The 57,671-nt window shown below is 39.0% G+C and carries 65 protein-coding genes and 1 tRNA gene (1 of these 66 running past the window's edge); 53 read left to right on the top strand and 13 right to left on the bottom strand.

The window, feature by feature from the left end; genetic code table 11:
• The 7 genes from C1726_RS00665 to C1726_RS00635 form a co-directional block, all read left to right on the top strand.
• On the top strand, positions 1-425 hold the 3' portion of the coding sequence (locus C1726_RS00665; protein WP_102271388.1) for a TIGR00282 family metallophosphoesterase. It extends 373 nt beyond the left edge of the window; the window shows 425 of its 798 coding nt (coding positions 374-798); the start codon falls outside the window, past its left edge; it ends in the stop codon at positions 423-425.
• A 286-nt stretch (positions 426-711) separates the two neighbouring features.
• On the top strand, positions 712-972 hold the full coding sequence (gene spoVS, locus C1726_RS00660) for a stage V sporulation protein SpoVS (RefSeq protein WP_009791522.1): 261 nt from the start codon (positions 712-714) through the stop codon (positions 970-972).
• Positions 973-1,138: 166 nt separating this feature from the next.
• A complete protein-coding gene (locus C1726_RS00655) occupies positions 1,139-2,068 on the top strand; it encodes a dipeptidase (RefSeq protein WP_102271387.1) in 930 nt (309 codons plus the stop codon).
• Positions 2,069-2,386: 318 nt separating this feature from the next.
• Positions 2,387-4,123 (top strand): 2-oxoacid:acceptor oxidoreductase subunit alpha, encoded by a 1,737-nt coding sequence (locus C1726_RS00650; protein ID WP_102271386.1) that lies wholly within the window; start codon positions 2,387-2,389, stop codon positions 4,121-4,123.
• Positions 4,124-4,990, top strand: a complete 867-nt coding sequence (locus C1726_RS00645; RefSeq protein WP_102271385.1) for a 2-oxoacid:ferredoxin oxidoreductase subunit beta — start codon at positions 4,124-4,126, stop codon at positions 4,988-4,990.
• A 349-nt stretch (positions 4,991-5,339) separates the two neighbouring features.
• The gene (gene miaB, locus C1726_RS00640; protein WP_102271384.1) at positions 5,340-6,884 is read left to right on the top strand and encodes a tRNA (N6-isopentenyl adenosine(37)-C2)-methylthiotransferase MiaB; all 1,545 of its coding nucleotides are present in this window, start codon (positions 5,340-5,342) and stop codon (positions 6,882-6,884) included.
• A gap of 1 nt (position 6,885) precedes the next feature.
• Positions 6,886-7,317 carry a RicAFT regulatory complex protein RicA family protein gene (locus C1726_RS00635; RefSeq protein ID WP_102271383.1) on the top strand — a complete coding sequence of 144 codons (432 nt, stop codon included), beginning with the start codon at positions 6,886-6,888 and terminating at the stop codon, positions 7,315-7,317.
• Between the two features lie 262 nt (positions 7,318-7,579).
• Here C1726_RS00635 and C1726_RS00630 read toward each other — a convergent pair whose 3' ends face one another.
• The 3 genes from C1726_RS00630 to C1726_RS00620 all read right to left on the bottom strand — a co-directional run bounded on the left by C1726_RS00630 (position 7,580) and on the right by C1726_RS00620 (position 8,875).
• Positions 7,580-7,933: a hypothetical protein gene (locus tag C1726_RS00630; protein ID WP_102271382.1), complete on the bottom strand. Its 354-nt coding sequence runs from the start codon at positions 7,931-7,933 to the stop codon at positions 7,580-7,582.
• Between the two features lie 212 nt (positions 7,934-8,145).
• Entirely contained in the window at positions 8,146-8,448 is a 303-nt protein-coding gene (locus C1726_RS00625; RefSeq protein ID WP_235822678.1) for a hypothetical protein, read from the bottom strand.
• Positions 8,449-8,479: 31 nt separating this feature from the next.
• On the bottom strand, positions 8,480-8,875 hold the full coding sequence (locus C1726_RS00620) for a hypothetical protein (protein WP_102271380.1): 396 nt from the start codon (positions 8,873-8,875) through the stop codon (positions 8,480-8,482).
• A gap of 351 nt (positions 8,876-9,226) precedes the next feature.
• On the opposite strand from C1726_RS00620, the gene C1726_RS00615 reads away from it, so the two are divergent.
• From C1726_RS00615 to mutL, 5 genes are all read left to right on the top strand, one after another.
• Positions 9,227-9,775, top strand: a complete 549-nt coding sequence (locus tag C1726_RS00615) for an outer spore coat protein CotE (protein WP_102271379.1) — start codon at positions 9,227-9,229, stop codon at positions 9,773-9,775.
• 99 nt (positions 9,776-9,874) lie between these two features.
• Positions 9,875-10,504, top strand: coding sequence for a LysE family translocator (locus C1726_RS00610; protein ID WP_102271378.1), 630 nt, complete (start codon positions 9,875-9,877; stop codon positions 10,502-10,504).
• Positions 10,505-10,602: 98 nt separating this feature from the next.
• The gene (locus C1726_RS00605) at positions 10,603-11,220 is read left to right on the top strand and encodes a PH domain-containing protein (protein WP_102271377.1); all 618 of its coding nucleotides are present in this window, start codon (positions 10,603-10,605) and stop codon (positions 11,218-11,220) included.
• A 125-nt stretch (positions 11,221-11,345) separates the two neighbouring features.
• Positions 11,346-13,946 carry a DNA mismatch repair protein MutS gene (gene mutS, locus C1726_RS00600; protein ID WP_180968062.1) on the top strand — a complete coding sequence of 867 codons (2,601 nt, stop codon included), beginning with the start codon at positions 11,346-11,348 and terminating at the stop codon, positions 13,944-13,946.
• Between the two features lie 26 nt (positions 13,947-13,972).
• A complete protein-coding gene (mutL, locus tag C1726_RS00595) occupies positions 13,973-15,853 on the top strand; it encodes a DNA mismatch repair endonuclease MutL (RefSeq protein WP_102271376.1) in 1,881 nt (626 codons plus the stop codon).
• Between the two features lie 1,027 nt (positions 15,854-16,880).
• Here mutL and C1726_RS00585 read toward each other — a convergent pair.
• Positions 16,881-17,105, bottom strand: a complete 225-nt coding sequence (locus tag C1726_RS00585; protein ID WP_102271374.1) for a hypothetical protein — start codon at positions 17,103-17,105, stop codon at positions 16,881-16,883.
• A 713-nt stretch (positions 17,106-17,818) separates the two neighbouring features.
• Here C1726_RS00585 and C1726_RS26720 point away from each other — a divergent pair.
• On the top strand, positions 17,819-17,947 hold the full coding sequence (locus C1726_RS26720) for a hypothetical protein (RefSeq protein ID WP_268876992.1): 129 nt from the start codon (positions 17,819-17,821) through the stop codon (positions 17,945-17,947).
• 1,052 nt (positions 17,948-18,999) lie between these two features.
• Complete coding sequence (locus tag C1726_RS00580) at positions 19,000-19,533, top strand: CBO0543 family protein (RefSeq protein ID WP_142385049.1); 534 nt, start codon at positions 19,000-19,002, stop codon at positions 19,531-19,533.
• Between the two features lie 56 nt (positions 19,534-19,589).
• On the opposite strand, the gene C1726_RS00575 is transcribed toward C1726_RS00580, so the two are convergent.
• Together C1726_RS00575 and mreBH are read right to left on the bottom strand one after the other, a co-directional pair.
• Entirely contained in the window at positions 19,590-19,889 is a 300-nt protein-coding gene (locus C1726_RS00575) for a hypothetical protein (RefSeq protein WP_102271372.1), read from the bottom strand.
• Positions 19,890-20,684: 795 nt separating this feature from the next.
• Positions 20,685-21,692, bottom strand: a complete 1,008-nt coding sequence (mreBH, locus tag C1726_RS00570; protein ID WP_102272326.1) for a rod-share determining protein MreBH — start codon at positions 21,690-21,692, stop codon at positions 20,685-20,687.
• 353 nt (positions 21,693-22,045) lie between these two features.
• Between mreBH and miaA the strand changes: the two genes are divergently transcribed.
• Positions 22,046-23,008 carry a tRNA (adenosine(37)-N6)-dimethylallyltransferase MiaA gene (miaA, locus tag C1726_RS00565; protein ID WP_235822709.1) on the top strand — a complete coding sequence of 321 codons (963 nt, stop codon included), beginning with the start codon at positions 22,046-22,048 and terminating at the stop codon, positions 23,006-23,008.
• Positions 23,009-23,036: 28 nt separating this feature from the next.
• Positions 23,037-23,267 (top strand): RNA chaperone Hfq, encoded by a 231-nt coding sequence (gene hfq, locus C1726_RS00560; RefSeq protein ID WP_102271370.1) that lies wholly within the window; start codon positions 23,037-23,039, stop codon positions 23,265-23,267.
• Positions 23,268-23,611: 344 nt separating this feature from the next.
• Here hfq and C1726_RS00555 read toward each other — a convergent pair whose 3' ends face one another.
• The gene (locus C1726_RS00555) at positions 23,612-23,902 is read right to left on the bottom strand and encodes a DUF4257 domain-containing protein (protein ID WP_053475757.1); all 291 of its coding nucleotides are present in this window, start codon (positions 23,900-23,902) and stop codon (positions 23,612-23,614) included.
• 513 nt (positions 23,903-24,415) lie between these two features.
• Here C1726_RS00555 and spoVK point away from each other — a divergent pair.
• Positions 24,416-25,363, top strand: coding sequence for a stage V sporulation protein K (spoVK, locus tag C1726_RS00550; RefSeq protein ID WP_102271369.1), 948 nt, complete (start codon positions 24,416-24,418; stop codon positions 25,361-25,363).
• A 67-nt stretch (positions 25,364-25,430) separates the two neighbouring features.
• Here the strand turns inward: spoVK and C1726_RS00545 are convergent, their stop codons facing one another.
• On the bottom strand, positions 25,431-26,033 hold the full coding sequence (locus C1726_RS00545; protein ID WP_102271368.1) for a trimeric intracellular cation channel family protein: 603 nt from the start codon (positions 26,031-26,033) through the stop codon (positions 25,431-25,433).
• Between the two features lie 238 nt (positions 26,034-26,271).
• Between C1726_RS00545 and hflX the strand changes: the two genes are divergently transcribed.
• The 4 genes from hflX (at position 26,272) to glnA (ending at position 30,751) form a co-directional block, all read left to right on the top strand.
• Entirely contained in the window at positions 26,272-27,528 is a 1,257-nt protein-coding gene (gene hflX / locus C1726_RS00540) for a GTPase HflX (protein WP_102271367.1), read from the top strand.
• Positions 27,529-27,542: 14 nt separating this feature from the next.
• Positions 27,543-28,814, top strand: a complete 1,272-nt coding sequence (locus C1726_RS00535) for a methionine gamma-lyase family protein (RefSeq protein ID WP_102271366.1) — start codon at positions 27,543-27,545, stop codon at positions 28,812-28,814.
• Between the two features lie 190 nt (positions 28,815-29,004).
• A complete protein-coding gene (locus C1726_RS00530) occupies positions 29,005-29,379 on the top strand; it encodes a MerR family transcriptional regulator (protein ID WP_180968112.1) in 375 nt (124 codons plus the stop codon).
• Between the two features lie 37 nt (positions 29,380-29,416).
• Positions 29,417-30,751 (top strand): type I glutamate--ammonia ligase, encoded by a 1,335-nt coding sequence (gene glnA, locus C1726_RS00525; RefSeq protein ID WP_102271364.1) that lies wholly within the window; start codon positions 29,417-29,419, stop codon positions 30,749-30,751.
• A gap of 484 nt (positions 30,752-31,235) precedes the next feature.
• On the opposite strand, the gene lexA is transcribed toward glnA, so the two are convergent.
• Positions 31,236-31,859: a transcriptional repressor LexA gene (gene lexA / locus C1726_RS00520; protein ID WP_102272325.1), complete on the bottom strand. Its 624-nt coding sequence runs from the start codon at positions 31,857-31,859 to the stop codon at positions 31,236-31,238.
• A 154-nt stretch (positions 31,860-32,013) separates the two neighbouring features.
• Here lexA and yneA point away from each other — a divergent pair, with 154 nt between their 5' ends.
• From yneA to C1726_RS00480, 8 genes are all read left to right on the top strand, one after another.
• On the top strand, positions 32,014-32,337 hold the full coding sequence (gene yneA / locus C1726_RS00515) for a cell division suppressor protein YneA (RefSeq protein WP_180968061.1): 324 nt from the start codon (positions 32,014-32,016) through the stop codon (positions 32,335-32,337).
• Between the two features lie 20 nt (positions 32,338-32,357).
• Positions 32,358-33,008: a YneB family resolvase-like protein gene (locus C1726_RS00510; protein WP_102271362.1), complete on the top strand. Its 651-nt coding sequence runs from the start codon at positions 32,358-32,360 to the stop codon at positions 33,006-33,008.
• A gap of 74 nt (positions 33,009-33,082) precedes the next feature.
• The gene (locus C1726_RS00505) at positions 33,083-33,313 is read left to right on the top strand and encodes a DUF896 domain-containing protein (RefSeq protein WP_102271361.1); all 231 of its coding nucleotides are present in this window, start codon (positions 33,083-33,085) and stop codon (positions 33,311-33,313) included.
• Positions 33,314-33,483: 170 nt separating this feature from the next.
• Complete coding sequence (gene tkt / locus C1726_RS00500) at positions 33,484-35,490, top strand: transketolase (RefSeq protein WP_102271360.1); 2,007 nt, start codon at positions 33,484-33,486, stop codon at positions 35,488-35,490.
• A gap of 183 nt (positions 35,491-35,673) precedes the next feature.
• Positions 35,674-36,111 carry a sporulation inhibitor of replication protein SirA gene (gene sirA, locus C1726_RS00495; RefSeq protein ID WP_102271359.1) on the top strand — a complete coding sequence of 146 codons (438 nt, stop codon included), beginning with the start codon at positions 35,674-35,676 and terminating at the stop codon, positions 36,109-36,111.
• Positions 36,112-36,199: 88 nt separating this feature from the next.
• Positions 36,200-36,412 carry a YneF family protein gene (locus tag C1726_RS00490; protein WP_102271358.1) on the top strand — a complete coding sequence of 71 codons (213 nt, stop codon included), beginning with the start codon at positions 36,200-36,202 and terminating at the stop codon, positions 36,410-36,412.
• A 204-nt stretch (positions 36,413-36,616) separates the two neighbouring features.
• On the top strand, positions 36,617-38,365 hold the full coding sequence (locus C1726_RS00485) for an ABC transporter transmembrane domain-containing protein (protein ID WP_102271357.1): 1,749 nt from the start codon (positions 36,617-36,619) through the stop codon (positions 38,363-38,365).
• 3 nt (positions 38,366-38,368) lie between these two features.
• Complete coding sequence (locus C1726_RS00480) at positions 38,369-40,165, top strand: ABC transporter ATP-binding protein (RefSeq protein WP_102271356.1); 1,797 nt, start codon at positions 38,369-38,371, stop codon at positions 40,163-40,165.
• A 68-nt stretch (positions 40,166-40,233) separates the two neighbouring features.
• Here the strand turns inward: C1726_RS00480 and C1726_RS00475 are convergent, their stop codons facing one another.
• Entirely contained in the window at positions 40,234-40,404 is a 171-nt protein-coding gene (locus C1726_RS00475) for an aspartyl-phosphate phosphatase Spo0E family protein (RefSeq protein ID WP_102271355.1), read from the bottom strand.
• A gap of 290 nt (positions 40,405-40,694) precedes the next feature.
• Here C1726_RS00475 and C1726_RS00470 point away from each other — a divergent pair, with 290 nt between their 5' ends.
• From C1726_RS00470 to C1726_RS00460, 3 genes are all read left to right on the top strand, one after another.
• Positions 40,695-41,402, top strand: coding sequence for a cytochrome c biogenesis CcdA family protein (locus tag C1726_RS00470; RefSeq protein WP_102271354.1), 708 nt, complete (start codon positions 40,695-40,697; stop codon positions 41,400-41,402).
• A 181-nt stretch (positions 41,403-41,583) separates the two neighbouring features.
• Positions 41,584-41,943 carry a response regulator gene (locus C1726_RS00465; protein WP_102271353.1) on the top strand — a complete coding sequence of 120 codons (360 nt, stop codon included), beginning with the start codon at positions 41,584-41,586 and terminating at the stop codon, positions 41,941-41,943.
• Between the two features lie 139 nt (positions 41,944-42,082).
• On the top strand, positions 42,083-42,574 hold the full coding sequence (locus tag C1726_RS00460) for a CcdC family protein (protein WP_102271352.1): 492 nt from the start codon (positions 42,083-42,085) through the stop codon (positions 42,572-42,574).
• A 73-nt stretch (positions 42,575-42,647) separates the two neighbouring features.
• Here the strand turns inward: C1726_RS00460 and C1726_RS00455 are convergent, their stop codons facing one another.
• Entirely contained in the window at positions 42,648-43,076 is a 429-nt protein-coding gene (locus C1726_RS00455) for a DUF2621 domain-containing protein (protein ID WP_102271351.1), read from the bottom strand.
• 142 nt (positions 43,077-43,218) lie between these two features.
• On the opposite strand from C1726_RS00455, the gene C1726_RS26015 reads away from it, so the two are divergent.
• The 19 genes from C1726_RS26015 (at position 43,219) to C1726_RS00370 (ending at position 54,514) form a co-directional block, all read left to right on the top strand.
• Positions 43,219-43,315 (top strand) — tRNA-Sec (locus tag C1726_RS26015).
• Positions 43,316-43,523: 208 nt separating this feature from the next.
• Positions 43,524-44,480, top strand: a complete 957-nt coding sequence (locus C1726_RS00450; RefSeq protein WP_102271350.1) for a tyrosine-type recombinase/integrase — start codon at positions 43,524-43,526, stop codon at positions 44,478-44,480.
• 339 nt (positions 44,481-44,819) lie between these two features.
• Positions 44,820-45,725 carry a hypothetical protein gene (locus C1726_RS00445; protein ID WP_102271349.1) on the top strand — a complete coding sequence of 302 codons (906 nt, stop codon included), beginning with the start codon at positions 44,820-44,822 and terminating at the stop codon, positions 45,723-45,725.
• Between the two features lie 13 nt (positions 45,726-45,738).
• The gene (locus tag C1726_RS00440; protein ID WP_102271348.1) at positions 45,739-46,251 is read left to right on the top strand and encodes a hypothetical protein; all 513 of its coding nucleotides are present in this window, start codon (positions 45,739-45,741) and stop codon (positions 46,249-46,251) included.
• Positions 46,251-46,709 (top strand): hypothetical protein, encoded by a 459-nt coding sequence (locus tag C1726_RS00435; RefSeq protein WP_102271347.1) that lies wholly within the window; start codon positions 46,251-46,253, stop codon positions 46,707-46,709. Before C1726_RS00440 ends, C1726_RS00435 begins: the two co-directional genes overlap by 1 nt.
• A gap of 251 nt (positions 46,710-46,960) precedes the next feature.
• Positions 46,961-47,203 carry a hypothetical protein gene (locus C1726_RS00430; protein WP_102271346.1) on the top strand — a complete coding sequence of 81 codons (243 nt, stop codon included), beginning with the start codon at positions 46,961-46,963 and terminating at the stop codon, positions 47,201-47,203.
• A gap of 54 nt (positions 47,204-47,257) precedes the next feature.
• The gene (locus C1726_RS00425; protein WP_102271345.1) at positions 47,258-47,617 is read left to right on the top strand and encodes a hypothetical protein; all 360 of its coding nucleotides are present in this window, start codon (positions 47,258-47,260) and stop codon (positions 47,615-47,617) included.
• Positions 47,618-47,748: 131 nt separating this feature from the next.
• Positions 47,749-48,096: a hypothetical protein gene (locus C1726_RS00420; protein WP_102271344.1), complete on the top strand. Its 348-nt coding sequence runs from the start codon at positions 47,749-47,751 to the stop codon at positions 48,094-48,096.
• Positions 48,096-48,260, top strand: a complete 165-nt coding sequence (locus C1726_RS26010; protein ID WP_180968060.1) for a hypothetical protein — start codon at positions 48,096-48,098, stop codon at positions 48,258-48,260. Before C1726_RS00420 ends, C1726_RS26010 begins: the two co-directional genes overlap by 1 nt.
• 4 nt (positions 48,261-48,264) lie before the next feature.
• Positions 48,265-48,486, top strand: a complete 222-nt coding sequence (locus C1726_RS00415; protein ID WP_102271343.1) for a hypothetical protein — start codon at positions 48,265-48,267, stop codon at positions 48,484-48,486.
• Entirely contained in the window at positions 48,486-48,863 is a 378-nt protein-coding gene (locus tag C1726_RS00410; RefSeq protein WP_102271342.1) for a hypothetical protein, read from the top strand. Before C1726_RS00415 ends, C1726_RS00410 begins: the two co-directional genes overlap by 1 nt.
• Positions 48,860-49,240, top strand: coding sequence for a hypothetical protein (locus C1726_RS00405; protein WP_180968059.1), 381 nt, complete (start codon positions 48,860-48,862; stop codon positions 49,238-49,240). Before C1726_RS00410 ends, C1726_RS00405 begins: the two co-directional genes overlap by 4 nt.
• A 27-nt stretch (positions 49,241-49,267) precedes the next feature.
• A complete protein-coding gene (locus tag C1726_RS00400; protein ID WP_102271341.1) occupies positions 49,268-50,308 on the top strand; it encodes a hypothetical protein in 1,041 nt (346 codons plus the stop codon).
• A complete protein-coding gene (locus tag C1726_RS00395) occupies positions 50,305-50,505 on the top strand; it encodes a hypothetical protein (protein ID WP_102271340.1) in 201 nt (66 codons plus the stop codon). Before C1726_RS00400 ends, C1726_RS00395 begins: the two co-directional genes overlap by 4 nt.
• Before the next feature lie 165 nt (positions 50,506-50,670).
• Entirely contained in the window at positions 50,671-51,429 is a 759-nt protein-coding gene (locus tag C1726_RS00390) for an AAA family ATPase (protein WP_102271339.1), read from the top strand.
• Positions 51,429-51,635 (top strand): hypothetical protein, encoded by a 207-nt coding sequence (locus tag C1726_RS00385; protein WP_102271338.1) that lies wholly within the window; start codon positions 51,429-51,431, stop codon positions 51,633-51,635. The genes C1726_RS00390 and C1726_RS00385 overlap by 1 nt, the downstream gene beginning before the upstream one ends.
• Positions 51,632-52,060: a hypothetical protein gene (locus C1726_RS00380; protein ID WP_102271337.1), complete on the top strand. Its 429-nt coding sequence runs from the start codon at positions 51,632-51,634 to the stop codon at positions 52,058-52,060. The genes C1726_RS00385 and C1726_RS00380 overlap by 4 nt, the downstream gene beginning before the upstream one ends.
• Before the next feature lie 114 nt (positions 52,061-52,174).
• The gene (locus C1726_RS00375) at positions 52,175-53,524 is read left to right on the top strand and encodes a DnaB-like helicase C-terminal domain-containing protein (protein WP_102271336.1); all 1,350 of its coding nucleotides are present in this window, start codon (positions 52,175-52,177) and stop codon (positions 53,522-53,524) included.
• Between the two features lie 12 nt (positions 53,525-53,536).
• Positions 53,537-54,514 (top strand): toprim domain-containing protein, encoded by a 978-nt coding sequence (locus C1726_RS00370; protein ID WP_102271335.1) that lies wholly within the window; start codon positions 53,537-53,539, stop codon positions 54,512-54,514.
• A 39-nt stretch (positions 54,515-54,553) separates the two neighbouring features.
• On the opposite strand, the gene C1726_RS26715 is transcribed toward C1726_RS00370, so the two are convergent.
• On the bottom strand, positions 54,554-54,889 hold the full coding sequence (locus C1726_RS26715; protein ID WP_142385048.1) for a helix-turn-helix transcriptional regulator: 336 nt from the start codon (positions 54,887-54,889) through the stop codon (positions 54,554-54,556).
• Entirely contained in the window at positions 54,855-55,052 is a 198-nt protein-coding gene (locus C1726_RS00360; RefSeq protein WP_102271333.1) for a helix-turn-helix domain-containing protein, read from the bottom strand. Before C1726_RS00360 ends, C1726_RS26715 begins: the two co-directional genes overlap by 35 nt.
• A 106-nt stretch (positions 55,053-55,158) precedes the next feature.
• Here C1726_RS00360 and C1726_RS00355 point away from each other — a divergent pair, with 106 nt between their 5' ends.
• Both C1726_RS00355 and C1726_RS00350 read left to right on the top strand, forming a co-directional pair.
• Positions 55,159-56,301, top strand: coding sequence for an AimR family lysis-lysogeny pheromone receptor (locus C1726_RS00355; protein ID WP_102271332.1), 1,143 nt, complete (start codon positions 55,159-55,161; stop codon positions 56,299-56,301).
• Positions 56,302-56,688: 387 nt separating this feature from the next.
• On the top strand, positions 56,689-57,312 hold the full coding sequence (locus C1726_RS00350) for a sigma-70 family RNA polymerase sigma factor (protein WP_102271331.1): 624 nt from the start codon (positions 56,689-56,691) through the stop codon (positions 57,310-57,312).
• Positions 57,313-57,671: the final 359 nt, after the last annotated feature.

Genomic DNA, 57,671 nt, shown 5'->3' with positions numbered 1-57,671 from the left:
ACTGTCCATTCAAAAAAGCCGACGAATTAATTCGTGAAGCGAGAAAAAGAACGTCGATGATCTTTGTGGATTTCCATGCAGAGGCTACGAGCGAGAAGCAAGCGATGGGCTGGTACTTAGATGGGAGAGTGTCTGCAGTTGTGGGCACACATACACATGTACAAACAGCTGATAATCGAATCTTGCCAGAAGGGACAGCGTATTTAACAGACGTTGGCATGACAGGACCATATGACGGGATATTAGGTGTTGAAAGAGATGCGGTATTAAAAAGATTTTTAACTAACCTGCCTGTTCGATTTGAGGTGCCAAAAGAAGGACGAAAGCAGTTAAGTGCAGTATTAATTGAAATTGATAAAACAAGTGGAAAAGCAAAAAAAATCAATCGAATATTGATTAATGATGATCATCCATTTTTTTCATAAGTGAAAAGACTGTATCCGAAAGCAATTTATGCAATCGGATGCAGTCTTTTTTTCTAAGATGAATTATGTCTTTATTTTGTCCAAGCCGGAATATGTGATTTAAGAACTGAATATAGTAGCAATGGAATGATTTATACTGACGTGTTCATTTCCGATAAGGCATTATCTTATAAACACGCCCTATACTTGGTGAAGGAGTATCACACCGAAAATGGGATAATGGGATCAAAGCTGTCTAAGAAGAGGTCATGGGCACGCGGGAGGGGAAAACAAGGAGGAGCTAGGAATGGAAATATTAAAAGTTTCAGCAAAATCTAATCCTAATTCTGTAGCAGGTGCGCTTGCAGGAGTTCTGCGTGAAAGAGGCGGTGCCGAAATCCAAGCGATTGGTGCAGGTGCATTAAACCAGGCGGTGAAGGCAGTAGCAATTGCAAGAGGATTTGTAGCGCCTAGCGGAGTGGATTTGATTTGTATCCCGGCATTCACAGATATAAAGATTGATGGGGAAGAACGAACCGCAATAAAACTAATCGTTGAACCTAGGTAAACTATGCAGGACAGCTGGTGATGTTACTCGGGAATGATCCAATAGTTACTTAAATAATAAAGGGATATTTTGTAACCAATTAATGATGACCTGTTTGCCGTAAAAAGCAAGCGGGTTCTTTTTTTCATAAGTAGCTTCTAACATAGATGGAAGGGTGAAAATAACAATGAAGATATTTGATGCCCATTGTGACGTGCTTTACAAAATGTTCTTGGACTCAAGCATTCAATTTAACGAATCTGAAAAACTTGAAGTAACTTTAATAGGGATGATATCGGGAGGAATAAAAGTGCAGTGTTTTGCTATATTTATACCTCAGTCCATCCATCCAGAAATGCGATTTAACGCTGCATTATATATGATTGAGCTCTTTTATGAAAAGATAATCTTGCCTTTCCCAAAGTTGCGTGTGATTACAACTCAGTTCGATCTCGAAAATTTAGCTGAGGATGAAATGGGTGCCATTCTTACTTTAGAAGGATGCGATGCAATAGGCAATGATTTGGTGAAATTAAAAACGCTGTTAAGATTAGGTGTTACTTCAATTGGCCTAACATGGAATCATAGCAATTATGTTGCTGACGGGATCCTTGAGGAAAGAGGTGCCGGGTTATCCGCCTTCGGCAAAAAAGTAGTCAGCGTACTAAATACGACCCATACATGGTGTGATGTTTCTCATCTCTCAGAACGCGGATTTTGGGATGTGATCGAGTACAGCGACTATCCAGTTGCTTCCCATTCGAATTGTTACTCACTTTGTCCAAATCCCCGCAATTTAACGAATGATCAAATTGAGGCACTTATTGATCGAAACAGCGTGTTAGGAATTACATTTGTCCCTGAATTTTTAACGAGCAGAAATGAGGCAACAGTGACAGATGTATTGAGACATCTAGAATATGTCTGCTCGCTTGGCGGGGAAGAACATGTTGGTTTCGGATCGGATTTTGATGGGACTGATGGAAAGCTTCCGAAAGGATTAATGAATGTGAGGGACTATGATCATTTAATGAATGAGCTGGTAAAATATTATTCTAGTAAACAAGTAGAAAATTTTATGTATCGAAACTTTATTAATAGATATCCTAAAAAATAGTATGATGTGTTTTTAATTTTAATACAGAAATCATTACGAAAAATTAGGAACTTTTATGGATTATTCGGCAATGAAAAAGGAGCAAATCTATTATTATTTAATTAGTTGTAAAATATTCATATTTTCGACAATAATTAGTATGAAAGGGTTGCTTTTTTCTAGACTTAGGTCTAGAATTGAAAGCGTTTAGTACCCATTCAAAATCCTTTATTAAAACATTGTTCTTTATATAGGAAGAAGGTTTCTGAAAGAGTGCTACACTTTAATTATTATATTGTTTTTACATATTTTTCTAACGTATCTAAAGGGGTGTAAGTCATGATCAATCAACTTTCGTGGAAAGTTGGCGGGCAACAAGGGGAAGGTATTGAGAGTACTGGTGAAATTTTTGCCATTGCATTAAACCGATTAGGCTACTACTTGTATGGTTACCGCCATTTCTCATCTCGTATTAAAGGCGGTCATACGAACAATAAGATTCGTGTAAGCACAACTCAAGTTCGTTCGATTTCAGACGATCTTGATATTTTGGTAGCATTCGACCAAGAAACAATCGATTTGAACTACAAAGAGCTCCATGAAAAAGGAGTTATTATTGCGGATGCTAAGTTCAATCCAATAAAACCAGAAGATACTAAAGCATCGATGTTTGCAGTTCCATTTACGGAATTAGCAACGGAATTAGGTACATCCCTTATGAAAAACATGGTTGCTGTTGGGGCAACATGTGCAGTCTTAAATTTAGATATTAACGTTTTTAAAGAAGTTGTGCAAGAAATTTTTGGACGTAAGGGTCAGCAAGTTGTTGAAAAAAATATGGAAGCCATTAAATCAGGCTTTGATAATATGCAAGAACATTTAGGAAGCAACGCGGAATTAATGGAGCTTGAGAAAGCAGACGGCAAGAAGCGTATGTTTATGATTGGCAACGATGCGATTGCACTTGGTGCATTAGCAGGCGGCTGCCGCTTCATGGCTGCATATCCAATTACTCCAGCATCAGATATTATGGAATACTTAATCAAAAAACTTCCACCAGTTGGCGGAGCGGTTATTCAAACTGAAGATGAAATTGCTGCTGTAACAATGACGATTGGTGCAAACTACGGTGGTGTGCGTGCGCTAACTGCTTCATCAGGTCCTGGCCTATCATTAAAAATGGAAGCGATCGGCTTATCTGGTATTACGGAAACGCCGCTAGTTATCGTAGATACACAGCGTGGGGGTCCTTCAACAGGTCTGCCTACAAAGCAAGAGCAGTCTGACTTAATGGCGATGATCTATGGTACTCATGGAGAGATTCCGAAGATTGTTATGGCTCCAAGTACTGTGCAAGAGGCATTCTATGATACAGCGGAAGCATTCAATTTAGCTGAAGAATACCAATGCCCTGTCATTGTTTTATCTGATCTGCAGCTTTCATTAGGTAAGCAGACTGTTGAACCTCTTGAGTATGATAAAGTTGAAATTCGCCGTGGAAAGCTAGTAACGGAAGAATTACCTGAAATCGAAAATAAAGGGTACTTTAAGCGCTATGAGGTTACAGAGGATGGCGTTTCACCAAGAACAATTCCTGGAATGAAAAATGGTATCCACCATGTTACAGGTGTAGAGCATGATGAACAGGGCAAGCCGTCCGAATCAGCAGCAAACCGTAATGCACAAATGGACAAGCGCTTCCGTAAAATTGAAAATATTAAATTCGATACACCAGTATACAAAAATGCTCCACATGCGGATGCAGATCTGTTAATCGTCGGTTTCAATTCGACTCGCGGAGCGATTGAAGAAGCAATGGGCCGTTTGGAAAAAGATGGTTTAAAGGTAAATCATGCACATATTCGTTTAATCTATCCATTCCCGTCTGATGAATTATTGCCGCTTGTAAAATCTGCGAAAAAGATCGTTGTTGTTGAAAATAACGCGACTGGGCAATTGGCAAATATGATAAAGATGAACGTCGGACATGCTGAAAAAATTACAAAAATGCTAAAGTATGACGGAAATCCTTTCTTGCCGCATGAAATTCATACAAGATGCAAGGAGTTGGTCTAAATGGCAACATTTAAAGATTTTCGAAATAGTGTAAAACCAAACTGGTGTCCTGGCTGTGGAGACTTCTCCGTTCAGGCTGCGATTCAGCGTGCGGCGGCAAATGTAGGACTAGAACCTGAAAACTTAGCTGTTATTTCTGGAATTGGCTGTTCTGGCCGTATTTCAGGATATATTAACTCATATGGATTACATGGAATTCATGGACGTTCACTTCCAATCGCAACTGGGGTAAAAATGGCTAACCGTGACCTAACGGTTATCGCTTCTGGCGGTGATGGAGATGGTTATGCAATCGGGATGAGCCACACCATCCATGCCATTCGCCGAAATGTAAATATCACTTATATTGTAATGGATAACCAAATCTACGGCTTAACAAAAGGGCAAACATCGCCAAGATCGGCAACTGGCTTCAAGACAAAGTCAACGCCGGAAGGTTCCATTGAACAAGCAATTGCTCCGATGGAAATGGCATTAACTGCTGGTGCGACATTTGTTGCACAAAGCTTCTCAACAGATCTCAAGGACTTAACTGCATTGATTGAAGCAGGGATTAAACACGAGGGATTCTCATTAATTAACGTATTTAGTCCATGCGTTACTTATAATAAAGTCAACACTTATGACTGGTTTAAAGAAAATTTAACTAAATTAAGCGATATTGAAGGCTACGATTCTTCTAATAAAGAAATGGCAATGCAAACATTAATGAAGCATAATGGTTTAGTTACTGGTCTTATTTATCAAGACACAGAACGTAAATCATATCAAGAGCTATTAAATGGATATTCAGAATCTCCATTAGTTCAAGCAGACTTAACTCTTGATCAGGCACATTTTGATAAACTTGTTGAAGAATTTATGTAGAATGTGAAAACAGCCCAGGATAAATTCCTGGGCTGTTTTTTATGAGAGGCTTTATAAACCTGTTCTATAATAACTTTCTAAAATGTGATAATCGTCACGTTCAATTTAGATAAATTCGTATAATATTATTATTTGTGAATAGGTACATACTATTTGTTTCAATTGAGTGTACAACAGCGATTGAACACTGGTCCCATAATAGGATTTCTATTGTTTTCAATTCATAAAGGCTATATACTATAATAATGTGTGTAGTTAATCTTGTTTACGATAATATTTATTATAATAAAAGCTTTGGAATTCCAATAGATTTTCTCGCAGGTACAAAACAGAGAAAGGGGACAAAATAATGAATGAAAAACAACGACTAGAAGGTCAACAAGTGCAAACGGCTAATCCATCGGACAAAAAATCCGAAAAGGATTATAGCAAATATTTTGAAGCGGTATATACACCACCATCCTTAAAAGAAGCGAAAAAGCGTGGGAAAGAAGAAGTCAATTATCATAAGGATTTTGATATTCCACAAGAATTTCATGGGATGGGGAATGGACGAAAATTCTATATTCGTACGTATGGCTGTCAAATGAACGAGCATGATACCGAGGTTATGGCAGGGATCTTCATTGGACTTGGCTATGAACCGACGGATACTGTTGAGGATGCAAATGTAATATTATTAAATACATGTGCAATCCGTGAAAACGCAGAGAATAAAGTGTTTGGTGAACTAGGTCACTTAAAGCATTTGAAAAAAGAAAAACCAGACTTGCTTCTTGGTGTTTGCGGATGTATGTCGCAGGAAGAGTCTGTAGTTAACAAAATTTTGAAAACATATAATCAAGTAGATATTATCTTTGGAACACACAATATTCATCGCCTGCCAAACATATTGCATGAAGCATATATGTCTAAGGAAATGGTGGTGGAAGTATGGTCTAAAGAAGGAGACGTTATAGAAAACCTTCCGAAGGTACGTCAAGGGAATATTAAGGCATGGGTAAATATTATGTACGGCTGTGATAAGTTCTGTACGTATTGTATTGTCCCTTATACACGAGGAAAAGAGCGCAGCCGCCGTCCTGAAGATATCATTCAAGAAGTTAGACAATTAGCAGCACAAGGATATAAAGAAATAACTCTACTTGGCCAAAATGTAAATGCATATGGAAAAGACTTTGAAGATATGAAATATGGTCTAGGGGACCTTATGGATGAAATACGTAAAATTGATATTCCTCGTATCCGTTTTACAACAAGTCATCCTCGTGATTTTGATGATCACTTAATTGAGGTTCTGTCAAAAGGCGGAAATCTGGTTGAACATATTCACCTGCCGGTTCAATCTGGGTCAAATGAAGTTCTTAAAATTATGGCGCGTAAATACACGAGAGAACATTATTTAGAGCTTATTCGTAAAATCAAAGCTGCTGTTCCAGGTGCGACATTTACAACTGATATTATTGTAGGCTACCCAAATGAAACGGATGAACAGTTTGAAGAAACACTTTCACTCTATCGTGAAGTTGGTTATGAGGCTGCTTATACGTTTATTTATTCTCCTAGGGAAGGTACACCTGCAGCGAAAATGCAGGATAATGTTCCAATGGAAGTCAAAAAGGAGCGTCTACAGCGTCTGAATGCGCTAGTAAATGAACTATCAGCTGAAGCGATGAAAAAATATCAAGACCAAATTGTCGAAGTTCTAGTAGAAGGCGAAAGTAAAAACAATCCTGCAGTACTAGCAGGTTATACTAGAAAAAATAAGCTAGTCAACTTTATTGGACCAAAATCAGCCATCGGAAAAATTGTAAAAGTAAAAATTACCGATGCTAAAACATGGTCATTAAACGGAGAAATGATAGAAGAACTAGATATGGTAGAGGTGGAGTAAAATGGCAAAGTATACTAAAGATGACATTATTGCCCGAGCGAAAGAGCTTGCACGAATGATTGCAGAAACAGAAGAGGTAGAATTCTTCAAGCGTGCGGAAGCGCAAATAAACGAAAATGAAAAAGTGCGTGCAACGATTTCAAATATTAAGGGATTACAAAAGCAAGCGGTGAATTTGCAGCATTTTGGTAAGAAGGAAGCTTTGAAAAAAACAGAAGATAAGCTGGAAGCCCTTCAAAATGAATTAGACGAAATCCCAGTTGTACAAGAATTTAAGCAATCTCAAATTGAAGTGAATGAATTGCTGCAAATGGTTGCTAACGCCATTTCCAACACAGTGACTGACGAGGTGATCCTTTCAACAGGTGGAGACCTGCTGAGCGGTGAAACTGGCTCACAAATAAAAAATAGCGATTGCTCACATCATCATTAGAAATGAGAAGGCGCCTTGCTCATCGCCGTACGGACTGGAAGAACCCTGACTGAGATAAAGGAAACACGATAAGCCGGTAGGCGAATCGATGTTGACTTATCGCAGGGAGGGGATCTGAAGTACGATAGGCGATAGGCGCTGCAGCAAGACAGAATTAGAAATGCGAAACCGCCTTTCTAGCCGGAAAACCCCCTGACATTATGTCAGGGGGTTTCTCTATATATAAAAGGAGGTATCATCGGCCTGGTTTGGGTTGTGGAGGCTAATTATTTCTAAGCAATTCTACTGCTCTTAAAAATTCTTTTCGGTATTCTTGCTGATCTTGCAGTGCTGCATTCAGAGTTAAAAGAAGGGACTCATTCAATATTTTCGTTCCATTTTGATTTGAATCATTGCCCAAATAATTGAGAAGGAAAGTATATACGAGAAGCAAGGTTGAATAATTATCAACGTAGGTTAAATTGATGGCACGTCCACCCATTCCGCCTGCAGCATGGTTATTAATAGAAGGAATTCCAGCTTCGGCAGCCATTTCAAGCAGTTCCTCAGGAACTCCAAGCTGCTTGAGTACTTCAGGGTCTAATTGTAATTTATTATTTTTATTTCTATCAATCATTTTCCATACCTCCCTTCTCTTTGGACAATCAGTGGTTTAACAATACTAACTTATTGCATAGGCGCAAAACAGTCGCATCCGCTTTTCTATTTGTCTAGCTGCAGCGCCTACCCCCTCGAGGTCACAAGCCAATCCTTCCAGAAAGGTAAAGAACACCTTTCAGTAAGGCTCGTCTTGTGCTTGTCGGGGGTGATCAAGGCGCATCCGCTTTTCTATGAGTGGTTGCTTTCTACTTGATTTGCGTTGTTCACTGAAATAGCTTGTGAATCACCGCCATTAGCTACGTTAAATTGAGCAGATAGAATAGGAATATTAATAAGGGATGCATTCACTGCAAATCCACCAAGTGAAATTGGTACTTGGACTGGTGTATTAATTTGTGGACTATTTCCCTGTGCTGCAAAAGTAAAGGCCTTGAATGCATCTCCGTTGCTGCTGACACCATTAACAGCTTGTCGGTCATTCTGAACAGGTCTAGTCTGATTATCTTCATAACATCTATTTGACAACATCATTTCTCACCTCCTCCAATGTATTAAATTTTCTTTATTCCTTTTCAGCAGAGTTATTATTTGTAAGATCAGTCAGATCTAAATCAAGTAATGATACACCATTTAATGAAAGTTTAATTTTCTTATTATCATCAGATGTCTCAAATACCGGCAGTAATTTACTAAGAGCTGGGAGCATATTCTGTACTCCATTTGACCCTAAAGAATTTTGGCTGAAAATTCCGTTTAAGTTTTTTAGTGGATTTATTGCATTAAAAAGGTTTCCATTCAAAGGATTTGCTGATAAGTTACCTAACTTATTAGAAACAAGTCCGTTTAATGAATCTGCTAAATTCTTTGAAATTTTATCCGCTAATTCTTTGGCTTTTTCTCCATTTATTTCTTTGCCATTGAAATTTATTTTCAAGTTGGAATCATCTAAGTTGGCCAATTCTGATCACCTCCTTCTCTTTACAGTATTATATTGGTGAAATAGCCAAGCTGTATCCGCGTTTTAACGAGGGCAAACATATATTTTTATGAAACTGTAAAAAATGCAACTGACAAAAAAACAAATTATGAAACTATGTTTACAAAAGAAACTAAGGAAATTGCTATTCAAGAACATTAACTCGAGCATAAGATATGTGTTCTCTAATTTAGTAATATGGCACATTCGCCCTGAAAAAGCATACTATGAATTATGCCAATACATTTACCTAACATTCATCAAGAAATATCGCACACTAGTCTAATATCCCGCATAGGATGAATTGAAAATGAATGAGGAGGTTCGCTCGCAATGGGAGAATACAGAGAGATAATAACAAAGGCGGTCGTTGCAAAGGGACGGAAGTTTACACAGTCCAATCATACGATATGCCCTAAACACCATCCGTCAAGCATCCTTGGCTGCTGGATTATAAACCATACGTACGAGGCGAAAAAAGTCGGAAAAACAGTCGAGGTTTGCGGCTACTATGACATTAACGTTTGGTATTCCTTTGATAATAATACAAGAACAGAGGTTGTTACCGAACGTGTTAATTATAAGGATGTCATTAAGTTAAAATACCGTGATCCCGATTGCCTTGACGACCATGAAGTAGTCGCACGTGTATTGCAGCAGCCTAACTGCTGTGAATGTGTGATCTCACCAAATGGAAATAAAATCATCGTTCATGTAGAAAGGGAATTTCTCGTTGAAGTGATTGGTGAGACGAAAGTATGTGTAGCTGTTCATCATGATCAATGTGATTGTGATGATGAAGAATGGGGCTTTGATGATGTTGAAGATGATGCATTCGAAGATTTAAATCCTGACTTTTTAGTTGGGGATGAAGAAGAGTAATAACTAGGAGGTTTTGCTTCCTAGTTTTTTCTTTTTTATTGTTTAATTTTCTGTAAATTTAGATTATAATAAGTGGAAATTTACATAAAGGGGGTCATAATGATGGAGAATTATCTCCTATTTATATTCATGGCATTTATGCTGATTATTTTACCTGGACCAGACACAGCCGTAATTACAAAGAATACCATCTCCAAACGTAAAACTGCAGGGCTGCAAACAACAGCTGGTACGCTTGCTGCATTGCTTATTCATACAATGGCAGCTGTGTTTGGTTTATCCGCTCTTATTGTTAAATCTGCATTCCTCTTTTCTATATTAAAATATGCAGGTGCGGTATACCTCATTTATCTTGGCTGTAAATCAATTCTATTTATTATAAAAAAACAGCCGATAGCAGCTCCAGATCCTGAACAGGTTAATAAATATGGAAAAGAATCCAACTTCAGGCAAGGGTTTTTGACAAATTTACTGAATCCAAAAGTGGCGGTATTCTTCCTAACCTTTTTGCCTCAATTTGCAGGATCAGGTGATCAAGCATTCTTTGAATTTTTAGGACTAGGATTAACTTATACCTTATTAACAATGATCTGGTTTTTCTTCTATATATACTTAATTCATTTTATAAGTGATTTTATGAAGAAGCCTTCTACAATGAAGGCTGTAGAAGGGCTGACAGGAGGGGTATTGATTCTATTTGGTTTAAAATTAGCTTTGGAAAAAAACTAGTTTATTAGTTAAATAGTCCTTATTTGAAATCTATGTATCCCATTTTCTTCCTTCACATGCTAAAATATTTAAGTGAAAGAAGTCTAGGGGGTAGGTTTATGTTCAAAAAAGTTGCATCAGACGTATTAGGATTAAGCGATGTTGGGAGTGTGATCAAGCCTGTCGATTATGACAAGGTAGATGCAGATGATTACGTTCTTCATGAGGACAATGAAAAGATTTACTTTTTAATTAAATCCAAATCTGATGAATACTGCTTTACAAATAAAGCGTTAATTCATTTAGATGGCACGAGTGCAATGAGTAAGAAACGGACGTTAAAGCGCTACGCATACAAAGAACACACGATTTCAGGTGTAATGCTTGAGACGGCAGGTACGGTCGATTTGGATGTGGAGATTAAGTTCGTGATTGGATCTGTCCATTTTTCAATTGATGTTCATAAGAAACATATTGAGGAGTTGAAAGATTTATATAAAGCGCTCATTCGTATTTCGGAAATTTGCCATGAAAATGAAGTATCCATGTCTTACGCGGAGAAGAGCCTAGAGGTAGCATCGACTACTTTCAGCCGTTCAGCCGTTCCGCAGGATAATAATTTCGTAGATAATTTCAGAGTATTAAACGAAACAGCATTTAACTGGCTTATGAATAGCAGAAAGAAATACAATGTAAAAGATTTTGGGTTTGTATTTGAAAAGTATATTAATAATTAATTTGAAGTTAGCAGAGATCAGATTTTTATGATCCTGCTTTTCTTTATTTTAAGAAACCAAATTAAATAATACTTTATGATATAATAGAAAAATAAAAAGATACATTTGAACATTTGGAGGACATTATGGCAGCTTATACGCCTATGATACAGCAATATTTGAGAGTAAAGGCAGATTACGAGGATGCCTTTTTATTTTTTCGTCTCGGAGATTTTTACGAGATGTTTTTCGACGATGCTGTTAAAGCATCACAAGAGCTTGAAATTACACTAACAAGCAGAGAAGGGGGCTCAGCAGATCGGATTCCAATGTGCGGGGTTCCGTATCATTCTGCACCACAATATATTGAACAGTTAGTTGAACGTGGATATAAGGTAGCTATTTGTGAACAAACGGAAGATCCGAAACAGGCAAAGGGTGTCGTTAAACGTGAGGTGGTTCAATTAATTACACCTGGAACAATGATGGAAGGCAAAGGACTTCATGAAAAGGAAAATAATTTTATCGCTTCAATCAGTTATTTTGCAGATGAAACCTTTGGTTTTGCCTACAGTGATCTTTCAACAGGGGAAACAAAGGTCACGATGCTTAGTGCAGGGTTCGATGAGGTATTGAATGAGCTATCCATTTCAGGTGCAAAAGAAATCATTATTTCAAGGGATTTCAATGGAGATTGGCAGCAAAAAATGAAAGAGAGATCTGTTTTAACCATCTCTTTTGAAGAAGATTATCTGAGCCAGGAGAGTTATCATCATTTACTAGATGAAATTAATCAGGACAAGCTTCGTCAAACAACTGTCAGACTATTTAACTATTTATATCGTACGCAAAAAAGAAGTTTAGATCATTTACAGAAGGTATCTACGTATCAAACAAATCAATATATGAAAATTGATTATTTTTCCAAAAGGAACTTGGAGCTAACAGAAACCATTCGTTCCAAAGGGAAAAAGGGTTCTTTGCTATGGCTGTTAGATGAAACAAAGACAGCTATGGGTGGCAGGCTCTTAAAGCAATGGGTTGACCGTCCGCTTGTGAATGAGAGGGAAATCATTCGCAGGCAAACACTTGTTGAAACCTTTATAGCCGCTTTTTTTGAACGTGAAGAATTAAGAGAAAAGCTGAAAGAAGTATATGACCTTGAGCGTCTTGCCGGCAGAGTGGCTTTCGGGAATGTAAATGCTCGAGATTTAGTCCAATTAAGACGTTCTTTGCTACAGATTCCTGATTTGAAAGAATTGCTCAGAAAGCTCTCGAACAATGAGGCGGACATGCTTGCTGAAAAGCTTGATGCCTGTGAGGAGGTTGTCGATCTTCTAGAGCGTGCAATTGTAGACAATCCGCCCCTGTCCATTAAAGATGGCAACATGATCAAAGATGGATATCATGAGCAATTAGACCAATATCGTGATGCCACTAGAAATGGGAAAACATGGATTGCCCAGCTTGAAAAACAGGAGCGGGAGAAAACGGGCATCAAGTCATTGAAGGTAGGCTACAATCGTGTATTTGGTTATTATATTGAAGTCACAAGAGCAAATTTACACCTTTTAAAGGAAGGACAATATGAACGCAAGCAAACATTAACGAATGCTGAACGATTTATCACACCTGATTTGAAAGAAAAAGAGGCACTTATTTTACAAGCGGAAGAAAAAAGTGTGGAGCTGGAATACGAGTTATTTACTGCAGTGCGTGAGCATGTGAAGGAATTCATTCCAAGATTGCAATCTCTCGCAAAATCGGTTAGTGAGCTTGATGTCTTGCAATGCTTTGCTACAGTTAGTGAAGAAAGACATTATGTGCAGCCTTCGTTCACAAAGGATCGAAGAATTGTGATTAAAGATGGCAGACATCCAGTCGTCGAGAAGGTCATGAACGCGCAAGAGTATGTCCCAAATGATTGTTATATGGATGCAAATAGAGAAATGCTGCTCATAACTGGACCAAATATGTCAGGTAAAAGTACGTATATGAGACAAATTGCGTTAACAGCGATTTTAGCGCAAATCGGCTGCTATGTTCCTGCTTCAGAAGCTGTTCTGCCTATATTTGATCAGGTATTTACAAGAATTGGCGCTGCAGATGATCTCATCTCAGGTCAAAGTACATTTATGGTTGAGATGCTGGAAGCAAGAAATGCCATTGTTAACGCCACTCAAGATAGTCTAATACTCTTTGATGAGATCGGCCGTGGAACATCCACTTATGATGGGATGGCGTTAGCGCAGGCAATAATTGAATATATTCATAATCGCTTAGGTGCGAAAACTTTATTTTCTACTCATTATCATGAATTGACTGTATTAGAGGAAGAACTTCATATGGTCAAAAATGTTCATGTTAGTGCAATTGAGCAAAATGGCAGAGTTGTCTTTCTTCATAAAATTAAAGAAGGAGCAGCAGATAGAAGCTATGGGATTCACGTGGCACAGCTTGCTGAGCTTCCAGAAGAGTTGATTAAGAGAGCGAATGAAATATTAACTAAGCTGGAACAGAAGGATGAGCAGACAAATCAGCCTGTTATCGAAAAAAAATATACTAAAATTGCTGAAGAAGATGCTCAGCTTTCATTCTTTGATGAACCTAGGGAGAAGAAAACAGCTGTATTGAGTACAAAAGAAAAACGGATTATAGAAAAAGTCAGAGATATTGATATTTTAGATATGACACCAATGGAAGCACTAAATACTTTATATGAACTACACAAAAATCTAAAAGGATAGTCGGCTAGAACATGGAGGTGTAGGCAATGTCCAAAATTATTCAGCTAGATGACGCACTCTCAAATAAAATCGCGGCTGGGGAAGTAGTTGAGAGGCCAGCCTCTGTCGTAAAGGAACTAGTTGAAAATTCAATTGATGCTGGGAGTACAATCATAGAAATTGAGACGGAAGAAGCGGGATTGGCAAAAATTCGCATCATTGATAATGGAGATGGTATTGAGGAAGATGATGTACTGACTGCATTTCAACGCCATGCAACAAGTAAAATTAAAGATGAAACGGATCTTTTTCGAATTCGAACATTAGGATTCCGTGGGGAAGCATTGCCAAGTATTGCTTCTGTTTCAAGAGTTGATATGAAAACATCGACAGGAGAAATTGGTACGCGTGTTCAAGTTGAGGGTGGAAAAGTGGAAGGCGTTGAAAAAGCTCCAGGGCGAAAAGGAACAGATTTAACGGTGTCCGATCTGTTCTTCAATACACCGGCACGGCTTAAGTATATGAAAACCATTCACACGGAACTAGGAAATATTACCGATGTGGTTAACCGGTTGGCACTTGCCCATCCGGAAGTTTCCTTTCGCCTCATTCATAATGAGCGGAAACTTCTCCATACGAATGGGAATGGCGATGTCCGGCAAGTATTAGCAGCTATATATGGCATGAATATCGTAAAAAAAATGGTTCCGATAGAAGCTGTTTCTCTTGATTTTCGAATTAGCGGGTATGCTGCATTGCCTGAAATTACTAGAGCATCACGGAATTATATTTCAACAATGATCAATGGGCGCTTTATCAAGAATTATCCGCTTGCTAAGGCGATCCAAGAGGGATATCACACATTGCTGCCAATCGGGCGCTACCCGATTGTCCTTTTGAATATTGAGATGGACCCGCTTTTGGTAGATGTGAATGTTCATCCATCAAAAATGGAAGTGCGTCTAAGTAAAGAACAGGAACTAAATGAACTTGTCACAGGTGCAATTAAGAATGCATTTAAGTCACAAGAATTAATCCCAACAGGTTTTACAGAACCTAAGGCGGTTAAGCCAAGAGAGGAACAAACATTTTTAGAACTGGATCATGTTTCAGCCTATAATCCCATACGAGAAACAAATGTTGAAGAGTTTAAACCACCCTATATTCGTGAAAATATAATAGAAAATGAGCCTAAGAAAGATGTGTTCTCCTTTACTCCGAATGAAACGAAGGAAGAAACGAGTTTTGCTGCTCATTCGTATGTTCCAGATATGGAAGAACAATATATAGAGAGTAATAGAAATACTGAATCCAATTTTGATCCATTCAAACAGCACCAAACGTCAAGAGTCCCGCCTCTATATCCAATTGGGCAAATGCATGGTACTTATATTTTTGCTCAGAATGAGAAGGGACTGTATATTATCGATCAGCATGCGGCACAGGAACGAATCAAATACGAGTATTTTAAAGAAAAGGTAGGTCAAGTTGAAAGTGAGCTTCAAGAAATGCTGATTCCGCTAACTTTTGAATACTCAACCGATGACTATATCAAAATTGATGAGTATAAAGAGGAACTGGAAAAAGTAGGTGTATTCCTTGAGCCATTTGGACACAATAGCTTTATCATTCGCTCTCATCCGCAGTGGCTTCCAAAAGGTGAGGAGAAAGAAATCATCGAGGATATGATTGAACAGCTCCTATCCATGAAAAGAGTGGATATCAAAAAGCTAAGGGAAGAAGCAGCCATTATGATGAGCTGTAAAGCTTCTATTAAAGCGAATCATCATTTAAGAAACGATGAAATCCAAGCCTTACTTGATGAGCTTAGACAGACAACAGATCCATTTACTTGCCCGCATGGACGGCCCATCATCATTCAATATTCGATTTATGAGATGGAGAAGATGTTTAAACGGGTGATGTAATTTATAGCAAAGGAGAACCTTTGATACATTAAGGTTTTCCTTTATTTTTTTATACATTGACCACTATTATTGCATTTTAGTAGTCTTTCCTTAATGCTTTTGAAAAAATACCTGCAGATGAATCCTATATATTAGGGGTAACATGACTTTATTTATCTGATGTTATTGAAACATTTGAAAGCCTTATTTTTTCAGAAACGAATTTAGAACTTTCCTCAATCTCTGACATAATAATAGTTGCATGTGGATGTCCTAAATTTGAAACCGAATTATTCTAGTTTTGTAAGCTTAATATCATATAAGAATAGTTTGTGAAAGGTGTGGTCTTTTCATAGCTGTACTTCTCCAAAATTAATAAACAACAAAAATAATCTATGGAAAGACAGAAATGATAGAAAATTCGTAGGTACTCCCAATATGAAAATAAATCGGATGACTACAATAGATAGTCTTCTCTTAAATTGAAACCTTTAATTGATGTGTAGATAAAAGTAATGCTAGCAACTTAAGAAGATATGAGTCTGTCTTTATTTCATAAGAAAAATGCCAGACGTATTGTGAGTACCTTAATGCACAAAAAGAGGAGGGATGAACGTGCGTAAGATAAAGTTTTGATTTTATTATAAAAACGTTCAAATTTGAACGTTAATTCTTTCACTCAAATATCACAAGAAACCATGTAATAATTATAAAAAATATAAACGACCAGCCAAATAACCTGAGGATAATTTTAAAAATAGGTGTATCAGTAAAATTATTTGTAAGTGACTTTTTCACATTGCTATTTGCTCTGTGTAGCAATTTGTAGGATAGAAATCCAAAAAGCAAAGTAATTATAATTGCTTTAATAAACACGTTAAAAGCTCACTCCTTCATTTAGGTCTCTATATTAGATTTTATATTAATATGAATATTTTTCCATATGATTTAAGTTTTATTTTTCCATCTTATATGGAGGAAGAGGTTTTAATAATCACAAGAATTATTAAGTCTCATAAAAAAGACCCTCAATTATTGAGAGGGGCAGTTAATACAATGGCTGTTGGTTATGACAAGGTGGGAATCCATTAACATCTTGAATCATAGAAAAGTCATATTGTTTTAATGCAAATTGTGACTGGTATAGATATTCAATAACTAGTAATTTTCTCTGAGAAGTACCACAAAGTACTCCAGATGTTCCTTGACCATTAGTAAATGAGATTCCTACTGGTTGACCAATTAAATAATTTATTTTATGTTGCCATGGCATAGTGATCACTCCTTCAAAGTATCTTATGATTTTGAAGGGATCGGGTGCTTGTAAGGTCTGATTCTTAGAATTATTATGTTGCCTAAATAAGATTGCTAAATATAATCGTGCCCCAATATAGAAAGCTAATTATTAGAAATACACTAATGAAAGTAAATATGGGTTTAAGCAACTTGTTCTTAGTAACGATAAGAATAATTCCAATAAATGTTGGATCAATACAAATAAAAAATAGACATCTTATTACAACTATTTTCATTAAATTGTACATGGATAATTTGGGAAACGCAGGAATTATTATTTTTTCAAATTATTAATGAAAAAACAGACTACATTAGTCTGTTTACAAAAAAGTACTCCATATAGCCTTAAAAAAGATTCCTAGTCCACCTAAGAATACACCTAAACAAGCTAAACTCAATGGGGATCCCCATTTAATTTCAGGCATAGATTTTACCTCACTTCCTTATGTTTCTAATTGTAGCTCTAGAAAATTATACCATAATTTTAATAATAAGGAAGTATATTGGAAAAAGAAGTATTAAGTTTACAAGATTAGGAGTCTGGTCATACAGCAGCTAACAATTTTTGACTTCATTCCCGCGACTGAAAATATTTGCTTGAACTGCGCGAGATTTAACATAGTCGAATTGTTTGGAAATATGCCAACTTGCTTCCTCACCATGGTAGTCCGACATAGGTTAGAGCGCACAATGACAGCATTTGAGAATTTTAAAGAGGCTGAAGATCCATTTGTTGATGTCATGAAATCTTCTTATGAAGGATGGGGTTATCGGGTAGAAAGAAAAATTAATTCCCTGCCAGAAGAATCAAAAGAGTAAAGGTTAGGAGGAGAAGGAATGAGTAATGCATACGGTCTTTAATTTCTTTTAAAATTTTTCTGGATGGGTACCTATCAGATTTTAGTTACTGAAATTTTTAATCCAGTAGGTGTAACAATATTGTAGCTAGATACTTCGGATTTTCTGCAACTGTTTTTCCTCCTGCATAGTTGAAGTTGATTAGGTCATTTTTCGCAGAGATTTACACTTGTTATAAAAGTGCTATGGCTAGAATTGTGAAGGGACCTGTTCATCTGAATTGGAACATAGATCAAAAAACAGTGTGAAGGGAAGTCAGGATTGATATGAGGATGGGAAAACTACAAAAGAATTTGGAGCTAATGTAACGATTGCTATAAGGATCTGATAAGTGAGAATCCCTATCTATTAAATACAATAAAATCATATATTCAAATAGTTTCCTAGGGATATTTAATATAGTAGTACATAAAAAATCAAGCACGAGAAAAAACCTCTTTTATAGAGGGAAACAATAGTGAATAAAGAGGCTGTTGGTTTGGAGAATAGGGAAATCCACTAATATCTAGAATTGTATGAAAGTTGCATTTTTTAAAAGTGAATTAAGATTGATATAAATATTCGATTACAGAAAGTTTCCTTGCAAAATACCACAGGGTGTTCCAGAAGTTATCGTTATCACTCCTTCAAGTCATTTTTGAAAAGAATGAATGGGTGAATGTCTTATTTTAAAAAATGCCAAGAATGAATTATTGACTCCGGAGGAAGGTGAGGACAAAAAACAGTTAGAACAATTCTCTTGAGAAAAAGGTGTAAAAAATAATTGAGTTCTGCAGGGCAAAAGGTTATGACTGCATTTATGTTTGCCATTTCAGGCGTCAATAAAAAAATATTTTTTTGGGGCATGTCTCATGTATAAGGGTATCCTTTCGAATCAGACTTTAGAATATTTCAATCCCTTTTGGAAACAATTTATAGTAAGGGAAATGAATAAATATCTCTAATTTACAATTAGTCAGAGGAATGATTACATGTATAATTCCCATATGGATCTTATTGAAAAGGCAATTAGAATGAGAAAAGAAGCTACAGAAACATTAATTCAAACTTGGATTGAGCATAAAATTTTTTTCAGTTTTGAATTCTGGTTGATGGCTGCGCTGCTAGTACTTCCATTAATAATTTTACTAATCAAAATAGATAAAAGTAAAATTTTCCATATTTGTTTCTTCGGTTATAGTGTCCATGTTTTATCTTTTTACATAAGTTTAGTTGGACTGAATCTTGGTTTGTGGGGGTATCCATATCAATTGATACCAGCGTTTCCTAGCTTTTCTTTAGATTCGAGTCTTGTGCCAGTATCATTTATGTTAGTTTATCAGTGGACAATAAATAAAAAGAAAAATTATTATCTTTATGCCATAATAACCTCAGTTATATTCGCATTCATAGTTGAAACATTGTTTCTAAAAATGGATTTATTCAAAATATATGATGGTATCAATTATTTTCATCGTTTCGCATTTTATATAACTATTTCGGTATGCGCTAAAGTAATAACGATTATATTTCTAAAACTGCAAAAAAACAAACCTTCTGCGGATTAGGAAACAAAAGATATTTAGGTTATCCATCCATGCTTCGGTTCTTGAACAAGATACAACTAGCTGTGCACACCATCAGGGAAATTTTTATGCCAATTTTTATCCCCAGTGTGTTCTAAATCTTGAGCTGTTCTCTCCAAGACATCGAGCATCCATCGTTTCGTTTCTTGTATCGTATCGTAAAATACTTTTTCTTCAACTCCAGATGTTTTTATTCCTGCTAATGCATTCGAAGCAATTAAACGCCGATGTTCATCAGCTTTCTTGTCATATTCATCAAATATATGTTTTACGAAAATTGCTAAATCTTTTTGGTCGTTTGTTAATCTTTGTTGAATTTCAGCTAATCTTTTATCCATAGTATTTTCCCCTTTCGTTCGTAATGAGTGGTATCTATAAATTATGATTCCCAAAAGGAACGAATATCATGTTCTCCTCATGAAACCCCATTATTAACTATGTTATGCACCGCTTATGGCTTCCAAAAATTACAGGAGCAAAAATAAATCGGTCGTCATAAGCCGCCTATGGCTACCAAAATTACAGGAGCAAAAGAAATCGGTCGTTATGACCTGCTTATGGCTACCAAAAATTACAGGAGCAAAATAAATCGGTCGTCATAAGCCGCCTATGGCTACCAAAAATTACAGGAGCAAAATAAATCGGTCTTCATGAACCGTTCATGGCTACCAAAATTCACTGGAACAAAATAAATCGGTCGCCATGCCCCGCTCATGGCTACCAAAATTCACTGGAACAACAGAAATCAGTCGTCATGCCCCGTTCATGGCTACCAAAATTGACTGGTGCAAAAGAAATCGGTCGTCATGCCCCGCATATGACTACCAAAAATTACAGGAGCAAAAGAAATCGGTCGTCATGAACAGCCTATGGCTACCAAAAATTACAGGAGCAACAGAAACCAGTCCTCATGAATCGTTCATAGCTACCAAAATTCACTGGAGCATTCGAAACTGGTCGTGATGACTCACCCAAGGCTACAAATCCTCAGAAGAAGGGGAGTAATAGGTTAAACAAAATATAATGTTTTCTCATTCGAAAAACAATTGACTATAATTTTATTATGTTAACTAAAAACTATTAAAAAACAGAGTACCCCCATACATTTACAGAGAGCACTCCATTTTTTACATTTACTTAGCAGCTGTTTGCAATTTCCCCATATACTTTAATGCTTTTCCTGTCCCAATTGCTACAGATTCAAGCGGACTTGGTGCTAGGTGGACAGGCACAAAGATTTCATTTGCAATCCATTCCTGCAGTCCATTAATAAGTGCGCCGCCGCCAGATAAAATGACGCCACGATCAACGATATCGCCGCTTAATTCTGCTGGGCTATCCTCTAATGTTGCTCGGATTGCTTCAAGAATGTGAAGCAAGGATTCTTTTATGGCCTCGCGAATCTTGTAAGAAGACAATGTAATTGTTTTTGGCAAACCAGTTACTAGATCGCGTCCGCGAATATCCATAGTAAGTTCCTCATGATCAATGAGGGCATAGCCAATCTCCATTTTCACTTGCTCTGCCGTTCTTTCTCCTATTAGGACATTGAAATCTCTTCGAACGTATTGAATAATATCATCGTCTAGCTTATCCCCGCCAATACGAATGGAATGGCACGCCACAACGCCGCCATATGAAATGATAGCAACTTCTGTAGAGCCCCCGCCAATATCAACAACAACATTTGCTATGGGTTCATCAACTGGCAAATCTGCGCCAATTGCTGCAGCAACAGGCTCTTCAATTAAATGGACTTGCTTTGCTCCGGCATTTTTTGCAGCGTCCTGTATGGCTCTTCTTTCTACACTCGTAGAACCAGAAGGCGTGCATATAATTACATTAGGCTTTCTAATCGAAAATCCTGCTTTTTTCGTTGCTTTTCCTATTACATATCTAAGCATATCTGTGGTTGTTTGATAATCTGCAATCACGCCGTCTTTTAATGGACGAATTGCGATAATCTTTCCCGGTGTTTTTCCAATCATTTCTTTTGCTTCTTTTCCGACGGCTAACACCTTTTGTGTTACTGTATCAATTGCTACAACAGAAGGCTCGTTAAACGTAATTCCTTTATTTTTACAATATACGAGAATATTTGCAGTTCCTAGATCAATTCCAAGTTCATAAGTTGTAATCATTGTTTCCCACCCATTTTCTTTTCTTTCATGTTCCATATAATCTTCTAATACGTTAACACGAATTTGGGGGTATAAATTGTTTTGTTATCGTAACGTAAATCAAATGTAATGAATGACGAATCTTTAACCTATATATTTAATAAATGAAAAAAATATGGCAGATTATATCCAATGAAAAATGAATAGGAGGAACATTTTCTGTTAATAATGTTTAGATGTGGAAAACGAAAATGCTTTTGATAAGATAAATAACAGGAAAGTATTCAATCAATATGATACGATAAGGGCAAATGTCCTTGTTAAACAAGAAGGAACCAGATAATATAGTAGGCAGCAAAGGCAGTGAGAGTGGATTGGACAAGAGAGAAAAGGTTGTTGTGCTAATTGGTCCAACAGCAGTGGGGAAGACAAAACTAAGTATTGAATTAGCAAAAAGATTTAATGGAGAAATAATAAGCGGCGATTCGATGCAAATTTATAAAGGGATGGATATCGGTACAGCAAAAATTAAGCCAAGTGAAATGGAAGGAATCCCTCATCATTTAATTGATATTAAAAAACCTGAGGAGCCTTTTTCAGTTGCTGAGTTTCAAGAACTTGTCCGATTGAAAATTGCGGAGATTTCTCAAAGGGGAAAGCTTCCAATGATTGTTGGCGGAACCGGATTATATATCCAGTCAGTTATTTATGATTATCAATTTTCTGATGCTCCATCAGATGAACGTTTTCGTGTCATACTGGAAAAAAGAGCAGAAGCTGAAGGAAATGAGAAGCTTCATCAAGAATTGATGGAAGTAGACCCTGAAAGCGCCAAAAAAATCCATCCAAATAACGTTCGAAGAGTAATTAGAGCGCTGGAAGTGTATCATTGTACTGGAAAAACCGTAAGCGATTATCAAGAGAAACAGCAGCCTGAATTGATATATCAAACTGCTATAATTGGATTAACGATGCAACGAGACATACTGTATGATCGTATCAATAAAAGAGTAGATTTAATGGTAAGAGATGGACTTCTCCCTGAAGTAGAGAATTTATACATGCAAGGATTAAAGGACTGCCAATCGATTCAAGCAATTGGATATAAAGAAATTTATGAATACTTTCAAGAACATCTAACTTTAGAAGAAGCAATCATACAGCTAAAGCAAAATTCAAGACGCTATGCAAAAAGGCAGTTAACATGGTTTCGAAATAAAATGAATGTCAATTGGTTTGATATGACTGATGCGGTTAATTTGGAGGGTTTTGAAAAAAAACTTGATGAAATTTCCACGCATATTGAAGGAAAGCTGCAATTAAAATCGAATACATAATATTAGAGATAAAAGAGGAGGAAATGGAATGAAAACATCGATCAATATTCAAGATCAATTTTTAAATCAGCTTCGCAAGGATAATACAAATGTAACGGTCTTTTTATTAAATGGATTCCAAATCAGAGGTCAAATTAAAGGCTTTGATAATTTTACTGTACTTTTTGAGTCTGAAGGGAAGCAGCAGCTCGTTTATAAGCATGCCATTTCAACATTTGCCCCTCAGAGAAATGTACAGCTGGATATGGATAGCCAGTAAAAGTCTTGTTATATAGATAGGTCAACATACCCCCTGCTTCTTTAGAAGAGGGGGATTTTTGTTAGGTTGTATAATTATGAATACAGGAGAATATTGGCTAAATAAGGAAAAAAGGTAACCAGCAATTTCACATGTTACTACACAGGAAAAAGAAATTGGGAGTTTTAGGAAAGTACAAAAAGATCCAACATGATTTAATAATGAGGAAAAGTTCCATTCGAGTTAAATGGCATGTTTTCATTGCAATTAAATAATGGCGAGCAGTGAGTGAGACTGTTCGCCATTTTCAAAGATTATTAAACTTTTTGTTAAAGGATTCTAGATATCCTGTAACTTGGATGCCATTATCTATTATCTTTTTGTCGAACCTTTAAAAGCTCCAGTCCTTTTAACAACGCTTCTCCCCCAAAACCTGCAATGATGGAAAGAAGAATAACTTTCAGTGTTGAATCAGGATCTGTATAGACAACCAAAAAAACAGCGCCAAGAGCTCCTAAGATGACTTCTTCCCAAAATCCTAGATAAATAAACTTTTTTGTTTTTCGGGGCACTACTAGTTTCCCCTCTTTACTAAGATGCCCTGCCACACCGACTAGTCCACCAATCAAAACAGCGAAGATAATGTTCAACAACATTTGCACTTCACACTCCTAAAGTCGAGATTTTTGGTTAAGCGACCTTAGTTTGATTCTTGGTGTATTACTAGTATATAAGAATATTGTTTAAAACAGAATGTGTAAAAATACCGAATTTTCCAATAATTGCCCTAGGAAAAGTATACTGTGTAATAATTACATTTTCTGAGTAGGTAGACTAACTCGTTCCCCGTGGGAATACTTACAATATTTTTGTAATCAGATTTCTTTTTTTCTTGGGTCAAATTCCAGGATTCAGGAATAAGTGAAATCCAAATAATGAATTGTCACTCTGCAAATCTGTCTTTTTTTATAAAAGCTGGTAGTACTACTCTTTGTTGCAGAGGGTTATTTTTGTGTGTTTGAAGCAAAATCTTTAATGAAGTCAGCAAGGCTTGAATACATATAGATATAGTAATCGTTATTAAGAGTAAATCCGTGATGTTATATAGGCATTTGTCACAAAAATGACTTCTAGGCGTATACTGTTTTGAGAACGAGAGGTGAACGCTTTTGGACCAGCCGATTCGCTTGAAAAATAATGGGCAGATTAGCATTGTCCTTAATTCACAGAAACGAAAGACGTTAGCGAAAGAATTACCTGAATCTCAGCCACTCCCAAAAGATATTCTACCAGAACATACAGCTCTTAAAGATATTGAAGAGGAACTCGGGACGTTAGTTGGCATGGAAGAAATGAAAAGAATGATTAAGGAAATTTATGCATGGATATATGTAAATAAAAAACGGGAGGAGTCTGGATTAAAAGCAGGAAAACAGGCACTCCATATGATGTTTAAAGGGAATCCCGGCACTGGCAAAACCACAGTTGCACGATTAATTGGAAAGCTTTTTCAAAAAATGAATGTGTTATCAAAGGGGCATTTAATCGAAGCTGAGCGAGCAGATCTGGTTGGGGAGTACATTGGGCATACCGCACAAAAAACACGAGATTTAATAAAAAAAGCGATTGGCGGAATTCTTTTTATTGATGAGGCATATTCACTTGGCAGAGGCGGGGAAAAGGATTTTGGCAAAGAAGCCATTGATACGCTTGTCAAGCATATGGAAGATAAACAGCATGATTTTATTCTCATACTTGCAGGCTATTCGAAAGAAATGGACTATTTTCTCACTTTAAATCCAGGGCTTCATTCACGCTTCCCCCTTGTCATCGATTTCCCGGATTATTCAATTATTCAGCTGATGGATATAGGACAGCGAATGTTGAAGGAAAGAGAATACACCTTCAGTCATGAAGCAGAGAAGAAGCTGCGTGAGCATTTGATATGGGTAAAAACGGTGTTAAACCCAGCAAGTTTTTCAAATGGAAGATACATTAGGAATGTCATTGAAAAATCAATTCGTGCTCAAGCAATGAGGCTATTGATGCAAAATACCTATGATCGTCATGAATTAATTACAATAAGAAGCAATGATTTAGTTTTTGAAGAGGATTAACGGATAAAAGGATTCCGCCTTCATGGAATCCTTTTTGATTTGAATAGCGGCTGCCGAGATCTTTTTTCTAAGTACCAAGTCTCCGAGCTGGCAGCTTCCATTTATACGTATATGAAAGTACTCTTAATCCAGTAATCACAATAAATAAAGTATATAGTTCAAAAGATGAAACAGCCAATTTTAGTCCAATTGCGAGCCCGCAGAGAATTGCCCATACAGCATATATTTCTGCTTTTAATACGAGTGGCTTTCTTCGGGCGAGCAAGTCTCTCACTATTCCTCCACCGCTTCCGGTTAGAACTGCCGCAACAATTACTGCACTAAGCGGATGGTTCATCTCTGAAGCATAAAGCGCTCCTTGTATAGCAAAAGCTGAGAGCCCAATTGCATCCGTAAAGTTCCCCCATTTTTGCCAGTGCTTTAATAAGTTATTTGGGAAAAGGAATACGGCTGTAATTGAAAGCAATGCAATTTGAAAAAACAGTCCTTGCTCCCATAAGGCGGACACAGGAACACCAATTAATAAATTCCGAATGGCTCCTCCGCCAAAAGCGGTGACAATTCCTAAAATATATACGCCCAATATATCATATTCCTCTTCCATCGCAACAATCGCTCCGCTTATGGCAAAAGCAATTGTTCCAATCATACTTAAAACTTCCCAAGTCATTATTTTTGCTCCTCTATGGTGATGATAAATATCAATGGCAAAAGATATATAGATTCCTAGTTTCCTTACAAACATTATGATTTTACCAAAAATATCGAAATTTACAATGCTTTTAATATTAATAAAGGATTAATATTGGGAATAATAAAATATAATTTGTATTTGTACGAAAATTAGAGTTGCTTCATAATTTTTGATATGATGATAACTAGATTAATGTATGAAAGAAGGTTGTTGATTGGAACAAAAGACTGAATTTGAAAAAGTCATATTAGTTGGTTGTCAAACGAATGAAGATGATCAACGATTTGGATATTCAATGGATGAACTCGCTTCATTAACTGGAACCGCTAAAGGAAACGTATTGGCAAAAGTAACACAAAAAAGAGAGCGCATACATCCAGCTACATACATAGGTAAAGGAAAGGTTACAGAACTAACTGCTCTAACAGAAGAGCTGGAAGCAGACATAATTATCTTTAATGATGAATTATCACCGAGCCAAGTTCGAAACCTCTCCAAAGATCTCGATGCGAGAATTATCGATCGTACACAATTAATCTTGGATATTTTTGCAGGAAGGGCTCGTTCGAAAGAGGGGAAATTACAAGTAGAGCTTGCCCAGCTTCAATATTTGCTGCCGCGCCTTATGGGCCAAGGAACACAATTATCAAGACTAGGTGCTGGAATTGGGACACGTGGACCGGGTGAAACAAAGCTCGAGTCTGATCGCCGTCATATTCGGAATCGTATTAATGATATTAAAACGCAGCTAGAAGTTATTGTTAAACATCGGGATAGATACCGGGAAAGGCGGAAAAAAAATAAAGCTTTTCAAATCGCCTTAGTTGGTTATACGAATGCTGGCAAGTCAACATTATTTAATCGGCTAACAGAGGCAGACTCCTTTGAGGAGAATCAGCTGTTTGCTACCTTAGATCCAATGACAAGAAAGGTCATTTTGCCTAGCGGATTTTTAACACTTTTAACAGACACGGTTGGGTTTATTCAAGATTTGCCGACGACTCTTATCGCTGCTTTCCGATCAACATTGGAAGAAGTGAAGGAGGCAGATCTATTGCTCCATCTTGTTGATTGTTCAAGCCCCGATTATTACCAGCACGAACAAACAGTAAACAGGCTGCTTGAGGATTTAGAAAATGAGAAAATCCCGCAAATTGTAGTATATAATAAAAAAGATCAAAAGCATCCTGATTTTGTTCCAACGGCAAAAACAAAGACCATACAAATTAGTGCATTTGATGAAGAGGATCGAAATAATTTAAAGAAATTAATGGAAGAATTAGTGCTGAGTATGATGAGTTTTTATCATGTAGAGGTGCCTTCTACAGAAGGAAAACTTCTTTCACAGTTGAAAAATGAAACGGTCCTTCGCGAACTTTCCTTTCATGAAGAAAAGCAAATTTACATTTGCAAAGGTTATTATTTAGAAGATCATCAAATTGCAGGGCATATTAATAAATATAAGAAATAGACAAGGAGAACAACATGTTTCAACAATTATCATACGGGGAAAAGCTGCAGCCAATTGTAAATGCAGTGGAGCAGCAAATTTCATCAGTCCTTCAACAAATTGATGGGCGGATTGATGAAAATCAATATAGAGTATTACAAAGCTTTCAAAATAATAAAGTAAGTGATTCACATTTCATCCCAACAACTGGATATGGGTATGATGACATTGGACGTGATACGCTGGAAAAAATTTATGCAGAAGTATTCGGCGGAGAGTCTGCTCTTGTACGTCCGCAGATTATTTCCGGCACCCATGCGATATCCATTGCTTTGTTTGGAGTTCTTCGTCCTGGAGAGGAACTGCTATATATCACAGGCAAGCCCTACGATACTTTAGAAGAAATTGTAGGAATTAGGGGAAGCGGAAATGGTTCATTAAAGGAATTTGGTATTTCATACAATAGTGTTCCTTTGAAAGAAGATGGCTCCATCGATTATCCTGCCGTAGAACAGTCCATTAAACCAAATACAAAAATGATCGGAATCCAGCGTTCCAAAGGGTATGCAACTAGACCGTCCTTTACAATTGCCCAGATTAAAGAAATGATTCAATTTGTTAAAGAAATCAAACCAGATGTGATTGTTTTTGTAGATAATTGCTATGGTGAGTTTGTAGAAGAAATGGAGCCTTGTCATATAGGAGCTGACTTAATGGCAGGCTCCCTCATAAAGAATCCTGGAGGCGGCATTGCGAAGACAGGCGGGTATATTGTCGGAAAAGAAAGATGGGTGGAAGCTTGCTCATATAGAATGACCTCACCCGGCATCGGTGCTGAGGCAGGGGCTTCCCTTTATAGCCTGCAAGAAATGTATCAAGGCTTTTTCTTGGCCCCGCATATTGTTGGTCAAGCTCTGAAAGGAGCAGTGTTTACCTCAGCCCTTTTGGAGCGATTTGGCATGAACTCTTCCCCGAAGTGGAACGCAAAGAGGACGGATCTAATTCAGTCCGTTCAGTTTGATGACCGTGATAAAATGGTTGCATTTTGCCAATCCATTCAATTTGCTGCCCCGATTAATTCTCATGTGACACCATACCCAAGTCCTATGCCTGGATATGAGGATGATGTCATAATGGCAGCTGGTGCTTTTATTCAAGGTGCAAGCATTGAACTTTCGGCAGATGGACCTATTAGGCCGCCATATGTTGCCTATGTTCAAGGTGGTCTAACATATTCCCATGTGAAAATTGCCATCTGCCATGCTCTTAACGGGTTATTAGAGAAAGGTTTAATTGAAATAAAATAGGGGATTATAAAAAGTTAAATAATTATTTATAGGCTTGGATGTATAGGATCCAAGCCTATTTTATTCTCGAAGAATACCATGTTAGAAAACCTAACATACATTTGACAATAAACCTAACATCGTTTATTCTATTATTAGAAATTTTGTAAAGGAGGAGAAAGAAGTGACTGGAAGCAATATTCGACGTTCCATGCCGCTTTTTCCAATTGGGCCTGTCATGCAGCTAACTGAACTATCAGCTAGGCAAATTCGGTACTATGAAGAGCACCAATTGATTTCTCCAGCTCGATCTGAAGGCAATAGAAGATTGTTCTCGCTCAATGATATTGACAAACTCCTTGAAATTAAAGATCTTATTGATCAGGGAATCAATATGGCTGGTATCAAACAGCTGTTATTTGTGAAAAATCAAGAAGTTATCGCTTCTGATGGAAAACCACAAAAATCAGAGAGAGAACTATCTAATGATGAAATCAGAAGACATCTTAGAAAAGAAATTGTACAAGCAGGGAGATTTAACCAACATGCAGCAAGCCAGGGGAATATAACTCGCTTGTTCCATTAATGATGAGGCTTTAAACAAAAAAGGGAGGAATTATTAAATGTCAAGGTTTACAAAAGAGGATATTAAACGAATTTCAGCTGAAGAGAATGTAAAGTTCATCCGACTACAATTTACTGATATTTTGGGAACGATTAAAAATGTTGAGATTCCTATTAGCCAGCTTGAAAAAGCGCTTGATAATAAAATGATGTTTGATGGTTCCTCAATTGAAGGGTTTGTTCGAATTGAAGAATCAGATATGTACCTATTCCCGGATTTAGACACATGGGTAGTATTTCCTTGGACTGCTGAAAAAGGCAAAGTGGCACGTCTGATTTGTGATATTCATAATGCAGATGGGACTCCATTCCAAGGGGATCCTCGCAATAACCTAAAACGTATTTTAAAGGAAATGGAAGAAATGGGCTTCACAGACTTTAATTTAGGACCAGAGCCTGAATTCTTCTTATTTAAATTAGATCAAAATGGAGACCCATCTCTTGAACTAAATGATAATGGAGGATACTTTGACTTAGCCCCAACAGACCTTGGAGAGAATTGCCGACGCGATATCGTCCTTGAGCTGGAAGAAATGGGATTTGAAATTGAAGCATCCCATCATGAGGTAGCTCCAGGTCAGCATGAGATTGACTTCAAATATGCGGATGCCCTAACAGCTTGTGACCAGATTCAAACGTTCAAGCTAGTCGTGAAAACAATTGCCCGTAAACACGGCTTGCATGCTACTTTCATGCCGAAGCCATTATTCGGTGTGGCAGGATCAGGCATGCATTGTAATGTGTCTCTTTTTAAAGAAGGCAAGAATGCTTTCTTTGATGAAAAAGGTGATTTGCAAATGAGTGATTATGCACGTCAATTTATTGCAGGTATTCTTAAACATGCTACAAGCTTTACAGCGGTTACGAATCCAACAGTTAACTCATTTAAGCGCTTAGTTCCTGGATATGAAGCACCATGTTATGTCGCATGGTCTGCGCAGAACCGTTCTCCGTTAATTCGTATTCCTTCTTCTCGTGGAGTAAGTACACGTGTTGAGGTTCGAAGTGTAGACCCTGCAGCAAACCCATATTTGGCTATGGCCGTTCTGCTAAAAGCTGGCCTTGATGGCATTAAAAACAACCTTGTCCCTCCAGCGTCAGTAGACCGCAATATTTATGTAATGAGCAAGGAAGAGCGCATTGCTGAAGGAATCGATGATCTTCCTTCAACATTAGCTGAGGCGCTTGAAAAATTAAAAGCAAATGAAACAATTATATCTGCCTTAGGCGGTCATATTTTCGAACACTTCGTTGAAGCGAAGGAAATCGAATGGGATATGTTCCGTACGCAAGTCCATCCATGGGAACGCGAGCAGTATATGTCGATGTATTAATATTTAATGACCGTTGGAGCTGTATGCTCTGACGGTTTTTTGCTTGGATTTCATAGTTAATTAGTTTAAAAATGGATCTAGCTATATTGTTTTGTATAATTAAAAATGATAATTATTATTAATGAATGATCTCAAATCAGACAGAAAACCTTAGGAATCACCAATAGATTGGGAATAAGTCATGAGTTCTGACAGGAGAGCCCATGAATCTATCAACCGGATCCTAACAGGTCAAAAGTTCTCACAAGTTATCCATAGAAATCATCTGAAGACGAGTAATGCCGAACCCGAATTAGTAGTTATACTTTGACTAGGTAAGGGGTCACCGTAAAAATCATATTAAAATTATAAATGAAAAAAGATGACCGCTGTTTGTTACTTAACAGTGATCATCTTTTTTTAAATACTTTTGATCTACCAATGGAAACAATTAGATACTTATAATCTAGCAAACCCCCATGCAAGCTTCACGGGCACCATATTTTTAATGAATATCACGATATACGCCAATTACTTTTCCTAGTATAGAAACATTACGGAGAATAATCGGTTCCATCGTTGAATTCTCAGGCTGAAGCCTAATTCGATCTTTTTCTTTAAAAAATCTTTTTACGGTTGCCTCGTCATCCTCTGTCATCGCTACGATGATATCCCCGTTATTAGCAGTGCTTTGCTGTCTGACGACTACATAATCTCCATCTAAAATCCCTGCTTCAATCATGCTCTCTCCCATGATTTCAAGCATGAAAACCTGCTCATCAGCTGGGGCGAGCCTTTCTGGCAGTGGAAAGTACTCTTCTACATTTTCGACTGCTGTTATTGGCAAACCGGCTGTTACCTTTCCGACAATCGGTACATTCACCACTTTGTAATTGATGGCTTCGGCGCTCTCATCCAAATCTAGAATTTCAATTGCGCGCGGCTTTGTAGGATCTCTGCGGATTAACCCTTTAGTTTCTAATCTTGCTAGATGACCATGAACAGTTGAGCTTGATGCTAGTCCAACTGCTTCGCCAATTTCCCGTACTGAAGGCGGGTATCCTTTAAGCTTTACCTCATCCTTAATAAAATTTAATATATCCTGTTGCCGTTTCGATAATTTTACCATCATAATTCCCTCACTTATGATTTCTTTTCCCAATTATAGCATCTATTAGAAAAAAGTACAAACATAAGTTCGAACATTTGTTGACACAAAACAAATGTTCGGTATATAATAAACTCAATAAACGAACATATATTCTTATTGGGGTGTTAATATAATGAAAAAATTGTGGAATCAATATTCGTATGCTATTATTCTAGTCGTTTTAAGCTTACTGACTTCTTTTATTCTTATTGTTCATAATGGAGTTTCAGGAGAAGATGGATTAATGAAAATTACTGTAAATGAAGGGGATTCGCTCTGGCAGTTAGCAGAAGATTTTTCAGATGAGCACATGCTATCAGCGAAGGAATTTGTTGAATGGGTTGAAAGACACAATGGAATTTCAGGTGATAGAATCTATCCTGGTGATGAACTTGTTCTTCCAATTGCTTTAGAAAAAGGAAATGGAACACAAGTGGCAAGCTCACAAAGTAAATAGATTAGGAGACTAGAAAGTATATGAACGCAATCATCTATTGCCGAGTCAGCACGACAAAAGAAACGCAGGAAACTTCGCTCGTAAGGCAAGAAGAGGAACTTACAAAACTAGCTAATGAAAAAGGATTTGAAATTGTTAAGGTGATTAGAGAACAAGCAAGTGGCTATGAATTAGAGCGGGAGGGAATTCTCGAACTACTTTCTTTAATCAAAGGAAAACAAGCCGATGTAATTTTAATTCAGGATGAAACAAGGCTGGGGCGAGGCAATGCAAAGATTGCCATTTTACATTGCATATTAAAAGAAGGAATAAAATTATTCAGCATATCTCACAGCGGGGAATTGCAGCTTTCTGAATCTGACTCTATGGTTTTAAATATTGTCGGAATGGTAGAGGAATACCAACGAAAGCTGCATAATATTAAGATTAAACGAGGGATGAAAAGGGCAGTTAAAAATGGCTACAGACCTGAAAAAAACTTGTCCAATAGGGATGTTCATTCTGGAAGGGACCGAATTGAGGTGCCGATAGAAGAAATTGTTAGGCTTAGGAAGAATGACTTAACATTTTCGGAGATTGCAGCTACTCTTAGGGGCTTTGGCTATGATATTTCAAAAGCAACAGTACATAGAAGATATAAGGAATATATAGATTCTGTATCTGCAGAGTGAACTTCTTGTCAAAAGGGGGCATTTTTAGTATTATGGCAGTTGAGTTTACTGATAAAAAATAAAGGAGCCTAACTATGCTGCCTAAAGAAAAGCTTAATCGTATAAATGTTTTGGCAAAGAAAGCGAAAGAAACAGGTCTAACTGAACAAGAAGCAAAGGAGCAATCTTCCCTACGCAGGGAGTATTTAGAGACGTTTCGTTCTTCTATGTTTAATACTTTAAAAGGTGTTACTATTGTTGACCCAAATGGCAATGATGTTACACCTAAAAAGCTTAAAGAAGTTCAAAAAAAGAATCTTCATTAATCGGAGGAATACATTTGATTTGTATTCCTTCTTTACATAGGGTTGCGTAAAAGTGACAAAATATAAATAAATCAGCTTTTTTACTAGGTTATGATACAATTTATTGAATATAGATGGCGCTGTCTATATTATTATAAGAGTAATAATTACTCGTAGAGAGGATGTTTTTAATGTTTGATCAAAATGATGCTTTATCAATAACCTCGATTCGTACATTGTCTATTGATGCGATTGAAAAGGCAAATTCCGGGCATCCAGGTATGCCTATGGGAGCTGCACCAATGGCGTACACGCTTTGGACTCGGTTTATGAATCATAATCCTAAAAATCCAAACTGGTTTAACCGTGACCGTTTTGTATTATCAGCTGGACATGGCTCTATGCTTCTATATAGCCTGTTACACCTTTCTGGTTATGATGTATCAATGGAAGATATAAAAGGTTTTAGGCAATGGGGAAGCAAAACCCCAGGGCATCCTGAGTTCGGTCATACACCTGGTGTAGACGCAACTACAGGTCCTCTTGGTCAAGGTATTGCCATGTCTGTTGGTATGGCAATGGCTGAAAGACATTTGGCAGCCGTATACAATAAAGACAATATGAATATTGTTGATCATTATACATACAGCATTTGTGGAGATGGAGATTTAATGGAAGGTGTTTCTGCTGAAGCTGCATCACTGGCAGGACATTTAAAGCTTGGACGATTAGTTGTCCTTTATGATTCAAATGACATTTCACTTGATGGTGACCTAGACAAATCATTCTCGGAAAGTGTTGCCCAGCGTTTTACCTCATATGGCTGGCAATATTTAAAAGTTGAAGATGGAAATGATCTTTCAGAAATCGCAAAAGCAATTGAAGAAGCAAAGCAAGATGAAAGCCGTCCAACCCTTATTGAGGTAAAGACAATAATTGGGTATGGATCCCCAAATAAATCTGGTAAATCAGATGTACATGGTGCTCCACTTGGTGCTGATGAATTGAAATTAACGAAAGAAGCTTATAAATGGACATTCGAGGAAGATTTCCATATTCCAGAAGAGGTTTATGTGCATTTTAGAAAACAAGTGGTAGAGCAAGGCGAAAAGAAAGAGCAAGAATGGAATGATATGTTTGCTCAATATAAAAGTGAGTATCCTGAATTAGGTGCTCAGCTCGATCAAGCGATACAAGGAGAGCTTCCTGAGGGCTGGGATAAAGATATTCCTGTGTATGAAGAAGGGAAAAGCCTTGCTAGCCGTGCTTCATCAGGAGAAGCATTAAATAGCATTGCTAAGAATTTGCCTTCATTTATTGGCGGATCTGCTGACCTTGCTGGATCTAATAAAACGATGATAAAAGGGCAAAAAGATTTTACTCCTGAATCGTTTGACGGAAAAAATATTTGGTTTGGTGTTCGTGAATTTGCGATGGGTGCTGCATTAAATGGAATGGCTTTACATGGTGGACTGAATGTATTTGGAGGAACATTCTTCGTATTCTCTGATTATCTGCGTCCTGCAATAAGACTTGCTGCATTAATGAAGCTTCCAGTTACTTATGTATTTACTCATGATAGTATTGCTGTTGGTGAAGATGGTCCAACACATGAACCAATCGAACAACTAGCTGCATTACGCGCAATGCCTAATTTATCTGTTATTCGACCTGCGGATGGGAATGAAACAGCTGCAGCATGGAAGCTAGCTGTTGAATCAACAGATAAGCCAACGGCATTAGTACTTTCACGTCAAGATCTGCCAACTTTAAAAGAAACAAAAGATCATGCGTATGATGGCGTTTCTAAAGGTGGGTATGTTGTCTCACCAGCTGGCAAGGAGAAAGCTGATGTATTATTAATTGCCGCTGGTTCAGAAGTAAATTTGGCTGTTGAAGCCCAAAAGGCTTTAGCACTTGAAAATATCAATGCTTCTGTTATAAGTATGCCATCTTGGGACCGCTTCGAGGCCCAGTCAAAAGAGTATAAAGAAAGTGTTATCCCGAAAGATGTGAAGAAAAGATTAGCAATTGAAATGGGTTCTTCACTTGGATGGCATCGATATGCCGGGGATGAAGGGGATGTAATTGCCATCGATCAATTCGGGGCATCTGCACCTGGTGAAAAAGTAATGGAGGAGTATGGCTTCTCTGTTGGCAATGTTGTTTCCCGAGTAAAAGCATTATTGAAAAATTAATCATTGAAAAGGGAAGAGCGACAATTGCTCTTCCCTTTTAATTGCTTTACCTTCTTTAGCAATATTGTGAATACTTGATTTTCGACAAAACAAGAGGATATTTTCGCCATCAACAGACAGAATGTTTTGTGAATGGTCATTATAATAGGAAGAAAGGGGGTTGTCCCGGAAGGAGAGGTTTGGATGAGAGCTTATCAATTGTATTTAATTGAAGAGGAGTTTGCTTCCCATTATTTTGGCAGGGAAAAGATGTTTTTTCAGTTATTTCAGGAGTATGAGGAATCATCCGGTGCATTGAAGTCGATCTTAGCTAAGCAGATTCAATATATTACAAAACCGATACCGGGATTAAAACTTCATCAATACGTCAATCAACAATTATATAGAAAAAATGATTTTCTCGTAAAAAAAGGTGCATACTATATAAAAATGGGAAAAAGAAGCAATGCAAAACTTGAGGTCAATGATCAATCCTTAATATTAGAGGCAAGCGGAAACTATGATGCCGAAACGATTTTTTTTGAAGTATTAAGGAAAAGTGAGTCTTCATTTCTGGCTATTGACCTTGAACATCACCGCTATGGTTGGCTAAAACCAATTAAAGAAAGAAAATTCGTCTAAAAATAGAAGAAAATATGAAGCAAATATTGTATAATAACCTTTGGTTTAGTACACTGTATGGTAGACAACATGAAGGAGGAAGTTTTATATGTGGACTTATATTCTAGTCGGTATTCTTGCACTGCTTGCCGGAATAGCACTAGGATTTTTCATTGCTCGAAAGTATATGATGAGCTATTTAAAGAAAAATCCGCCAATCAATGAACAAATGTTAAAAATGATGATGATGCAAATGGGCCAAAAGCCTTCACAAAAGAAAATCAACCAAATGATGAACGCCATGAACAAGCAAACAAAATAATGGTGTACAAGCACTCTTGCAGGGTGCTTTTTCTTTTTTTATAAACTAATATAAAAATCTTCCTTATTTTTTCAATATTTGATAAACTATTAAAGTTATCTAATTTTCTGTACAGAAAATTTAAAATGAGTACATGATTCAGTTAATGTGTACGAATTTATGGATTTTGTATTGGTTCTATCTACTATCACGGAGGACATGAGCATGAAAGTATTTTTAGATTTAATGTGGTTTTTTAAGCAGGAGAAGAAAGCGTATTTGACGGGAATTGTCCTTCTTTTATTTGTAGCATTTCTACAGCTAATTCCGCCTAAAGTGATTGGAATCTTTGTTGACCATATTAAAAATGATACACTAACGGCTAAGATTATGCTTACTTGGATCGGGGTATTAATTATTTCAGCTGCCACCTTATACATCCTTCGTTATTATTGGCGAATAATGATTTTTGGATCTGCAGTAAAATTGTCAAGGCAATTAAGGAACAAGCTGTATCAGCATTTTACAAATATGTCCCAATCCTTCTATCAAAAAAAGCGTGTGGGCGATTTGATGGCACATGCAACGAATGATTTACAGGCAATTCAGCAAACTGCAGGTTCTGGTGTTTTAACTTTAGTTGATTCTCTAGCAACAGGCGGCTTTGTAATTATCGCTATGGCAACAACGATCAGCTGGAAGTTGACATTAATTGCCTTAATACCGATGCCGTTAATGGCCATTTTAACAAGCTGGTATGGGACGATGCTGCACAAGAAATTCCATAAAGCACAAGAGGCATTCTCTTCTCTTAATGATAAAACGCAGGAAAGTGTGACCGGCATTAAAGTAATTAAGACATTTGGACAAGAGAATGAGGATATAGAGGATTTCCGCAAACTATCGGAAGATGTTGTTCAGAAAAATATATCTGTAGCCAGAATTGATTCTTTATTTGATCCGACGATCTCCCTTATTGTTGGCATTTCTTATTTCCTCTCGATTGCATTTGGTGCAAAATATGTGCTAAACGATGAATTAACGGTTGGTCAGCTTGTTTCATTTACAACCTATTTAGGACTCCTCATTTGGCCGATGCTTGCATTTGGATGGCTATTTAATATTGTTGAGAGAGGGCGTGCATCGAACGATCGTGTGACTGCGCTTCTTGCAGAAAAAGCAGACATAATCGATGAAGAAAACTCGATTGAGATTGTTCCAAGCGGAGATATTGAATTTAATGTATCAGAATTTTCCTACCCTGATGAAAACGAGCCTCTTCTAAGGGATATTCATTTTACCTTAAAAAAAGGTGAGACGTTAGGCATAGTAGGAAAGACTGGGGCAGGTAAAACAACGTTATTAAAATTAATCATACGAGAGTTTGAAGGGTATAAAGGGACCATTCACTTCGGTGGTCATTCCTTATTCCAGTATCAGTTAGAAAAGCTTCGGGAAGCAATTGGGTATGTTCCGCAGGATCATTTCTTATTTTCTGCGACAGTTGCTGAAAATATAGCTTTTTCAAATCCTGATGCAGCGATTGATAAAATATTTGAAGCTGCAAGAACAGCAAATATTCATGAAGACATTCTTCAATTTAGTGATGGTTATGATACTGTAGTTGGAGAAAGAGGTGTTTCCTTATCTGGCGGTCAAAAGCAAAGAATATCCATTGCTAGGGCATTGATCATGAATCCAGAAGTTTTAATATTAGATGACTCCTTATCAGCAGTCGATGCAAAAACAGAAGAGGAGATTCTACATGCATTAAAACAGAATAGGGAAGGCAAAACGACGATTATTACCGCACATCGTTTAAGTGCAATCCAGCATGCTAATCTGATTCTTGTACTTGATGAAGGGAAAATTATTCAAAGAGGCACACATGAGAAATTAATGCTGGAAAATGGATGGTATAAAGATATGTATCTGCATCAGCAGCTAGAAGAACTTGTGGAGCATGGAGGATAAACAATGGAAAAGACGACGGTAATAAAGGGAAAAGACCAGCGGCAAGTTCTTTTTCGCCTTCTTTCCTATACGAAGCCGCATATGAAAACAATTATACTCGCATTTATTTTGCTCCTGCTTACAACAGCTGGAGATATATTGGGTCCGATATTAATCAAAATCTTTATTGATGATTATTTAACCCCAAGAACACTTATTTTTGAACCAATTTTTGCTTTAGGAGCAGCATTTATCGGTATACAAATTATGAACGTGCTTGTTTCCTATTTTCAATTGCTCAAGTTTCAGGAGATTGCACTAAAAATTATCCAGCAGCTTCGTGTAGATGTATTTTCGAAAGTTCAGGCTCTTGGATTAAAATATTTTGATAAAACACCAGCTGGAAGTATTGTCTCCCGAGTTACGAATGATACAGAAGCGATTAAAGACATGTTTGTCAGTGTTTTAGTTACTTTTATTCAAGGTGCTTTTCTAATTATTGGGATATTTATTGCTATGTTTATTTTAAATGTTAAACTGGCCCTATTTTGTTTAGTGATCTTGCCGCTTCTTTTTCTCATCATGAGAGCCTATCGAAAATATAGTTCAATTTTTTATCAGGACCTAAGGGAAAGACTGAGCCAGCTAAATGCAAAGCTGAGTGAATCGCTACAAGGGATGGCGATCATTCAAGTGTTTCGGCAAGAGAAAAGATTGCGAAAGGAATTTGCAGAAATTAATGATCAGCACTATCAGGCAGGAATGCGGAATATTAAGATTGATGGTTTATTATTAAGACCAGCTATTGATTTGGTTTATGTTTTTGCCATTATACTTATCCTGAGTTTCTTTGGGATAACATCATTTAACAGTCCTGTTGAAATTGGTGTTCTATACGCATTTATTAGCTATTTGGACCGTTTTTTTGAGCCAGTAAATAATATGATGCAGCGTCTCTCCATGTACCAGCAGGCGATTGTAGCTGCATCTAGAGTATTTAAGGTTATGGATGAAACGGAGCTTGCTCCTGTACAAGAATCAAATGAAAATAGCAGCATCACATCTGGGGAAATTGAATTTCGCAATGTCAGTTTTTCATATGATCATAAAAGGGATGTCCTGAAAAACATTTCCTTTACAGCTAGACCTGGTGAGACCGTCGCATTGGTTGGACATACGGGGAGCGGAAAAAGCTCCATTATTAATCTAATGATGCGTTTTTATGAGTTTGAAAGAGGAGAGATTTTAATTGATGGGCAATCCATTAAAACATATTCCAAAGATGATTTAAGAGCAAAAATGGGCCTGGTTTTACAAGATCCATTCATCTTTTTTGGGACAATTAAGGATAATATCCGCCTTCACAATCAGGACATGACAAACGAGGAAATTGAAGCTGCAGCACAGTTTGTGCAGGCACATTTATTTATTGAAAAATTGGATGATGGATATAATCATCAGGTTGTAGAGAGGGGTGCTACTTTTTCTAGTGGACAAAGACAGCTTCTTGCATTTGCCCGGACAATTGCTGCTAACCCGAAAATCCTTGTTCTAGACGAGGCAACAGCTAATATCGATACAGAGACTGAAGAGGCAATTCAGCTTGCCTTAGCGAAGATGAGAAAAGGGCGGACCACAATCGCGATTGCTCACCGTCTATCGACGATTCAGGATGCGGAGCTCATTCTTGTCCTTCATCAAGGAGAAATTGTAGAGAGAGGCAATCACCAACAGCTCTTGGCAAAGCGCGGATTATACCATAAAATGTACCTGCTGCAAAATGGGTTGGAAGATCGAGTGGAAGATGTAGTTGGAGGATAGGGGAGCATGGAATCTAAGTGAATATAAAAAAAGAAACCAGCAAGGTTATATGACCGTTGCTGGTTTTTCTAATGTGTAGACACTTTTTTTTTGAAAATATCATTATATTCATTCAATAATTTATCCAGTTCTTGGCTATTTCTAATAGCTAGTGAGGAGGTAAATCCATTTTTCATAGCTACTTGAATGAGTTCCTGCCTCTTTTGTTCAATTAATGTAAGTAAATCTTGTTTTGACACAGCCAATTTCCTTTCAAGTCTTTTTAACATAATGATCTTACATAGAGGTTTCCAGAAAAAAACCATGTAAAAACATGAAAGATTCTAACAAAAATTGTTAGTATTTACTATAGTATAGCGAATTATGGGAAATAATTCAAAAGAAACTTCTTCGATATCTACAATATTTTACAAGTTTATATTTTCTTCGGTTTATAACAGACACAAATTGTTCAAATCTAAACATTATCTTTTCATTAGCATATTTGTTAGAATGAGTGGAGACTCAGTTTAAACAGGAGAGGTTAAAGATGACAGATTTAAATGTATTTTTAGCGTTAGCAGCTGGCTTTCTTAGTTTTATTTCTCCTTGCTGTTTACCATTATACCCAGCCTTCTTATCGTATATAACAGGAATGTCTGTTGGTGAGCTGAAAGAAGAAAATGCGATGCTTCAAAGGCGCAGCATGTTACATACACTTTTCTTTCTAATTGGATTTTCAATTATTTTTATTGCAATCGGTTTTGGTACTTCTTTTATAGGCAGTTTCTTTGTTGATTATCAAGATTTAATTCGTCAGATTGGCGCAATTTTTATCTTTTTCTTTGGCTTGCTTATCGTTGGGTTTATTAAACCAGAATTTTTATTAAAGGAAAGAAGATTTGAATTTAAAAACCGGCCTTCTGGGCTAATTGGTTCATCCTTGATCGGTATGGCTTTTGCTGCAGGCTGGACTCCGTGTACAGGACCTATTTTAGGAGCTGTAATTTCACTTGCAGCATCCAATCCAAATTCAGCTATGTTTTATATGGTTGCTTATATTCTAGGCTTTGCCATTCCATTCTTTATCCTTTCCTTCTTCATTGGCAAGATGAAATGGATTCGTAAGCACAGCGGAACGATTATGAAAATAGGCGGTTATATAATGATGATAATGGGGATTGTATTGTTTTTTGACTGGATGACTAAGATTATTGCGATCCTTACACCGATTTTTGGAGGGTTTACAGGTTTTTAATTCAAGCTTGACGAAATTTGTCGTATAATAAGAATTGTATTTGTATAAAATATTCGGTATATTTAAATATGTGTTCTTTTTTATCATTTATCTAATATTATTATCTTTTTAATAGTTTTCTATGGGTCAATCAGATATAATTGATAGGACTTCCGTTGTATTGATCAAGGGGGAAACAGCGATGGCAAGAATTCTGATTATTGATGACGCAAAATTTATGAGAATTACTTTATCGAATATTCTTAAAAAGGCAAACCATGAAATTGTTGGAGAAGGGGAGACAGGAAAAGAAGCAATCCGTTTATATGGTGAGCTAAATCCTGATTTAGTTACAATGGATATTACCATGCCTGAAATGAGCGGTCTTGAGGCAGTAAAAGAAATTAAGAAGGATTATCCAAATGCGAAGGTCATTATGTGTTCGGCAATGGGACAGCAAAAAATGGTTGTTGAGGCGATCGAAGCAGGAGCAAAAGATTTTATCGTTAAGCCTTTTGATGAAGGGCGAGTTATGGAAGCTGTAAATAGAGTATTAAGTTAATGTTTTAAGCTGACTCAAGGTCTATAAGTGTAAACTTATGAATGACCTTTTGGAGTTAGCTTTTTATGTTTTAAGTTCCCCAAATTGTTCAGATGGGATATAATGAAGGATGAAAATAAAGGATGAAGGATGAAAGGTAATGAACTATGTTATTATTACATCGATTGGCGCTATCTGCATGGCTATTTTCGCCATGTTCATCCGAATGAAAGCAGCGAAAAAACCAGCAACTGCAAAGAAGATAATTTTACCGCCAATTTTCATGAGTACAGGTGCACTCATGTTCATATTTCCATACTTTCGTGTTACACCATTGGAAATCGCAGAAGCAGTAATAGTAGGAATGCTGTTTTCAATATTATTAATAAAAACCTCTAAGTTTGAAATTAGAGATAAAGATATTTATTTAAAGCGTTCAAAAGCATTTCTATATATATTAATTGGCTTGCTAGTTGTTCGAATGGCTGGGAAGCTAATTTTAAGCTCGACGATTGACTATGGTCAGTTAAGCGGCATGTTCTGGATCCTTGCCTTTGGAATGATTGTTCCATGGCGTATTGCGATGTATATCAATTTTAAGAAACTGCAGCAGGAACTTTTTGGTTCAATTAATCCGAATAAAACTATATAAAAAATAAGGCCAGCAGATTGTTGGCTTTTTTTATTTGTAAAAATAGAAAACCACTTCTCTCTTTAGGAAGTGGTTAAAATAGATGTTCATATGGTGTTATATTAATTTGATTTTCTGTTAATTTTTTTCTCAAGAATTTATGATCTCTCTTTGGTGTGGCTAAAATGTACCCCCGAATGACCAAATCCTGATCGATATTCCCAGCTTTCTCCTTTAAGGCAAGCTCACCAATTTTCCCTGCAATTTTGTGACGAGCTACATCTCTAAATAATTCAGGAACTGGACTGACTAAATCTTCTAGTAAATTTTTTTCTGGTTGTCCCCAAAGATGTTTAGTTTTATTAACATAATGCTCTTCCCAATCCATATCCGACTTGCCGTCTACTTTCGGCATTTTCTTCAAAAACTTCCTAAACATAAAGAAACCGCCAATCGCCATTGAACCGGCAAATATGACAATCCAAAAAAGGATAAACCATAAAAACCAACCTTCTAGCTGCATGTTCTCACCTACAAATAAATATTCATGCTCTTATTATAAACTTTTGATCAATTATAGACAAGATAATCAAATTCAGAGAATCTTTAGCAGCTTTTCCTTGATTGATTTAAATTAAAATAATATAATAATATATGGCTAATATGGGGTCGAATGGGGTACTGGTGTCCTCCGTAGTCTTCAAAACTATCTGTGACCAGCGTGCCTGGTCAGCTGGGTTCGATTCCCAGGCGGTCCCGCCAATACGTCTTACTCCCGCAAGGGTTTGACGTTGATTGAAGCGTTGATTGATAACGCAGATTAAGTCGGTAATCACACACGGTTTTCGCGCGGTTTTCGGTAAGACCGTAATAGACTGCGAGAAAAGACCGTTTGAATAGCAGGTCAAGACCGCAACGGTCGCCGTTCGCCTCTTACGCATATTTATTATCGCGAAAGGGGCTTTTTGTTATGCGAAAAGGAACTGTGCGGCGGTACAAACGCGAGGCAAATACGGGCGTGCCGTTGTTAATGTCGGAAATGTTTGCGGAGTTTATGTTGATTAAGAAAGGCGAGGGGCTGTCGAAACGAACGATTGAGGAACACTATAAAAACTTCGATTATCTCGGACGGTACCTCGAACGCGATTTAACGGCTGACGAAATGACAACGCCGATTTTTATGGATTGGATAACGTACATGCTCGAAGAAAAGGACTACGCGCCAATGACTGCGAACATTCGAATCCGGACGGTGCGGACTTTCTTGCGATATGCCTACGAAGAAAAAGGGTGGATTGACGACCCGATACATCGCAGATTTAAGCCGATCAAGGCGCCTATTGACGTGGTGGAAGCGCTGACCTCCGACGAAATGCGTCGGCTGATTGGCGCAACCAACGACAACACTTATACCGGATTCCGCACGAATGTCGCAATTTACGTCATGCTCGACACGATGATGCGCGTGTGCGAATTGGTCGACGTTAAGAGGCAAAATGTCGACTTTAAGGCGATGCATATTCGCTTGGAGGCTGCGGACACAAAGTCGCGAGTCGGGCGCTTCGTGCCGATTAGCAATCGGACGGCGAAATTGTTGAACGAATATATGAAGGAAACGGAAGACTTCGACAATGAGTACGTGTTCCTGACGTATGAAGGCGAGCCGATGAGCGAGGCAACCATGCGCGATAACTTACGCGTGGCAGGACAGGTTGCGCGAATAACGGACAAACGTGTCAGTCCGCATACGCTTCGTCATACCGGCGCGTTGTTCTATATATTAAACGGAGGCGATCCGTTCAGCCTACAGAAGATACTCGGGCATTCGCATATGAACATGGTGCGCCGTTACGTGCAAATGACGAACATGGACGTGCAAAATCAGCATAGCGCGTATTCGCCGTTGAACTACGTGTTTAAAAAATAATAGGAAGAAACTTTCGTCAGTCTTTCGAGGTTGGCGATTTTTTTTGCGTAAAAATGCGCGAGTTTTAAAAGTGGCGCGTCCTAATAATTATAACGGAAATCTGCGCGATATTAATTTTCGCTGCGTATTATTACATGAAGGCGGAAATGATTTCGTGAAAAGTGCGCGATTCCATTTCGTCATTCCTATTATAGAGTAAGGGCGGAAAAAGTTTCACAGAAATAACGACCCATTCGGTCGCTTTCGTGCGATTAATTAAGTATAAGGCGTTTTTATTTACCGAGTAATCTACACCAACGCATATATAACATACAGAAAATTAAAACGGAGGTGCTTTTGATGGAGCAAAACGAAATTAAAGGTGGTGGTGCTGCGGTAGAATTATCGAATGACTTGAACGTCATCACGGCAGAGATTAACAGTTACTTAGCGATGGCTGACGAATGCTTATACCAAGCTAGTAAAAGAATGTTAGCCGTACGTAATGCTAAACTTAACAGCTCCGATGAAAACGAGCGATTAATTGCTACACAACGGGAAGATGCTGGCGGTTGGCTTAAGTGGCTTGAATTAGTTAATGTCCACCCACGTGTTGCGCAACAAATGATGAAAGTCTTTCGCGAATTAGGTGAGAAAACGAGGACGTCCTCGCATTTGGGTCTGGAAGTACTCTATCAGATTGCTACGTTAGCACCGGAACACCGCGACCAACCCCATATAATTCCATCAACAGGCGAAACAAAAACAGCCGACGAAATGACTGTGCGGGAATTACGTGAGGTCAAAAAGGCTTTAAAAGAAGCCGAAGAAGCGCGTCGAGCCGCAGAAAAACAACGTGATCTCGCTGAACGTGACGCCGAGATACTTCGCGACACAATTGAATCAATCGAAGATAGTGAACCTGTCGCAGAAGTAAAAACGGAATACATCGAGATTATTGACGAAAAGACCGGCGCAGAACTTTCTCGCTATAAAGAACTTTTCGGAGATATTTCGATGTATGAAGGAAAAACAACTCGGGTAACTAATGGGGACGCGATTACCTATGCGGTGTTTGAGTTTTCGGAGGATGTTCGCAAGTTTATCGAGAAATACGGACATTTAACGCATTTTGCGCGCGAGTTTAACGAGATGATAAGCGAAGGTAAAACGGAATATACCAAGGCGATTGGCTCCATGATAAAGTTTCTAGGAGAAATAGATCGCAACCTACATGAAACGGAAATAATTATTCTTGAAAATTAAAGGGGGACATAAGATGTTATCGATGAAACGTACTAAAAATGGCGGTATAGCAATTGTTTTTCAAAAAGGACAGGAAGATATTGCGTTAAAGACTTACACTTTAGTTGCTTCCAATCTCTTTAGCATTGAACCCGAATCGATCGCATTGAACAAGACTGAGAAAAAACTATCTGATATCAAACTTTCTATTGAAGAGAAAAGAGTTGTCTGTAAAGTTGAGAACTTTAAGAAGTTCCCATTACTGTCACTTCGAAGACACTTCAATAATGTAATGTGGCAAATAACTGAATTACGTGGACTAAAGGCTTTTTCCCAGCGTGATTTAAATAATCTTTACAACCGCCTCCTTCGAGAGAGTGGTGGATTTGACCCACGTGTGGTTGGGAAACAAGAATTGCATGTAGAAGACGAAGATATAGCCTATAACAAAACGTACATCAACACTTGCTTCAATAAAGGTTACGGACCTCTTCTTACTAAGATTGCGGAAGATTTATTGGAGCAACTGGGAGGGTTGGTTGCCTAATGTCTAACGCATATATCCGCACAGGCAACACACGCACCGGTTTTTCGCTAATGTTCCACGAACTATTCGACCTGTACCATCCGTACATTGGCGACAAGGCAACGCTGTACTATCTGTACTTGCTGCGCTACCGGAACAACGACGTCACAAGTTTCGACCAAGGCAAGGCGTGGAATGGGCGCAGTAAGGTAACGGAAAAGTTTCAGCTTTCGTTTTCGACGCTGCCCATTCTCGACGAAATCCTCGAAGCGAGCGGGCTAGTGACGATCGAACGCAAGCCGAGCGGTCGCGGCAAGGACAAGATTTACTACATCGTTCACGACCCGTTAGAACGCGCGCAATTTCGCGAACATGAGACGCAGATGGCCGAGGAATTACGTCAAGTCGTCGTTAGGCATGGCGGCTCGATCGGCAAGTTACTCGGCAAGGAGAAAGGCGTTAATCTATCGGTGTGTTGATATGCTCTACGTTGGCGGAGATTTAACTCTACGCTAGCGTTAATGAAAAAGAAGTATTTAAAAAGAATCTTTTAAAAAGAATAAATACATTGCGCCAATTCCATTTCATTATATTGTCGCTACGAGTCTATTAATATCTATTATCGCGAAAAGTAGTACAAGCGTAGCGATATGAACGATAGTGAATGGTCGCAAGGGTTTGAAAGAGGGTTCAAATTTGAGACAAAATATGCAATGAGGAAGGTGTAAAAGTGATAAAACCTTATTTAAAAAATGAACATAATGCAACCATAGTTGAAGTTGAAGATTTTGGGGTTATTAGATTAGACAGCTTACCAATCGAAGTTCGTAAAGACGAGAAAGGTCATTATGAAATAGGTTGGGCACTTACTCACAAGGATGGGGAAGAAATTCATGTCTTATCAGAATACGGAGGAAAAAGCCCTCTTGATTTCGGAGGCAGGTACTTGGGTGTCATTCAAGAAGTAGAATAAGTGATACTGAAAACTTCGAAATTAATGCGAAACAACGAAAGGGGAATCGTTAATATGACGAAAAAGGTAACGCTACCACGCGAAGTCGCGGAGGCAATCGAATCACTCCGCAATAGGGGAGAGAGCGATCAAGACATTGTTACTTACGGAATCGAACGCTATTCATTTAGTGACGCGGGAATCATTTATAGCTACGGAAAAACGAATTTTCACGAATTAATGTCCGCACTTGTCAACGGCTTCGAAGCCGAAAAGTCGCCCGAAGAAAAGGTGCGCGAGTATTACGAACACGTCAAGCAGGAATATTTCGAAGCTGTTGACGGTAGAGAAAGACGCGAGTATTTAGGTAAGTATAGCGCCGTAAAAACAACGCTCGACCTTCTCGGCATCCAAATCGAAGGCGTAAACGCATAGCCTAACGCACCTTTTAAGCGTCAAGACAGACGCATACAGACGCGATAACAACGAAGTAATAGAAATACCTTCGGCGGAGCTAACACGTCGGAAATCAAGCGAAAACTAAGCGAAAAGGGGAGGCGAATCGGATGAACGTAAGAGTGCCGTTAGAAGTAATCGAAGAAGGGCTGACCGACGAGTATGTGCGCGTCGAAACTGCGTCACAGAAAACTTATTCGGATAAGTACGAAGTAGAGTCAAGGTACAACCAGCTAATTGGCGATTTGCATATCGCTTTGACTACGAGGGATAATCGCCGAAGGGAATACGTAGACTCGTTTTATCTCGGTGAACGCGTTTGGAGTCACGCTCTTGTGGTCGAAGAGTTGTCGAAGCAACTCGTAGAGGCTGCCGGTCAGTTAGTAGAAGCACGTAAGGCTCACGAACAGGCCTCGGCAGAACGAGATAAATTCAGCATACGGATGGGGTGGAAGTAATGATAATCGAATTGACAACGAAGGAACATTCGGACTATGTCGATGACAAAGTTAAATTCGAAGCTTGGGGCGAGTGGATTGAGATAAATCATAACGGAACAGTCTTTACGATTCGCAAAAAAGAACTGCGAAAAGTATTAACGGTACTTTGCGAGGAGGATTGATCGAATGAAAACGGTAAACGTAACGTATTTCAAACCTAGTGGAAAATTCTATACGAAAGAAACGATTGAGATTTCGGAGGAACTAAACGGCTACGAAGCGCTATTCGAGGAAATTCCGAAACGCCATCGAATAGAAGATATGTTTATGCTCGTACAGGATAGCGACGATGACAAAGAGCCGTATATCGTTCCGCACTTATTTCATCCGAAAAAGGAGTGGTCGTAATGAAACGATTAACAAACGAACAACTAAACGCAATACGCGAACGAGCGGAAAGTGCAGCGGAAGGGCCGTGGAAAGTAGGAAAACGCTCGCCGAACGGATTGGAGAACGTAGGTTGCAAAGGGCTTTTGATAGCGCAGGTTTGTCGCTATGACGACGCGGAATTGAATCGAAATACCGCCGAGTTCATCGCACACGCTCGCGAAGATGTACCGAAGCTACTCGAATACATTACGGAGTTAAAGACGGAGATTATTCGACTCTCGGAGGCAGAGGATTTACTTTCGGAAGCCCACGACGTCATGAACGATGTTCACCTCTACGATACGGACTTATATCGTGAGATTAGTCGATATTTCTACGGGGAGGATGACGAATGACTAACCGCAAACCGCCCGCCAAAGACTGGCGAAATCGCGAGCAAGCTGACTGGACCGTCGCAAGTTTTCAGCAGTATCTCAAGGACACGCACGAGGAACGCTACGGAATCGCCTACACAACGCGATCATATGGCTTAGAAGGGCGCTGGCTCAAAACGCTGATCACCGAGCATGGCGCCGAGGTTGTGCGCAAGTTTATCGATGCGTGTTTCGCAGAGTATCGGCCGACGCCACAATACCCCGGCTTAAATTTCGCGTTTATGTTTACGTATCAGCGCGGGCGTATATTGCCGAGGGTGCTAGCGGAAATGGCACGGCAGCCAAGGGCGCAGGCAGCGGCGGTGCCAATTACAGAAGAAGAAATCGGATGGTTGTGACGAAACCAAAATCGGGGAGGAATCGGAATGATACAGACGAAGCTGACGAAGTTTAACACGGTAAAACGCAAAGCGAACGTAGGGGAACGCATTTTGATTACGGATATGTATTTCAGCAATTATTCAAACGGAGATATTGGCGAGGTGCATACGCGATATCCCGGAGGCGTAGGGGCATTAATTAACGGAATCAGTTACGGTATCTTGGATAAGGAATACGAAGTAATTAACGAAAACAAAACGGAGGCGAGCAGAATGCAATTACAAAAACGCGGTTCACTATTAGTTAAGGCGGTACCTACGCCAAATTATCAAGAAACAATCGGCTTTACCGAAAATGAGGACGGAACGTACTCGTTAAACTTTGCGAAAATGCCCGGCTTGGTGTTCGTATCATATGACGGTGTAGGCTCGTTCGATCAGTTATTCGTTCACGGCGATTTCAAAGCGGAGGCACAGCGAATCAAAATCGAGAGCGAAGTCGGTGAGCTAACGAAATACACAATCGAAAGCATGCCGGCGATTAAAACGGAAGTAGTGGAAAAGGTCGCGCCAGTTGGGCATCTAGCCGTCCGCACTCCGCAGGAAATTCGCGATGACATCATCGAACAGGCAAAGCGCGACGTGGCGGAAATTCTAGGCGAGTATGCATCGTTTGATATTACGATTGGAAGATTCGTTAACCAAGCGGGTACTGCGAAGTTTATAGTAAACGCAGAAAAACGTACAGTTGTCGCTCTGATACACGGATACTTTACGAAGGATTTATATCACCGAGGAATCGCCAAATGCGCCCCGACCGACTGCTTTAACGCGCATATCGGAAAGGCAATCAGCCTCCGTAGGGCGCTAGGCCTCGAAGTGCCGGCGGAATACCTCAACGCGCCACAGCCGACAGAAGTGCGAGTGGGCGACGTAATTAAACGAAAAGGTTGGACGGAAGGCAAGCCGGTAATTGATGACGAGAACCCGCACCCAACAAAAATTCGAATAGCGACGGCAAATAGAATCTTAAAGCATTTAGATGGGCGGATCATCGACGACACTCGCGACGGAGCAAACGAATGACTCTAGTCGAAGCAATCCGCGCATTAACCAACGGAGCCACAGCGGTCGTGAGCGCATCGGGAAAATCGCCCGGTTTTCCAGGCAGACGCTATACGGCCGCCGAGCTGGCGCCGAAAATGATTGGCGAAAATGCAGCCGTGTTTAACAACGTGGGCATGTCGGAAGCTGAACGGAAGGGAGAGTGGCGAGTTGAATAACGAATATTTGTGCTTGAGTTGTTTAGCGATACTAAAATCGCAAGAGATAAACGAAGGTAAATGTCCGAAATGTGGCGATGACAGTCTAATGAAAACTTATAACGCAAGTGACAGTCCACCAATAACCAGCGCGGATTTATTTAAGTAGGCGAAAGGAGAGACGCTATGAATCACGCAAGTAAATGCATATTGTCCTCGAAGTGTACCCTTGCAAACTCCGAATCTTGTAACGCACATTGCGGACACTTTATCGCCCTCCACGGGCTGAACGGCATCAGCGGACGCGTGGCAGGTGTAAACACGCCGAAAGACTATCGACTAGTCACCGCAAGCAATTCGCCAGCCCGTGCGGAGCAAGCGGAAGTTTATCGTGCGGTGGATGCCTATATTAAAACGTTCGAGCGCCAGTTTGATGTGGAGGGCGCAGGGGGCGCAAGCACGCGAGTGAAATCGTTGTACCTTTTCAGCGGAAATCCCGGAACTGGAAAAACCACGACAGCCAGCGCGCTTTTAAACGAATGGCTTATCGCACACTATGTCGGCTCGATCAAGCGCGGACTGCAACCGTTGCAGCAGCCGGCTTACTTTGTCGATGTAAATGCGTTTCAGACCGACTATAACCTCGCAACTATGACGAACGACGACGCAGGTATGGTGGCGATTAAGGCGACAATTAAACGCGCACAGCAAGCGCCGTTTGCGGTTCTCGACGATATTGGGGTCCGTTCGGCAAGCGAGGCATTTAGGGCGTATATTCACGCGATTATTAACTACCGGACAACGAACGGATTGCCGACGATTTACACGTCGAACTTGCCGATCGAGGACATGGCGCAAGTGTTTGACGAACGTTTATACGACCGCATGCGGGACATGTGCCTCGAAATCTCGTTCGTAGGCGAGTCGAAAAGGGGGCGAAGGTAATGAAGAACGGAGATATTTCAGTTGGAACGAAATTAAAGGCGAAAAGTTATTGCGGATTTCCCGACGGAACAACTACCGGAAAGGTGTACGAAGTAGTCAGAACGGAGCAATCGGCGTTTAATCAGCGTCTATTCTTTATTATTAACGACAATGGGCGTGAGGTAATGCCGATTTCAACCATATTTTCGAAGGAGGCATCCGAATGAACTGGTTCAAGCGCATGTTCAAACGCAAGCCTGTCACCGTCGAACTCGCGCCGGCATACGAGCCTGGCGACTTGGTTATCGTATATGACCCGTATGTCCTCGACGGAATGGATGCGCACGAGGTTCGCGAGCCACGTTACGAAACCGTCAGCCGAAGCGTATTCGTAAAGAACCTCGGTATTTACGTTTACCAATTCGAGGGTGGTATCGAGTGGCATAACGAAGCATGGTTGTTTCCTGCGGTATATGGAACGGAGACAATCACCGTCAACTTTCCGTATGAGCCGACGAGAGCGGAACAAATTGACGCCCTGTTGGACGAGTATCGCGATTACAAAGCGTTGGCTGATACGTTTGGCGATGTGGAATATTGCGAGAGGTTGGCGGAGATCGAGGCGGAATTAATGCGATTAACCGCCGATTGAAATTTAATTTTTTTTACCCCTTACAATGAGATACACTAAATATAGATCAGTTTCCCACATCAACCGACAGATAATTATTACTTTCGCGTAATATTATAAAAAGGAGGTCGAAGCATGCATTACGCAAATCTATTATTCTCGAAAATAGTCGACGAGAACAACGTCAGCGCACTCGCACGCTTCAACGTAACCGAAGGCGACATGCCTACGGACGGCGAGCGTCAAATCTATCGTTTTATCACCGACTACTCCGAGCGCAATCGCGGGCAGGCGCCTAGCTACGCGACATTAACAGCCGAATGCCCTGCGTTTCATTACCAGCCGCAGGTCGGCGACAGTTATGAGTATTTGGTTCGAGAAATCAAAAAGCATTCGGCGCAACTGGCATTCCTCGAGCTGGCTGACGGACCCACGGGCGCCTTGTCGAAAAAGTTTGAGGAAGTTGGAACGCGTGACATATTTTCCTACTTCGAATGGTTGCAAAACGAATTAGAAAGTATTAAACTTAGAACATACGTTCGAGATAGAATAGGAACGGATGTTAAACACGACGGTGACAAGTTCCTCGCGGAATATGAAAGGCGAAAGGCGGGCGAGTCGTTTCGCATTTGGCAGTCGAAATTTAGCGCGATCGGCGAGTACGTATCGTCGAATCTGTATACGGTTTATGGCGAGTCGGGTCGCGGGAAGTCCGTAATTACATTAGAAGACGCGATACATGCCGCCATGCAAGGCGCGAACGTTCTGATTTGGGCGATGGAAATGGGCTGGTTTGAGGTCCTCGTTCGTATTTACGTCAGCATTTCCGGCGAGGAAGGCATAACACAAGCGCAAATCAACGGAATAAATCTTAACGCTGGCTTCGAAAGTCGCGACGTTCGGCTCGGCAAACTATCGGAGGAATTCGAGGCAGCGTTTAAACAGTTTATCGCAACAATGAACGAACGCATTGCCGGCAATATCACAGTACGAGCCGTTGATGACGAGGACTTTACTAACCGTAGTTTAAAGGCGCTAGAATCCGACATTCTCGCGACAAAGGCTGATTTCGTTGTCGTCGACCCTTTCTACTATTTGCATTACGAGAAGAACACGTCGAAAACAACGGGCGGTGACGCGTCGAATACCTCGATGAAGTTGCGGGCATTAGCGGGGAGGACATCGACTGTAATCGTTGCTATTACGCAAGCTGACGTGAAAAAGGGCGAATCGGACGATGAAGGAAATCGCGAATTAAAGTTGCCCGACCGGGACGACGTAAAGAAAACTACGCAATTAATGGAAGACGCGTATTTGCTAATCGGAGTCGATACGGACTACAAGCAAGGTCGCGGGCTGGTTGGCGTAAATAAAGGACGTGACGGCGGCGAAGGGGACAGCGTAGAAATACTGTACATTCCGCAAGTGGGCATCGTTAAGCAGCCGGAGTCGGGCGCGGCAGTTGCGGGACAGTTCGGATTTTAAAGGAGGGCGCAAATGGCAACGATTCACATACGTAATCAGCCAGTCGAAGTCGACGTTGAAGCGGAGTTGCGCGAATTCAACTGGACGCGGCCGCGTTGGACAAGCGGCAAACTACTCGCAGCAAGCCCGTTTCGCTACGATCAAACGCCGAGTTTCTTCGTCAGGCTAGAACCGTATGGCGACTATCCAGCGGGCACTTGGAGCGATTCAGGCGCATATGACAGCGAGTGGGCAAGCGGCGGCCTCGTGAAACTGCTTTCATTTTTACGTAATGAGACCTACGGCGAAACGGAAGAATACCTGCTAAACGCCTATGGATTTGCGCGGGACACAACCGATATCATTATTATACCGCCACGTCTAAAACTCAAACAGCGGCGGCAACCGTTGGGCGACGAGATATTGAGCGGTTATGTCGAGGACTATTCGTACTTGGAATCACGCGGAATAAGTGTGGAAATCCAACGACAGGCTGGCGTGCTATACGATGCGAAAAGTCGAGCGGCGGTCATTCCATGGCGTGACCCAAATGGGCGCCTGCGTAGTGTGAAATTTCGCACAGTTTACGGAAAATTGTTTTGGTATCATCGAGGGGCGACGCCTATTCGCGAGCTAGTTTACGGAATTGAATTAGCGAAACATAAGACGGCAATCTTGTGTGAAGCGGAAATTGACGCTATGAGTTGGCGGCAGGCAGGTTACGCAGCGATAGCGATAGGTGGGGCGAGTTTCAGCGAAGTTCAAGCGGACATAATAAAGCGGTCGCCGATCGAGGAATTAATTATCGCAACGGATAACGATAATGCTGGCGCGAAATTACGAAGGCAAGTCGAGGAACAATTAACGGGATATGTACGCATTAGGCAAGCGTATATAGATGCAGAGTTTAAGGACGCGAATGAGGCGTTATGTAAGCGCGGAGTGGGAGCGTTGCAGAGTGCGTTTGAAAAGTCGGAAAGTGTTGGCGGACTTAAAGTGAAAATACGTTAAATAACGTACTTGTGCCTGCGGTAAGGCTGGCAAAAACCGTCAGCCGTTACCTCTTTCTTTGTCGTAAGAAGAATCCTCTTCGACACGCTCCCATTCGTATAATTCTTCAACAGTACAGCCGATACCTTCGGCAATAGTCTTGGCAGTAGCGACCCACATGCCGTTTTTACCACGACTTCGAATTTTATCGTTGATGTACTGTTTTGAATATCCGGTCTTGTTGGCTAAATCTTGTTGTGTCATTCCTCGCGCATCGAGAAGGTCTTGAATACGACACCTCCCGACCTTAAACGTAAGACCACCTCCAAAATTAGAGGTTATGTAGATTATATAGGACTTTTTACTGTTTCTCAATAGATATGATATCTTCAACATCTACATCCAGGCGAAGGCATAACTTTTCTATTGTTGTAAGGTTAACAGACTCTCCTCTATTAATTTTCGCAATAGTTTTCGAGTTAAGAATGTCTCCCCTCAAATCACTAATTTTCATACCTTTCTTTTTAAGCGTGTTAAATAGCGGTTGATAGCTAATCAAGGAAATTTACCTCCTTTCAAAAATAAATGTTCCCTTTTGTACACATTTATTGTATACTAAAATCAATCAAAGTGACAGACCATTTTTAAGGATGTGAAAACTGACTATGTTAGCAATTGTCGAAGAAGTGCTTGATTCTCAAGAAACTAAAATTACATGGAAAGATATTGCGGAAATAGCTGGCCTAACAAAAAGCGCACTATCTCAAGCAAAGTCAGGTAATTCGGAGTTGAATTTCAATAGCTTATTAAAAATCGCTAAATTTGTTTTCAAATCCAATTATGTATCCATTTTTAAAGATACCTGTCTGAAATTCTCACAACCCAAAAATATCAGATACGCATTAGAGTTTCTCGCGATAAATAGACAATTGCCGGAACTTAAAAAATTGATCAGAAAGATAGAACAGCAACATACAAATAGCGCTTTATTAGAGTGGGCAGAGGGCTATTCTATATTACTCAAATACTTAAGTAACACAAATCCATCTGATGTTTTAAATGAAATTCGGACATTTACCCCGAAAACAATCGAAATTAAAACTCTCATTATAATAACTGAAATATGGTGTAGAAATAAAATGAGAGAATACAGTACGATGAATGCTTTAATCAGTGGTGTAGATGTAAGTTTAGATAGAATTAAAGAAGAGTTCATTAAACAATCATACACTATGCGATATAAAGAAGTCCTTGCTTACATACACCTATACAAGTTTAACAATAAATTTGAAGCAAGAAAATACGCAGAGGAAATTATTTCCGAAAATTTGAGCGCGACTTTTACAGCGAATGCGTCCTACTTATTAGGGATGTCGTACTTGTTCGACAACTACGAGATGTGCTTGGGGTACATCGAGAGACATCGGGATTTGTTGAAAATAGCAGGAAGAACTTCCGAGATACGAATAGTAGAGGAAAATGATATTCCTTTCATAAAAAACGTTTGGAAAAAACACGAACAACAACCCGAAACAAACGACATTTCCGAAAAAGCTCATTACGAAGCGCATATGGGGGACAAGCTGTTAGGACTAAACCTGATCGAAGAATCAATCGCGACAAATGGGATAAGCGGTTTTAAATTATACTACAAAGGACTGCTGACAGGTGACAAATCGCTATTTATGCAATCACTGATATTCTTCGTTAACAAAAAAGGGGACAAGTTCTACGCAAACCTTCCTTATGAGCACTTAAAGAACGACAAGTCTTACAAGGATATGGCCGACTTGCTAATGAATGATTAAAAAGGGGATGTTTATTAATGAAAAAAATTATTGGTTTAGTATTAGCGATCGCAATCTTATTCGGAGGAGCTGCAGCGGTTTCAGCCAACGACGTTACTGTAGCATCAAACGACCCAGGAACAGGTGGGCATTAATTAACAAAGTAAAATAAAATATATCCCAAGCACAGGAAAGAAGGTTCTAGTAGCCTTCTTTCTTTTTTTATTCGGAATGTTCAGTTTAATTTTTTTTAAATAATAAAAAACACTAAACTTTCCATAGATTTGTAAATTTGGATGATATATTTAAATTGTTAGTAAGTTATTTTACGTACCTGAAATTATTTTAAATGGAATGCGCGAACTAGTAATTTGCAGCGTCCTACTAATTAACAAGGAGGAGAATTAAGTGAAAAAACTAAGAGAGTATTATATTAACGATCTATTTAATGATTATCTCACGAAAGGAAACGAGAAGGTGTTTGCTAGAGCGAGAAGGGAATTGTTAAGTGAGTATAGGAAAACATTAACTCGATGGGAATACAATTCCAGAATGATAGATGCTCATGAGGTGGAAGCTTTATTTGATGATACAGTTATAAAGGTAATAGAGTATATCGGTAAACGTGGTGGGAATTTTGTAGAAGTATTTCATGTTTCTTTATACAACGGATTCAAATCTATGTTAAGAAAAATTAAAAAGCGAAGAGAAGTAGAAGTGTTCGAATTAGAAACCGAGGACGAGAAGACGGCAAACTTCGAAATCCCATCGGAATTTAATCTGGAAGAACACGTTCTATCCAAACGAAAAACCGACCAGCGGCAACTGATCGGCTTTCTCGTGAACGGCGAGGACGAAACAACGACGGCAATCGTTGAAGCGTTCCTCAATCATCCGAAACCAACAGCGACGGCAATCGCGAAGGAATTAGGATTTCACCATTCGAAAGTTATTCGCGCATTAAATCGCCTGGCGGGCAAATTTGACACTAAACAGTTCGGAGATTATCACGACTATTTAGTTGCGCTTTAATCTATGAGCGGAGTAGGTCATTTAGGCAATGCGACCTATTCCCTCGATTACATTATAAACGTTATACGGTAATACGTATAGCATTTTACACAACTGTAATAATAACGCAATTCGACAAAATTATCAAGTGGAGGTCGATCGTGATGCGCCAAAATTGCGCTGTTAATAAATATTATGCCCCAATCGCGGAAATTAAAACCGATTTTGAGCGAAAAGTTGACCAATTGAAGCGCGACGGTGTCCGAAACTACGACGCCAGTCAAACGCAACAACTTCCTATTATAAAGGCGGTGCGGCTCGGATGAACGAACTACTAATCGCATTCTCAGCGCTCGCCTTCGTCCTCTGCGTAATTACCA

Source organism: Cytobacillus massiliigabonensis, from assembly GCF_900199725.1.
GTDB classification, from domain to species: domain Bacteria; phylum Bacillota; class Bacilli; order Bacillales; family Cytobacillaceae; genus Cytobacillus; species Cytobacillus massiliigabonensis.
Note: the sequence above shows the minus strand (reverse complement) of the source record. Positions and strands in the feature narration are given on the sequence as shown.

Coding starts and splice junctions, on each gene's coding strand:
- spoVS (WP_009791522.1), top strand. CDS start 712: ATGGAAATATTAAAAGTTTCAGCAAAATCTAATCCTAATTCTGTAGCA.
- C1726_RS00655 (WP_102271387.1), top strand. CDS start 1,139: ATGAAGATATTTGATGCCCATTGTGACGTGCTTTACAAAATGTTCTTG.
- C1726_RS00650 (WP_102271386.1), top strand. CDS start 2,387: ATGATCAATCAACTTTCGTGGAAAGTTGGCGGGCAACAAGGGGAAGGT.
- C1726_RS00645 (WP_102271385.1), top strand. CDS start 4,124: ATGGCAACATTTAAAGATTTTCGAAATAGTGTAAAACCAAACTGGTGT.
- miaB (WP_102271384.1), top strand. CDS start 5,340: ATGAATGAAAAACAACGACTAGAAGGTCAACAAGTGCAAACGGCTAAT.
- C1726_RS00635 (WP_102271383.1), top strand. CDS start 6,886: ATGGCAAAGTATACTAAAGATGACATTATTGCCCGAGCGAAAGAGCTT.
- C1726_RS00630 (WP_102271382.1), bottom strand. CDS start 7,933: ATGATTGATAGAAATAAAAATAATAAATTACAATTAGACCCTGAAGTA.
- C1726_RS00625 (WP_235822678.1), bottom strand. CDS start 8,448: ATGATGTTGTCAAATAGATGTTATGAAGATAATCAGACTAGACCTGTT.
- C1726_RS00615 (WP_102271379.1), top strand. CDS start 9,227: ATGGGAGAATACAGAGAGATAATAACAAAGGCGGTCGTTGCAAAGGGA.
- C1726_RS00610 (WP_102271378.1), top strand. CDS start 9,875: ATGATGGAGAATTATCTCCTATTTATATTCATGGCATTTATGCTGATT.
- C1726_RS00605 (WP_102271377.1), top strand. CDS start 10,603: ATGTTCAAAAAAGTTGCATCAGACGTATTAGGATTAAGCGATGTTGGG.
- mutS (WP_180968062.1), top strand. CDS start 11,346: ATGGCAGCTTATACGCCTATGATACAGCAATATTTGAGAGTAAAGGCA.
- mutL (WP_102271376.1), top strand. CDS start 13,973: ATGTCCAAAATTATTCAGCTAGATGACGCACTCTCAAATAAAATCGCG.
- C1726_RS00585 (WP_102271374.1), bottom strand. CDS start 17,105: ATGCCATGGCAACATAAAATAAATTATTTAATTGGTCAACCAGTAGGA.
- C1726_RS26720 (WP_268876992.1), top strand. CDS start 17,819: ATGACAGCATTTGAGAATTTTAAAGAGGCTGAAGATCCATTTGTTGAT.
- C1726_RS00580 (WP_142385049.1), top strand. CDS start 19,000: ATGAGAAAAGAAGCTACAGAAACATTAATTCAAACTTGGATTGAGCAT.
- C1726_RS00575 (WP_102271372.1), bottom strand. CDS start 19,889: ATGGATAAAAGATTAGCTGAAATTCAACAAAGATTAACAAACGACCAA.
- mreBH (WP_102272326.1), bottom strand. CDS start 21,692: ATGATTACAACTTATGAACTTGGAATTGATCTAGGAACTGCAAATATT.
- hfq (WP_102271370.1), top strand. CDS start 23,037: ATGAAAACATCGATCAATATTCAAGATCAATTTTTAAATCAGCTTCGC.
- C1726_RS00555 (WP_053475757.1), bottom strand. CDS start 23,902: ATGTTGTTGAACATTATCTTCGCTGTTTTGATTGGTGGACTAGTCGGT.
- C1726_RS00545 (WP_102271368.1), bottom strand. CDS start 26,033: ATGACTTGGGAAGTTTTAAGTATGATTGGAACAATTGCTTTTGCCATA.
- C1726_RS00535 (WP_102271366.1), top strand. CDS start 27,543: ATGTTTCAACAATTATCATACGGGGAAAAGCTGCAGCCAATTGTAAAT.
- C1726_RS00530 (WP_180968112.1), top strand. CDS start 29,005: ATGCCGCTTTTTCCAATTGGGCCTGTCATGCAGCTAACTGAACTATCA.
- glnA (WP_102271364.1), top strand. CDS start 29,417: ATGTCAAGGTTTACAAAAGAGGATATTAAACGAATTTCAGCTGAAGAG.
- lexA (WP_102272325.1), bottom strand. CDS start 31,859: ATGGTAAAATTATCGAAACGGCAACAGGATATATTAAATTTTATTAAG.
- yneA (WP_180968061.1), top strand. CDS start 32,014: ATGAAAAAATTGTGGAATCAATATTCGTATGCTATTATTCTAGTCGTT.
- C1726_RS00510 (WP_102271362.1), top strand. CDS start 32,358: ATGAACGCAATCATCTATTGCCGAGTCAGCACGACAAAAGAAACGCAG.
- C1726_RS00505 (WP_102271361.1), top strand. CDS start 33,083: ATGCTGCCTAAAGAAAAGCTTAATCGTATAAATGTTTTGGCAAAGAAA.
- tkt (WP_102271360.1), top strand. CDS start 33,484: ATGTTTGATCAAAATGATGCTTTATCAATAACCTCGATTCGTACATTG.
- sirA (WP_102271359.1), top strand. CDS start 35,674: ATGAGAGCTTATCAATTGTATTTAATTGAAGAGGAGTTTGCTTCCCAT.
- C1726_RS00490 (WP_102271358.1), top strand. CDS start 36,200: ATGTGGACTTATATTCTAGTCGGTATTCTTGCACTGCTTGCCGGAATA.
- C1726_RS00485 (WP_102271357.1), top strand. CDS start 36,617: ATGAAAGTATTTTTAGATTTAATGTGGTTTTTTAAGCAGGAGAAGAAA.
- C1726_RS00480 (WP_102271356.1), top strand. CDS start 38,369: ATGGAAAAGACGACGGTAATAAAGGGAAAAGACCAGCGGCAAGTTCTT.
- C1726_RS00470 (WP_102271354.1), top strand. CDS start 40,695: ATGACAGATTTAAATGTATTTTTAGCGTTAGCAGCTGGCTTTCTTAGT.
- C1726_RS00465 (WP_102271353.1), top strand. CDS start 41,584: ATGGCAAGAATTCTGATTATTGATGACGCAAAATTTATGAGAATTACT.
- C1726_RS00460 (WP_102271352.1), top strand. CDS start 42,083: ATGAACTATGTTATTATTACATCGATTGGCGCTATCTGCATGGCTATT.
- C1726_RS00455 (WP_102271351.1), bottom strand. CDS start 43,076: ATGCAGCTAGAAGGTTGGTTTTTATGGTTTATCCTTTTTTGGATTGTC.
- C1726_RS00450 (WP_102271350.1), top strand. CDS start 43,524: ATGCGAAAAGGAACTGTGCGGCGGTACAAACGCGAGGCAAATACGGGC.
- C1726_RS00445 (WP_102271349.1), top strand. CDS start 44,820: ATGGAGCAAAACGAAATTAAAGGTGGTGGTGCTGCGGTAGAATTATCG.
- C1726_RS00440 (WP_102271348.1), top strand. CDS start 45,739: ATGTTATCGATGAAACGTACTAAAAATGGCGGTATAGCAATTGTTTTT.
- C1726_RS00435 (WP_102271347.1), top strand. CDS start 46,251: ATGTCTAACGCATATATCCGCACAGGCAACACACGCACCGGTTTTTCG.
- C1726_RS00425 (WP_102271345.1), top strand. CDS start 47,258: ATGACGAAAAAGGTAACGCTACCACGCGAAGTCGCGGAGGCAATCGAA.
- C1726_RS00420 (WP_102271344.1), top strand. CDS start 47,749: ATGAACGTAAGAGTGCCGTTAGAAGTAATCGAAGAAGGGCTGACCGAC.
- C1726_RS26010 (WP_180968060.1), top strand. CDS start 48,096: ATGATAATCGAATTGACAACGAAGGAACATTCGGACTATGTCGATGAC.
- C1726_RS00415 (WP_102271343.1), top strand. CDS start 48,265: ATGAAAACGGTAAACGTAACGTATTTCAAACCTAGTGGAAAATTCTAT.
- C1726_RS00410 (WP_102271342.1), top strand. CDS start 48,486: ATGAAACGATTAACAAACGAACAACTAAACGCAATACGCGAACGAGCG.
- C1726_RS00405 (WP_180968059.1), top strand. CDS start 48,860: ATGACTAACCGCAAACCGCCCGCCAAAGACTGGCGAAATCGCGAGCAA.
- C1726_RS00400 (WP_102271341.1), top strand. CDS start 49,268: ATGATACAGACGAAGCTGACGAAGTTTAACACGGTAAAACGCAAAGCG.
- C1726_RS00395 (WP_102271340.1), top strand. CDS start 50,305: ATGACTCTAGTCGAAGCAATCCGCGCATTAACCAACGGAGCCACAGCG.
- C1726_RS00390 (WP_102271339.1), top strand. CDS start 50,671: ATGAATCACGCAAGTAAATGCATATTGTCCTCGAAGTGTACCCTTGCA.
- C1726_RS00385 (WP_102271338.1), top strand. CDS start 51,429: ATGAAGAACGGAGATATTTCAGTTGGAACGAAATTAAAGGCGAAAAGT.
- C1726_RS00380 (WP_102271337.1), top strand. CDS start 51,632: ATGAACTGGTTCAAGCGCATGTTCAAACGCAAGCCTGTCACCGTCGAA.
- C1726_RS00375 (WP_102271336.1), top strand. CDS start 52,175: ATGCATTACGCAAATCTATTATTCTCGAAAATAGTCGACGAGAACAAC.
- C1726_RS00370 (WP_102271335.1), top strand. CDS start 53,537: ATGGCAACGATTCACATACGTAATCAGCCAGTCGAAGTCGACGTTGAA.
- C1726_RS26715 (WP_142385048.1), bottom strand. CDS start 54,889: ATGTTGAAGATATCATATCTATTGAGAAACAGTAAAAAGTCCTATATA.
- C1726_RS00355 (WP_102271332.1), top strand. CDS start 55,159: ATGTTAGCAATTGTCGAAGAAGTGCTTGATTCTCAAGAAACTAAAATT.